The organism is Microcoleus sp. N9_A2, from assembly GCF_036701775.1.
In the GTDB taxonomy this organism is placed as follows: Bacteria; Cyanobacteriota; Cyanobacteriia; order Cyanobacteriales; family Microcoleaceae; genus Microcoleus.
This window is the reverse complement of record NZ_JAUBRH010000002.1, coordinates 87,956-142,869: the sequence shown is the minus strand read 5'-3', so window position 1 is coordinate 142,869 and position 54,914 is coordinate 87,956. Positions and strand designations below refer to the sequence as shown.

Sequence of the window (54,914 nt, the reverse complement as noted above, 5' to 3'; positions counted from 1 at the left end):
AGGCTCTAGCGACTCTACCGTTTCGACAATGAGCAGATTTTCGACAACCGGTTCTGGTTGAGAAGGCTCTAGCGACTCTACCGTTTCGACAATGAGCAGATTTTCGACAACCGGTTCTGGTTGAGAAGGCTCTAGCGACTCTACCGTTTCGACAATGAGCAAATTTTCGACAACCGGTTCTGGTTGAGGATGTTCGATAGATTCTTGTCTTTCTACATTTTCCAGAAAATCTGCCACTGGCTGCATTTCTGGTTCTAAATCGCTTATTTCCTCTGGTGTTTCTGTAATTGGTTCGGATTCTGGTTGAGAATAGTCGATCGACTCTTGTATTGCGACAACTGGTTCGGATTCTGGTTGAGAATAGTCGATCGACTCTACGGTTTCTGAAACTTGCCGATTTTCGACAACTGGTTCGGATTCTGGTTGAGAATAGTCGATCGACTCTACGGTTTCTGAAACTTGCCGATTTTCGACAACTGGTTCGGATTCTGGTTGAGAATAGTCGATCGACTCTACGGTTTCTACAACTGGTTCGGATTCTGGTTGAGAAAGTGCGATCGACTCTTCTGTTTCTACAACTTCTATATTTTCGGCAACGGGTGCTGGTGGAGAAGGTTCTATAGGGAGTATCTCACTTTTGTAAAAAATGTTTTTTACAAAAGTGAGCATTCTGCTTGCTTGTTTAGATATCTGTAGCGAGTAAGATGCTCGGGTTCCTGTGACACCCAAACTGAGATGCTTCCCTTCTCTCAACTCTACGGTTTCTGCAACTGGTTCTGATTCTGGTTGAGGATCTTCTCTCAACTCTACGGTTTCTGCAACTGGTTCTAATTCGGGTGGAGAAAGTTCTATCGGCTGTACGGTTTCTGCAACTGGTTCCGATGCTGAATGAGAATCATAAAGCAACTCTTCAGTTTCTGCAACTGGTTCCGATGCTGAATGAGAATCATAGAGAGATTCTGGTTTATCTGAAACTGGCAGATTGTCTGCAATCGGTTGTAATTCCGATTGATGAGAATCCGCAATCGGTTGTAATTCCGATTGATGAGAATCCGCGATCGGTTGTAATTCCGATTGATGAGAATCCGCAATCGGTTGTAATTCCGATTGATGAGAATCCGCAATCGGTTGCGATTCCAATTGATGAGAATCCGCGATCGATTGTGATTGCAATTGATGAGAATCCGCGATCGATTGTGATTGCAATTGATGAGAATCCGCGATCGAATCTTGAATTTCTGTGGCTTCTTGCAGATTTCGATCGACCTCCGGTTCGCTGTGAACCAGATTTTCTTCCGGTTTCTTTTCAGCCGCTGTCAGCCTTAAAAACACATCTTCCAAAGTAGCGCGAGAGCGGCGCATTTCGCAGAGCCCAAATCCAGAGTCGATGATAGCTGTGGCAATTTGTCGTCCGGGTTCTCTTTCCTGTTCGCACAAGGCCCGCAGGCGGTAGCGATTAACTAAAAATTGCTGGCTTGGAATCAATTCGATCGATCGAACTCCCGGCAAATTTTCCAAAGAAGGCAACAGCAGACTGTTTACCAATTCCGCCTCGCCTTCAACTTCGAGTTCGTAACCCTCTCCCACTGCCAACTCTCCCATCAAATTTTCGGGACTACCTGCTGCGACGATTTTACCGCGATTGATGATGGTAACGCGGTTACAAGTCATGCTGACTTCCGGCAGAATGTGCGTGGAAAGGATGATTGTGTGCTGGCCGCCAAGGCTTTTGATTAAATTGCGGACTTCGATAATTTGTCGCGGGTCGAGGCCGACGGTTGGTTCATCTAAGATAATAACTGGTGGATCGTGGACGATCGCCTGCGCGATACCGACGCGCTGACGAAATCCTTTAGAAAGTTTGCGGATTAAAACTTTGCGTTTATCAACCAGGCCGCAGCGTTCGATCGCGGATGTGATTCGTTGCGCGCGATCGCCTGCAGGTACTTGCTTAATCCGCGCCACAAAAAACAGAAACCCTTCCACAGTCATTTCTGGATAAAGCGGCGGGTTTTCCGGCAGATAGCCGATGCGCTGTCTGACGGCCATCGAGTTTTCGTGAACATCGAGGCCGGCGATGCGGGCAGTACCGCTGGATGCGGGCAAATATCCCGCCAAAATCCGCATGGTTGTGGTTTTCCCCGCGCCGTTTGGCCCCAAAAAACCCAGAATTTCTCCTGATTCGACCGAAAAAGACACGTCCGCGATCGCTGCGGTCGAACCGTAAGTTTTGCTTAAGTGTTCTACTTCAATCATTTGTCAGAAGTCACGCGATTTTAGGTTTTAGATTTTAGATTTACTTTGCCAACCACAGGCAGGACGCCTGTTCCACGAAGTGGAGAGTCCCGCCCGATCGGCGGGTCGATCGAAATTTATGGCGAAATTTTTAATTTGATTTTGTCTTCCAGTGTAGTCTGGCAAGAACTAAATCTATCATAAGTGTCGATCGGACTTTGAAGCAAAATGCTAGCTAGTAGGGTGCGGCGCGCGGAAATGATTAGCCGATGTGCATCGAATCGCTACCACCTGACGCACCCTACCAGTAGAGTCCGTGCCTAACCGAACCCTCAACTAGCTGCCTTCGCTACAGACGCGGGGCTGTTTCTAGGTTGATATCGGCATTAAAAACAATCACAAATTGAGCATTGGGGATTAACTGCCGGATAATCCGCAGATAGCCGTCAGCATCGGAATGCCTGAAGAAATGGGCTACAGTGATTCGCTGCATATTGGGAAGCAGGCGAACAACCAACCACTTGTTGAGGCGGTCTTTATAAGGCATAATTAAGCTTGTCTCCATTTAGTATTGGAGCCAAAGCCAGTTCAATGCTTGTCGAGGGCGCGGACTGGCTTTTGACTTGTTTCAGGCTTTGCACACAAATTTCCTAATTCTATATAAGGCTAGAGAAATTAGGTTATTTATAAGCATTATTTCTACCAACTTTTTTATATCGAGTCAATAGTTATTTACAAAAATTGTTTAAAAAAATTAACTAAATATAGTCAATTGACTGTAGATATTCAGTTGACTATATACAGTCAACTGAATACATATAGTCAACTGAATGAGGGATAGATAATGACGCTGGGGCAAAAGCTAAGAATACGACGCGAAAGTTTAAATTTAACTCGCATACAAGTGGCAAGAGCGTGTAAAGTTGTGCAGTCAACGGTCATCAACTGGGAAACTGAGAGACACGTCCCCAAGCTATACCCAGCACAGATGAAAGCCCTGTGCGACTTATTGAAATTCTCGATCGAAGATTTAGTAGTTTAGCTTCGGGAATTAAGATAAAGTAGGTTGGACAATCGCGCTTTTTTGCAGAGAGGGCGATCGCTTTCTATTTGGATTACTGCTGCTGAAATTGAGCCAACAACCAAGCCCCTACCTGTGCTTGATCTTCAGTGCGACTCCGCCGCAAAGCCTCTTCCAAGACATCAATAGTTAATCCCGGCAAAACTTCAGATTTAACAATCCGCCGACTGCCATTATCAGCAATAATAGCAAAGGCAAGAATTTCGGATTTCTGTACGTCTACTACCCAATATTCAGCGACTTTTAGTTCTTCGTAAAGCAACCGTTTTTCACCGATATCATCAGCCAAAGTTGAGTCAGCAACTTCTATGACCAAATCTGGCGGTGGGGTAACGTCAAGACTTGCGATCGAAGTTCCTTTAGGTGCTAATTGCGCTCTTTCTCCAATGTAGTAAGATAGGTCTGGCTGACACTCTCGTACTCCTGTTTTCCGGTAGCTACATTTATTGAATCCGTTAACAGCAATACCCTTGATAGTGCAAAATAGGTTAATTGCCAAAAGTGCGATCGCATTATCTCGTGAATGATCTGGCCCTACTGACATAGTTTCAATCCTCATTTGTCCGTTGCGGTAATAGCATTTGGCTTTACTGTAAGCTGGGTCATCTGCCATTGCGATGAACTCTTCCCAAGTTGCTGCTACCCAGATATCAGTTGGCAATTTAGTCTTTAGTCCACTCATTTTTTTATCCAAAATATCTCGATCGTATAACACCACTCAATCAAATGCAAACCCTGTTCTCTCTACTCTTCCTCTGCGCCCTCTGCGCCCTCTGCGGTTAAATCAAAAAAATCTCAACTCCTTTTCCAAATCTTAATTTCCCCCAACCAACCCGCACTAACAATAGTCTTACCATCTGCGCTAATCGCCACAGCGCTAACATAGCCAGCATGACCGCTCAAATTACCTCTCAAATCGCCCGATCGCACATCCCAAAGTTTCACACTCTTATCCCAACTTCCAGTAACCAGCGTAGTGCCATCCCGACTGAATGCCACCGACCAAACTCCATCGGTATGCCCGCTCAAACGTCGAATTAACTGCCCGTTTCCGACATTCCACAAACCGATTGTACCATTGCTGTTTCCCGCCGCTAAACTCTTGCCGTCGGGAGTAAAAGCTAGGGACAAAACAGCCAAGTTTTTGCCGCTAATCGTGCGAATTGCTTGACTGCTAGCTAAATTCCACAACCTAATTGAACCGTCTTTGCTGCCGCTAGCTAAAGTTTTGCTATCGGGACTGATTGCAACAGCATTCACCAACCCAGAATGCCCGGTCAAAGTCCGCAGCAACTCCCCCGTTTTAGCGTTCCAAATCTTAATCGTTTTGTCCCAACTGCCACTCGCTACAAATTGACCATCAGGACTAACGGCAACACTCGAAACAGCCCCAGAATGCCCGCTCAAAGTGCGTATAACCGCGCCTGTTTCTAAATTCCAAATTTTTACAGTTTTGTCGTCGCTGCCGCTAGCTAACACTTTTCCGTCCGCACTCGCAGCCAGTGCATTTACCGATTCCGTGTGTCCTTGTAGCGTAGTTTTTAATTGCCCGCTGGGAAAATTCCAAACTGAGATTGTACCGTTGCTATTTCCTGTGGTAAAATAAGCGGAAGCAAGAGTAAGGGAACTCACAACTTCCGAAGATCCTTTGAGGCTATTTGTGGCGACAAAGGCGATCGCGCTTCCAGACTTCCGAGGCGCATTATTCACAGGAGTTTTCGGGTTTGTGGCTGTTGGCGATTGGGGAAGTGCAGGCAGCGAAACAGTCGATCGCCATTTCATGAAAGTATTGATTTCTATCCCCGCCGCCACGATTTTATCGGAATTTTCCTCTAACCTAACAATGCCGTTAATTGCCACAACTCGCCCCGCGTCGTCGAGCACTGGCCCGCCGCTCATGCCCGCTCTCACTAAGTTGTTGTATACCAAAGTATAACCGTTCCAGGGAGTCTGACGGCCGGTAAGCTGACCTTCGGTGGCGATGAAAATCGGCTGTCTCAGGGAACCGCCGGATGTCGGCCAGCCGGCTACATAGGCATTTTTTCCGGGAGTTGCTGCGGAATTGGCTAATTGAGCCAGGGGGTAGCTTTGAGCGCTGCTGAAAGGGACGATCGCTAAATCAGCACCGGGCATTCGCCGGATGAGATTGTATGATACAGAGTGAGCTTTGCCGTCGGGAGTTACAACTTCGTAATCGCCTGCTTTATCGACTACGTGCCAGTTGGTAAGAATATAGTATGTGCTACCTTGTTTCTCTAAAATTACTCCTGAACCGCCTTTTGGCCCTTGGATGCGAACGGTAATTTGTTTGGCGACGGTTTTTACTGCGTCGGCGGTTAAGGCTAGGGCGATTTGAGGTGATGTGAGTGGAATAAGGGCGATCGAACTTAGGGCGATCGTAGCACTCAAAATAGCCGGAATTGTTCTGCTGTAATTCATTATTGTGTCAATTTAACATACCAACATATCAACCGACGGATAACTTTTCCGGTTTGTGGCATATTTACGGTTGAAAACGCCAAAACGCCTGCGCGATCGAACTTTCGACATTCGCACAAGCCTAAAAATATTTGACACAGCCCTCTGGCTAGCAGAAAAATTTAGAATCGGGAACCGCACCTAGCCTCAACAATAGCAACTGGCTGATCTCTATTCTTTTCTCGGCAAATCAGAATTTGAGCCAAACGCTGCTCGGAAAAATACCCATTAGCCATCCAGCCGATGGGTGCGCCTGCGATCGCGCCGACTGCTAAACCAGTGATCAGGCTCCAAACAAGATGCTTTCTGGCGATCGGGTTTTGTTGCATAAAAATTTATCCTAAAGACTTAGCCTTAGAAAAAATACCACAAATAAAATTTACTTTCTTCCTCCTATTTACTTATTTCCTAAGTAGTAACCCATGATTAAGTATCATGTTCTTCACAGTCCGCTTAACACAATCCCAGGCAACAGCAAAAGGTGCGTCAGGATTGATGATTTTTTACCAGATTGTTAGCTTCGCGCTGACGCACCCTACGCACAAGTATTAGTAGAATGCGTCACTTGACAAAACCCAACGCTTCGGTTATTATGCAATTAGGGCTTATGCCACAATCCAAAAAATAGGGGCAACAAGGGGGGCGATTGCTCCTACTACAGGCAGGCTGTGCATAAGTCCTGCAAACCCTCACGTTGGAGAACAGCGTCTGATGCCCAAAGTTCTTGAAGACCGCCAGAACAATCTATTTGTGTATATTTATACTAACGACCATATTCCAGCTCACGTCCACATCTTCAAAGGTAGAAAAAATGATAAGAACCAGATGGAAATCAAAATTAATATTGGCACTGAAAAACAAGCTCCTAGCTTCGTTTACGCACACGATCGAATAAAGGAGAAAGATATAGTGATCGCTCTTAGATTAGTAGCCGATAATCAAGAAATGTTGTTAACCAAATGGCAAGAAATACATCAATGACTATGGAAAAAATAAAATTTATTTACCAATCTCAAGCTACTGTAAAACCAGTAGTTCCGCCTTAAGTTTATGAGAGATTCTGTCTTTCGTTACCGGAAAGACAGAATCCATCTGGGAGAAGAGTTGGAAAATGTTTAATGTCGCAAGTGACAAAAGAGGAATAAATGGCATTTAAGAACTGGGACAAAGAGTTAACCGAGGAAAATCTCCGAGAGCAAATAACCAAAGCCAAAGAAGCATGGAAACAAGCCGAGGCTACAGAACCCCGCGCCGAATCCGTGTATTACAATCAGTCTGAAGATTTAATTACGATCAAACTGAAAAACGGCGCTATTTTTTGTTTTCCTCCAAAACTGGCACAAGGCTTAGAAGGTGCTTCACCAGAACAGCTTGCTGATGTTTGGCTGCCTCCTTCTGGCAGCAGCGTACACTGGGAAAGCTTAGATGTTGATTTTGGCATTCCCGAACTTGTAACAGGTATTTTTGGCACAAAATCTTGGATGGCTGAATTAGGTAGGAAGGGAGGACAGGCAATTTCAAGCTCTAAATCCGCAGCAGCACGGAAAAATGGCAAGAAAGGCGGACGACCTAAAAAGAATATTTCTGTTAATTATTGAAATCCTTTTGAGCTATCAGCAGATGCCACCTAATGAAATCCCCGAATTCTCCAAGAATTCGGGGATTTCGCATTCAATTTTATGCTAAATCAAACAGCAAAAATTCAGCATCTGCCGTAGCTTGAACAACCAACTCAGACTCATCGCTAACCGCCGCAGCGTCGCCATTTTTCAAAGTCAAACCGTTGAGTACAACTGAACCGCGAGCCACTTGCACCCAAGCATGGCGATTCGGCTGCAAAGCATGAGAAACCCGCGAGTCTTTATCCAAAACAGCCGCATACAAATCAACATCTTGATGCACTTTCACAGCACCATCTCTCGCATCTCGCGCCGCCACTAAGCGCAGTTTTCCGTGCCTTTCTGCTACGGAAAAATCCCGTTGTTCGTAACTCGGTTGCAAGCCATTTGTATCCGGTAACAGCCAGATTTGTAGCAAATGAACCGGGTCAGTTTGCGAGTGATTGAACTCGCTGTGCTGGATACCCGTACCAGCACTCATCCGCTGCACTTCACCGGGTTTAATCGTTGCACCAGTACCCAAAGAATCTTTGTGTTCTAATGCTCCTTCTAATACATAAGTAATGATTTCCATGTCGCTGTGCCCGTGAGTGCCGAAACCTCTGCCGGGGCTAACAACATCCTCATTAATTACCCGCAAAGAGCGAAAATTCATATAATTTGGATCGTAATAGCCAGCAAAAGAAAATGTGTGGTAACTGTCCAGCCAACCGTGATTAGCGTGTCCTCTTGCTTCACTTTTTCTGACGGTAATCATTTTCTCAATCCTCAGTGAAATTTATCGGGTATTTCTTTGATGTTTTTATTTTAAACCGAGTCAAGCTATTATGGATAGTACGCACTTTTCAGTGCGGTACTTACCAAAAAGATACTATGCAAGTCCAAGAAGTAAAGGTCGATCGAGCAAATTGCCCTGTAGAACGCACTCTAGAGGTGATTGGCGGGCGCTGGAAAGTCTTGATTCTGCGGGAGTTGTTTCAAGGAGTGAAGCGCTTTAACGAGCTGCAACGAGCTGTCAACGGCATTACTCAGAAGATGCTGACGCAGCAACTGCGCGAAATGGAGTCAGACGCGATCGTACACAGGGAAATTTACCTGCAAGTTCCGCCGAAAGTTGAATATTCGCTAACGCCTTTGGGCGAAAGTCTCAAACCGATTATTAATGCCATGCACGAATGGGGAATTCAGCATATTAGCGAAGATGGAAAATGAGCGGTTTCTAGATGGTTTTTTCCGTCTTCCGACAGATTTCAATTTTTCAACCTAGTTCAACAATAATAATATGAACAAAATAGAGCGTCTCGCCACCCTCAACCGCATCCGCAAACTCAGCCGCCTGATGGATACTGCCATTGGCATCCCCGGCACTAAATTTCGCATTGGTTTAGACCCCATTATCGGTTTAGTTCCGGGTGCTGGGGATATCGTAGATACCGCGTTTTCCGCATACTTAATTTACTTAGCAACTCAATTCAACATCCCCCAAAAAACTTTAGGGAAAATGATTTACAATATCGGTCTAGAAGCCGTGGTTGGTTCAGTACCTTTAGTAGGAGATATCTTCGATGCTTTTTATAAATCCAACATGAGAAATCTGGCGCTTTTAGAAGCACACATCGAAGAAGTTGAACCGGAACTAGCCGCAGTTGCAGAACCTATTCCTGAACCTATTAAACTGTAGGTTTGTAGTGAGGACTTTAGTCCTTAGATTTTCAGAAGGACTAAAGTCATCACTACAAATCCTTTTAAATATTATGGGAAAGCTCGCCCCTACAAAAATCCACGAAAGCATTAACATCTTCTTCTTTAGTATTAAAAGCTGTTACCAGTCTGACAGTAGATTTATCCCATCGATAAAATTGAAAACCGTGATTCAAAGCTGCTGCAATCAGGGATTCTGGAAGCAGCATAAAAATTTCGTTTGCTTCGACTGGATGACAAAACTTAACTCCGTCAACTCCTGCCAAACCTTGCGCTAACTTAGCTGCCATATTATTTGCATGAGCCGCATTCTTCAGCCACAAATCATCCGTTATATACGCTTCCAACTGCGCCGACAAAAACCGCATTTTCGATAAAAGATGCCCGCTGCGCTTGCGGTAAAAAGGGAAAGTCTTTGCTAATTCTTGATTAAAAAACACCACAGCTTCTGCAGCCATCGCGCCGTTTTTGGTCGCTCCAAACGATAGAATATCTACACCAGCGCGCCAAGTTACATCCGCCGGAGAACAGCCAAGACTGGCGACAGCATTGGCAAAGCGAGCTCCATCCATGTGCAGGTGCAAATTGCGATCGCGAACCACTTCCGAAATGTGGGAAATTTCCGCTGGATTGTAGACTGTGCCGGCTTCCGTTGCTTGAGTGATGCTGACGGCTGCGGGCTGTACGTGGTGGACGACACCTGCACCAGCGCGATCGAGCATTTTTCCTAAAGTCTCTGCCTCTATTTTACCATGATTTCCTGTTACTGTTACTAACTTTGCACCGCCTGTAAAAAACTCCGGCGCGCCGCATTCATCTAGATTAATATGAGATTCCGCGTGACAGTAAACAGCCCCGTAAGGAGGAGTCACAACCGCAAGGGCCAGAGAATTAGCAGCAGAACCTGTTGCTACAGGAAAAACTGTCACCGATGTCTCAAACAAGTCCGAAAATTTAACTTGCAAACGCTGTGTATATTCATCATCTCCGTAAGACTTCACAGCACCGGAATTAGCCGCTGCAATCGCAGCCATAATCTCCGGCGAAACCCCGGTTGCATTGTCGCTACAAAAATTCATTAGAATAATTGGTAAATAGAATCTATAATATAACTCAACACTCAACGGTCAACACTCAAGCATTAAACCAAGAGGCAGAATTATGGCAGAATACCGCCAAATAGAATACCGCATCGGCAAAGACGGCAAAATTACCGAAACCGTCCTCAACGCCACCGGTTCGAGTTGCACCGAAACCACCGCCGGAATTGAAAAAGCCCTCGGAAAAGTAGAATCTCAAGACTTGCTGCCAGAATACTACGAAGGCGAAGAAAATTTGAGCGTGGAACAAACGCAGACTTTAAAACAAGTTTAGAAGAGTTAAAGATGTTTGAGATCCTCGGTGCAACAGTTGATGTAACAACACTGCCTGCCTTCAGCTTCGCGCTGGCTATCGGGGGCATTTTTCTAATTTTAGTCTACCTTTATGCTGCATCTGAGGCGGGAGATGCGATCGAGTTTAAGTACGATACAATTCTGCGGGAACGCATGAATCAGCTAGACATTCTCGATTGGCAAGACTTAGGCGAAAAAGCAGGCTTAAGTCGCTTTGGGGTGCGCTTAGTGCGGCAGGGAGATGTGGGAAAACTCACGCTAGACCAACTGAGGCGGCTGGCAACAGTGTTGAATTTGAATTTCCAAGAGTTCGATCGCACTTTGAACGCGCTGCCAATATCGGCTACAATCACAACTAATCCCACCGAAATAGAAGAATTGAGGCAGCAGTGTTTCCGGCTGCGAGAAGAACTGCAGCAGCAAAAAACTCAACTAACTGCCGATTTTCGCCGCGCTACCTTTGAACAGTTGCAAACTTTGTTAACTAACTATCCCGCCGCCCGCAAAATGGCAGAAGCCAAGCCAGATATGCCCGCCAAAAATCTCTCAGCTTTGTTTACTCCCTTAGAAAATCTCTTGTTAAGCTGGGATTTTGAAACAATCGGTTCTGCCTGGGAACAAGTGACTTACAATCCGCAGTTGCACCAGCCGGATGTTGAGGATATAACAGAAGGAGAATTAGTTTATATTCGGTTTGTCGGTTATCGGGATGGAGAGCAAATTCTTGCTCCTGCTAAAGTTAGTCGCACCCTTCCAGCGGGAATAAAAAATTAAATTTAAAATCTAAAATCAACATGACTACAGTTGCAATTGACTTCGGCACCAGCAACACAGTTGTCTGCATTCTCAATCCGGATACGCAAACACCAGAAACTTTGAGATTAGGCGAGATATCCCGCATTTTCAAAACGCACAAACCGAGTGAAGATGTCCGAGAAATACCTGTAGTACCGACTTTAGTCTTTGTGAAAAGTGCGGGTGAGTTAATATTGGGAGAAAAAGTGCGATCGCAGCGTTTGGGACAATCCCAGCCCGACCGCTTTTTCAAAGCTTTTAAACGCAATTTAGCTGCCGACTTTCAGCCCCCACCCCGCAATCTTGATGGAAAAACCTACACATCAGAATCAGTAGCAGAACAGTTTATCACAACTATTTGGAAACAATTATATTTACAAAATATACAGCCAGACAAAGTAATTTTTACAGTCCCCGTTGGAGCATTTGAGCGATATCTAGATTGGTTTCGTGACTTAGGAGAAAATTTAGGAGTTGTGGAAGTTCAGGTAATAGATGAATCCACAGCCGCCGCCCTGGGATATGCAGTAAAACGCCCCGGTTCTCTAGTTTTAGTAGTTGATTTTGGCGGCGGAACTTTAGATTTAAGTTTAGTTCGTACTGCCCCTTCTTCCTCAGTCAAAAATAGCCAATCTCCAAGTCCAAATTTAATGCGTGCCGAAGTGTTGGCAAAATCCGATGCTTATGTCGGCGGCGAAGATATTGACATCTGGATTGTCGAAGATTATTTGCGGCAAATTGGTTCGTCGCGGGCAGAAGTTGGCGGGGTGGGCTGGCCAAATTTATTAGAAATAGCGGAAAAGTTAAAAATTCAAATTTCTCAAGTTAATGAGGCGAAGGAAAGTTGGTTTGACGATGAAAATTTTATGTCTTACGACTTGCAGCTAAACCGAGAGAAACTTGAGGAAATTCTGGAATCTAGGCAGTTGTTAGAACAGTTGCGGCAAGCTTTAGATGAAGTGCTGAGCATTGCACTGGGAAAAGGTATCGGCAAAGCAGATATCGAACAGGTTTTGCTGGTAGGAGGAACTTCTCTAATTCCGGCTGTATCTAATTTAGTGGTTTCGTATTTTGGGCGGTCAAAAGTCCAAACAGACAAGCCTTTTGAAGCAGTGGCGCACGGTGCTTTAGGGTTGACACAATTAGCGAGTGTTGACGATTATTTGCGCCACAGCTATGCAATTCGCCTCTGGGAACCTTACGCTAAAGCTTATGTTTATTCGCCGATATTTAGCAAGGAACTGAAGTATCCCTGTGAAAGTTCCGAAGAGTTGACGCTGCAAGTGGCAATTGAAGGGCAAAGGGAAATTCGGTTAGATATTGGGGAAGTTGCGGAGGTATTGCAAGCGGAGGTTATTTTTAACGAAAAAGGGCAAATGACGAGCAGTTTGCTCAACAAACAGACGGATTTTCGCTCTCTGGAAAGCCACCATCAGGAGGTTTGTGTGGCCCATTTGAGTCCGCCGGGGGTGTTGGGAATCGATCGGGTTTCGGTGAGTTTTGAGGTGGACGAAAGGCGAGTTTTGTTGGCGACGGTGCGGGATTTGGTGACTGGTGAGGTGTTGGTGGCTAAAGGGGCGATCGCCAAACTGCAATAATGGTAAAATTTTTAGATAAGATTCGGCGATTGAAATCGCTGCTAGACAAACAAAGATAAAACTCGGCGATTTAAATCGCTTCTACACAAACGAAGTCCGCCGACGCGGACTGAAGAATATCGATTTAAATCAATTTTATACTGCCATGAAGAAGCAACAAAATAAATTCAGCCACCTGACGGCAATCGAAAGAATTTACCTGTCATTTCCGACCAAAATTTTATTGGAGAAAAACTTGCTGCAAGGGCAAATCTTAGACTTTGGGTGCGGCTTCGGCAGCGATGTTAAACTGTTGCAGCAAAAAGGTTTTGATATTGCGGGTTATGACTCTTATTATTTCCCAGAATTCCCCGAACAGAAATTCGACACAATCATTTGCTTTTATGTTTTAAATGTTTTGTTTCCCGAAGAACAAGCTAATGTCCTCATGGAAGTGTCGCATTTGTTGAAACCGGGAGGCAAAGCGTATTTTGCAGTGAGAAGGGATATCAAAAAAGAAGGCTTTCGAGAACATTACGTGCACAAAAAACCTACATATCAGTGCATTGTCAAACTTCCGTTTAAGTCAAGTCACCTAGATGAGTCTTGCGAAATCTACGAATACGTGCATTACAATCATCAAAGAAATTCAACTAATAACTGCATATTCTGCAATCCGTACAAAAACCTAACTTTACTAACTGAATCAGCCACAGCTTATGCAATCTTTGACGGTTATCCCGCCAGCAAAGGTCATGTTTTAATTATTCCCAAGCGTCACGTTGCCAATTATTTTGAACTACCGTTTAGAGAACAATCGGCTTGCTGGTTTATGGCTAATAAGGTGCAAGAAATGTTAAGTCAAGAGTTTCATCCTGATGGTTTTAATGTGGGAATCAATATTAATAAAGATGCGGGTCAAAGTCGCACTCACGCGGCTATTCATGTTATCCCCCGTTACAAGGGCGATGCGGCTGGGAATAAAGGCGGAATTAGGTATGTGATTCCCAAGAGTGAAAAATAAAAGTTAGCCAATTGTGAAAGAAATTCTTTTTTACCGCAGAGGCGCAGAGAACACAGAGGAAGAGAGAAGAGAGGAATTTATAATTTTTGTAAGGATTGTTATATTTGAGCAAACGGCGAGCAAAATAGAGTTAAAATGTGTTTGCAAGGTCTAAAAGTACACATTAGCAGCAATTTGGTGTTCTGTTTATGTCTAAGCGCAAAAAGCAAGAATGGCTCAAGGAAACTCTAGATCTCAAAGAAGACCACAATTGGAAATCAAAGCCGGGAACTCGAATTTTTGTAGCAGGAAGAGGTGCAGTTCGCTTTGATGTGCCGGAAGATTGGCATTTTGAACCGGATACTAATTCGTTCCGGTTTACGGATAAAAAGCCGCCGGATGATGATTGTCGTTTGGAGGTTTCGTTTAATTTGTTACCTCCTAACAATTGGGCTGATTTTCCGCTGGTGCCACTATTACAGAAAATAGTTGAAGATGATACCAGAAATCCGATCGCTCCTGGGGACATTATCCAATTGAAGCGGCAAACTGCCCGCATTGTTTGGACTGAATTTAAGTTTATCGACCCTCCAGAACAGCGGGAAGCTTATTCGCGAATCTGTATTGGATTGGGTTCTAATGTTCAGTGTTTGATTACTTTTGATTACTGGGTTGATGATGCTGAACGTTTGACTCCTGTCTGGGATACGGTGATGGATTCGTTAGTTCTGGGTTTGTTTATTAGCGACCCTCGAACGGGGTTCGCACGTCCAGACTAGACCGATTTTCTGGGAAACTTTCAACAACTAATTTTGCTAAGTGTTGAATTGGCAAGCTACCGGCTAGTAAATTTAGAACCTACATTAAACTTTACAACCGCTTTGCCATGAAAATATCTGGCTTGCCAATTCCGTTGGCGTCGGGCATCACTCCCACGATCGCAAAACCCATTTTTTGATAAAATTCGTAGGGATGACCGCGCAAATTTCTAATTTTGGCGATGTGTTCCCAAACGTTAGGATAAAGATTGATGCCTGAAAGAGTGGTTTGATTGTCTTCGTCGTCGGTACCCACCCACAGCACTAGCCCTCCCCGGTTTTTAGCTTCTGCTGCCAAATCAGCTACGAGCGATCGACCAATTCCTTGTCCGCGAAATTCTGTTCCCACTACCAGCGGGTGCAGTTCCCAAACATTACCGTCATACTGTTTAATCCCGCCAATCCATCCCAAAACTTGATTGCTGTCGCCGACAGCAATTCGACTGATGCGATCGGCTCCCAATGATTCTTGCACTTCTTGCAAAGCAGAATTTAGATCGGGCCAAGCCTCGGGCCAATGCTCTTTAAAACCTTCAACTATTAATCTAGCTACCTGTTGAATTTTTGGCTCGTCGCCAGCACGCAAATCTGGAATTTGTACGTTCATGATTTTACATACTAAATCAAGGATTACGGACTAATACGCTCACAAACCGGATTTTATAACCGGGGTAAACAGCAAACACGAAGTCAGGACTCACGAGGGCAACATTCGCTACAGCTTGCCCGCCAGCTTTCATATTTCAGTCTAGGCTAATTTTGCCATAAAATCGAATTTTGCTATTTGGTAAGGGCGATCGAGCTTCTGTGGATATAGTTGGCGATCGCTAGTTTGCTAAATTTGAGTCGGTCGGCTAATCCTGTGTAAATGCTATAATTATTAACCAGTTGTGCTTAGGGAGACTACGGAAATGCAGCTCGCACCATTTGAAAAAAAGATGTGGAAGAGTTCGCCAGCAAACACACCCAATAAAATGTCAGAGCGATGGACAAATCAGCACTACCACTTCCAAGAAACATCCATAATTACCGAGATTGATCGTGAAAAACTTCCCCGCCTTGTCGAATCATTAAAGATGTCGGGTTATATAGAAATGCGGTCATTTTACCAAAGGAGGGCGCGTTGGGATGCCACGATGAAATCGAGATTGATTGAGTCATTTATTCTCAATATTCCCGTACCTTCAATAATTTTGTATAAACAAGATTTCCAACCTCATGAAGTCTTGGACGGTCAGCAACGAATATTCGCTATTCAGGAGTTTTATGAAAACAAACTCAAACTGACAGGGCTGGAAATTTTACCGGAATTAAACGGACATACCTACAACAGACTTCCTCTAAAAATTAGAGCTAATCTCGATCGCCGTTCCATATCATCGATCGTTATTCTTGCCGAACCAACCTCGAATCCGGAAGCGGACAAGTTCCTTAAGCAAAAAACTTTTGAACGTCTAAATGCTGCACGATTAAACTTCAGCCATCAGGAAATGAGAAATATTTTATATCCTGGCAAGTTCAATGAACTGTTGCTAAAATTAGCGCGCAATCCAATATTTGCTGAAGCTTGGGGAATTCCGACAGACGATAACAGCCGAGACTTAGAGAAGAACAGTATTTATGAAAAAATGGAAGATGCTGAATTAGTTTTGCGTTTTTTTGCCCTAAGGAATATAGAACATTATCAAATGGAAATGCCAGAGTTTTTAGATTTGTATATGATGAAAAGTTTAAATTTTTCCATGCACGATATTATTTTTTTGGAAGATACTTTTATAGAAACTATTTCATTAGCCTATCGAGTTTACGGACAGCATTTATTTAAACCATTCGATCCTCAATCTCAAACTTGGTCTGAACAATCCAATCGATTCTATTATGATGCGACTATGCTTGGTTTTAACAAGCATTTACTTGATGCCTATCAATTGATGTCTGGAAGAGATCGCGTTATTGAAGCAACAAAAAACCTCTTTAACCAACCGAAAGCTCGTTTTTTGACAGGAGGTGGAACAAGTAAAGCAGAGATTCAGGAGCGGCTCGGAATATTTGACGAAATGCTTTCGCAAGTTATCGGAGAATAACTTGCGATGTTTGAGGAGCTGATCGAGAAAGCTAGTGCCAAAATTTCAACTGTTCGTGCGATAATCAAGACTAACCATCGACTTAGAAAAATCGTATTTCGAGACAGTTTAAATAAACAGAAGTTGGCAGAAGATCATGAATTTGCCGCATTAATAGAGGTAATTCCTAGCCAAAAAGAGTGGGAAATTTACGATCGCTCTGCTGTTGTAACCCGATTGTATGCTATTTACGAGCGCTTCGTTGAGGATTTAATTTCGGATTGGCTGCGACGGATGCCCGATTTGGTTCCACGTTATTCAGATTTGGGAGAAAAAATCCAAAATACCCATCGAGAGGGTATAGGCCGTTTATTGATTGACATCAAAAAGAATAGGTTTCAACACCTTTCAGTTGAGAAAGTAGTGCAAGGATTATCCTGTGGAATTACTGACACTGGAAAATACGAACTACTTCCTGATGCTTTCTTATTGCACGAAGGAAATTTACGGAAGGAAGTGCTAGAAACTGTTTTGAAAAATGCTGGGATTAAGGAGCCATGGAAATGGATAATTAACCACAAACAAATTAAATATTTTGTAGAGGAAGTTCGCGGCAGTCAAAACACGGCTGAAGGAGAACTCAAACAACTGGTTGACTATCGAAATAAAGCAGCACACGGCTCTACAGATGAGATTTTGGGGACTCAAGAACTGTTGGACTTAGGTGATTTTGTGGAGGCTTTATGTAAATCCCTCGCTGATTTAGTCACCTACAATATAATTTTACTCCAGAGCGATCGAGGGCTAGTAAGGGAGATTGGAAAAATTACTGAGTGGTTCAAAAAGCCGCAAGCAGGCGTAGCCAAAGTTCAGGAAGTTACCTTAACTGTAGAAGAACGTGTTTTTCTAGTTTTAGTTAATGATGAATTGTCGTACTGCTACGCTGCTAAAGTTGAGAGCATTCAGCTTAATGATATTTCCCACAATCATGTGGAAATAACCTCGGAAGCCGAAGTAGGGTTAAAGTTCGATCGCGATGCCAGAATTGGATTGACTATTTATGTAACTAGCTCGGATCTAGTTGACTGAATATTGTTAAGCTCTACCGATTTCAACAATGTTTTCACCATTTTACAGCAACTCCAAAGCTTCAGGAAAAGCGCGGGTAAAAATGCGTTGCAAGTCTCTATTGGTAATATTCCCACAGGTTAACCACAGAATTTGTGGCCGGCTTCCTAAACGAATTACTAAATCGATAAAATCTCGATATTTCGTGATAACAACAGTGCCATAACCGTTAGCGCGAGCTGCATTAAATATCTCAATATCCTGAGCGTCTGACAACCCAATATCCTGTAGAGTTACTGCACTCACACCAAATGTAATACTCAACCACTCTGCGAGACTAGGAGGAAGTTGAGCATTTAGCCAGAAAATCATACAGCAATCCTCGGAAAGTCAATTCGGAGTGCAGCAAACAGCAAGCAAGCTTGAATATCTTCAGGTTCTAAATCGGGAAAATCTGCCAGAATTTCACTAGCAGGAACATTATCTGCTAGAGTTTCTAGAATATCGCTAACTCGAATTCTCATGCCTCGGATACAGGGACGGCCTCCACATTTACCCGGAGTTTGAGTAATGCGATCGAGTAAAACAGTTTTGTCTAGCATAAGTCTTACCTAGAGAAAGTCATTATTTTAGGACTTTAAACTGTATCCCCACTACTGGCTTGGGGCATCGCTTCAATCAGTGCCCGAAGCACCTTGTTTACTGCCTCTGGTGTTGAGAAAATCCGGGCAATATCCTCATCCAAAACAACGACTGTCATTTGTTGCTTTCCACTACGATTTGCAAAACGGTTGGGTTTGGCTTTTTTGTAGTCCAAGCGGTACTCTGACAAAAGCTCATCTTCCGAGTTTGAAGATTCATTAAAAGGCGTTTTCTTCATAGTCTTCACGCTCCTTTCTAGTGGCTAGACGGGCACTAATGATACGGATTGTATTTGCACGTTCAGTATAGCTGACTAGCAGCAACTAATTGTTTTGAGAGTGACCGATGATAATTTCACGGCGCTCATTTTGTGAATGTTTTTCATCATCAAAAATTACGGGAAGCGGATTGTAGAAAACTATCTTTGCTTCTTCAAATTTTACACCGTGCTTGTTGAGATTGATAGCTGCTTTGATTTCGTCCCATTCAAATTCCATACCCTGATTGTATGTTTTATATATTTTCGCGCTTTTGCTATCTAACGCTGCTTTTATTGTAATCGTACTCCACCTGAGTGCGACTCAACTTCCCCGCTGACTCGACGAAATAAGTTCGATCGCGCGTTTTCAGTATTTTCCCAAACGGAAAAGTTATCATTGATAACTTCCGATCGCCCGTTAGCGAAGCCCTCGAAAACGATCGCCAATTCCCCGCAAAATACTAACACAAGTGCCCTACAATTATCCCACCATCCGGCATCAACCAACCTGCTAACCCCATGCTTTGCGATTACCTAGTACAAATCCTCACCGCCCGCGTCTACGATGTTGCCCAAGAAACACCCCTAGAAGTCGCCCCGAATCTATCAGCACGGCTCAACAATAAACTTTTGTTGAAGCGAGAGGATATGCAGTCGGTGTTTTCCTTCAAACTGCGGGGTGCGTACAACAAAATGGCGCAACTGTCGCCGGATTTGCTAGCACAAGGTGTGATTGCAGCTTCCGCCGGCAACCACGCCCAAGGAGTCGCCCTCGCCGCCCGCCACCTGGGAACTCGCGCGATCATAGTCATGCCCGTAACGACGCCACAGGTGAAGGTAAATGCGGTGATAGCCCGTGGTGGAGAGGTGGTTTTGCAGGGTGATACTTACGATGATGCCTACGCCTTTGCGCGCCAATTAGAGGCGGAAAAAAACTTAACTTTTATTCACCCTTTTGATGACCCCTACGTGATTGCTGGACAGGGTACGATCGGCATGGAAATTCTTCGGCAACATCAAAAACCAATTCACGCGATTTTTGTGGCAATTGGCGGCGGCGGATTGATTTCGGGAATTGCAGCTTATATCAAGCGGTTGCGGCCGGAAATTAAGATTATTGGCGTCGAACCGGTGGATTCCGATGCGATGAATCAATCGCTGAAAGCGGGTAAACGGGTGCGTTTGTCGCAGGTGGGTTTATTTGCTGATGGCGTTGCTGTGCGGGAAGTTGGGGAGGAAACTTTTCGGCTTTGTCAGCAGTATGTGGATGAGATTATTTTGGTGGGTACGGATGATATTTGCGCGGCGATTAAGGATGTTTTTGAAGATACGCGATCGATCTTAGAACCTGCAGGCGCATTGGCGATCGCAGGTGCGAAAGCTTACGTCGAACGGGAACAAATCGCAGGAGAAACATTAATTGCTGTTGCTTGCGGCGCGAACATGAATTTCGATCGGCTGCGTTTTGTAGCAGAAAGAGCCGAGTTTGGCGAACGCCGCGAAGCGATTTTTGCAGTCACAATTCCCGAACAAGCTGGCAGTCTCCGCAGGTTTTGCGAGTGTCTTGGCAAGCGCAATTTAACTGAATTTAGCTATCGAATTGCAGATGAGAAAGAAGCACATATTTTTATCGGCGTGCAAATTGAAAACCGTGCCGATGCGGTGAAGATAGCCGCAAGTTTTGAAGATTGTGGCTTCAAAACTTTGGATTTAACTGATGATGAATTAACGAAATTGCACGTGCGGCATATGGTGGGCGGGCGTTCGATGCTGGCCAATCATGAATTGTTTTATCGCTTTGAATTTCCCGAACGTCCGGGTGCGTTGATGAAGTTTGTCGGTTCGATGAGTCCTAACTGGAATATCAGCGTTTTTCACTACCGGAATAATGGGGCTGATTACGGGCGAATTGTGGTGGGAATTCAAGTACCGCCCGATGAGATGCAGGAATGGCAGGCTTTTTTGGATACCCTGGGCTATCAGTATGGGGATGAGAGTCAGAATCCGGCTTATAAGTTGTTTTTGAGGTAGGGTTTTTGGGGTGGGTTTTTGGGGAAAGGGCGATCGTCCAAAATGATCGCATCTCGATACAATGGGTAAAGAAGTCTAGCAAGGAAAATGCCAGAGTATGACACTCCGGGAAGAACTAATCAGCGAGATTGAGCAAGCCTCAGATGATGTACTTGAGGTGCTATTGAGTTTTTTGCGTCAGACGCGCTTGTCGAAATCGGAGGGTTTTCGGGCGATCGAGTCGGCTGAAATTTCGAGTGTTGGATTGACAGTACAAAAGCATTATCCTCTGCGCGGGCTGCCGCTGGCGATCGCTGAGGATTTTGATGTGCCGATGCAAGTTTCCCAACTAATCGAGGGAATTGTCACGATTATGGAAAATAAAAATGTAGGTTTGAGGGACTTGTTGGGTGGTTTAGAAGCCGAGAGAGAGGCGATTTGGCACGCAAAACAGTCTTGATGCGTAGGATATTTGCAGACTCTAGCTTATTAATTGCCGGATTCATATCCACTATGTGTGATTTTTCAATTGCCTTCCACTAACTCACTATTTCTTTGTACCAAAGTAAATTCCTCTTTCCATTTTTTCAGGATATCAACATAACTTAGAACGCCCAGTAGATTTTTTTCTCTTCCCTCCTCTGTATCGCAAACTGCTAATGTTGAAGGAGGATACATCCCCTCAGAAGAATCATAAAACTTGTCTAGACACTTTTCTAATATTGTTCCTGGCATAGGAGTATAGAGACGTTCGACAGGAGTCATAAAATACTCAACACCTAAATTACCAAGTTGGTTAGTAAATGATCTATGATTACAAGCCATGACCTGAATATCTTCTACAAAACCTTCTAGTCTCTTACTTTTAGGCTTAGTTACCACTGGTAGTGAACGAACATTTGCTAAACGCATAATAGCATCCCGCAGACATTGAGCCTTGTGTAAAGTCCATAATGGTTGGTCGTCAGCATCCATTGTAGCAATCCGATCAACTCTAGTCTTTAAATAGCTATCTTGATGCTTAATAAACTTCTTCAAAACATCAGTATAGGAAATAAATCCTAATAATTTTTTACCTTCCATTACGGGCAAACAACTGATGTATATCTTCTTCCCTGCCACATCTTGCCTGACAGAAAGGAGTTCAACTGCCTTAAGGATTTGATCATCTGGACTCACAGCAATCAAATTTTGATATGAAAAAAGCTTGTCTACTGTCTCATCACCTAGCTCATCGATCAAATTAATAAGTATTGAAGGGCTTATTTTAATACCTGTTGCATCCTGAACTTCTTGTGGAATTAGCATATTTCCTGGGGGAACTAATGTAACAAGATCGCGCCTACTCACTATTCTGAAACATTCTTCAGTATTGGGATCGATGACTGGACAGTGACGAACACCTAAACTTGTCATTTTGTAGAAAAGTTCAGAAAAGCGAGAGTCTTTTTCAACATAGGCTAGCTCATTAAAAGGTGTGTAAATTTTAGTTACACAATCGAATGCTGTATTCGTCATAATGAAACCTCTTACCTTAAGTTGATTTAAAGAACAGTGAAACAAACTCAATACTTTTATTGCTGGATATAAAGTTTTGTCAACTCAATATTTTTTGGTTTGCATAAATATTATATAATTTAATTTTGACGGAATTTTTAGCGAATTCAATAAATTTTTTCCTGATAAGTTCTGCGCCGATCATGTCAACAAATATATAATCATTTGTACATAAGAATAAAAACATATAGACACAATGATCAAAAGGTGCTACTGCTTTATAGTTTTGATTGGCAAACTGACTCACTATTTTCCATCTCATGTCACCTTGAGAAACCGAAAAATAATTATGTAAGTCTTGCTCTTGTATGTTTATTTGGGCATATATATTGCTAATTACTCCCTCTATCTTATTTATTTCAACGCATAAAAAGCTAAAGTGTAATTTCTTTGCCCATTTCAAGATAATCTGGTTTAAATATTGTATGGTACGAGGGCTACTTGTATTCATAGTCCAAGGATTAACGAAATTTTGTTTGAGAGTGATAGAATCAGCGAATCTACCTAAAACACCTATTAATTTCATACTAAAAATAAATTCAACTGCCCAAGTATTATTTATCAATTCATGCCAAGATGAGAGTATTATATCTGCTGGTATCGCTTGTCCTCCAATAGGTGCTGTAACAATTTTATTTTGTATTTCTACTATTCGTCTGTGTCTATCTTTCGCAGTCATTGCACATACTTTTTGGGTTTGGACATTCAGAACAGGAGAACCGCTAAATCCAGGTCGTATATTTCCACCGCTTAATGTAAGTAAACGACCTTTATCTGATAAACCCTCATATTTTGGAGATGTGCTATCTCCATCACGTCCCTTCTCTGGATAGCCGTAGGTATATAAACGCTGACCAATTTCAACTTCTTTTTTATCTAAAAAGACACAGGGATGATTCACTAAATCAACACTCAAAAGTGCTATGTCATAAGTTTCTAAAAAACCAACAACTTTGGCTTCAACCTCTTGACCATTCCAGTTTGCTTTAATGCAACTTCCTCTATGACTTTTTCCTATAACGTGTTTACAGGTAAGAACAAAGCCAGGAGCAACAAAGAAACCTGTTCCATAATCATCTTGACTATTTAAGCGTAATGTGCTTTCTTGTAGAAGTGTTTGAAAACTGCTATTTTGATCGGATTGCATATATTAGAGCCAACTATCAAGATAAAGCTTAACGTTCTGTGTTGCTCCACTCTAGAGTTATTTTTAGATTTACTTTCCCAGAACCCTGAATAATTTGTGCAAGAAGTTTACCTGATTCCTGCTGAAGTTCTATGCCGAACTCTACCGTAGCTTTAGTAGGTTTAGCTATCGCTAGACTTTTTGATAATTCCTTAGAAATTGCTGAAATAGTTTTATTGACTTCTTCAAAAGACAGTATCTTACCAGATACATCAGATTCAATTTCACTATCATTTGTAGTTGTCCAGCTAGGGCAAGTAGCTTCAACCCTAACAGTTATGCCATCGATATTAACTGGTACTGTGTGTGTTTGATTCGATGTCATAGTTACTCTGTTTATTTATTGGGTTAGTCTGAATTTTATTTTTTCTCTCATTATGCTATACTCATCGCCCGTAAACTGCAAACTAAAAAAGTTGGAAAAAGTTGGATCTTCCTCAAATGGCGATCGACAACTGGTATACAAAGCAAAAAAGTTGGGGAAAGTTGGGAAAAGTTGGGTATAGTAACGATAGCCATCTCACCAGCCCACCTATGGACATTCCTCAGACAGTGCAATTTGTCGATGAAGCTGTCTGCACCAAGACAGGCAAACATCTAAATAACTTGCAGCGGAAAATTATCGCGGGAATACTGAATCGTCAAAAGTATGCTGATGTTGCAGAAACTTATGATTATAGCGACAAGCACATTAAAAAAGTCAGTCACGAGCTTTTGCAAATGTTATCTGATGTCTTTGGTGAACAAGTTAAAAAAAGTAATCTTGAATCTGTTTTAGAACGGCAAATAAATGTAAATATAACTTTAGGTAATAAAAACGCTCACAATAAAAACAGTGTAAGTATAGGGTCTATCAACAATTGCCCTGAACCGTCTACTCGTACCCCAGAGAAAAGTCAGTCCGAAACTCCTGACTTTCATGACAATAATCAAACTAATTTTGAAAAAATTGGTAAATTACGGCAGTTTGGCTTGAGCGACGAGCAAATTGCAGAGGTACTAGAACTATCCTTAGATGTGGTTAAGCAGGTTGATTTGGAAGAGTAAGTCTGCGCCCTGTGCCAATTTTACTGGATCGGGCGATTCCCTACGGGATAGCTTCGCTTCACGCTCTTAGTTGTTTTGTTATAATCATCGAAGGTTGCCTTGTTGAAGGAAAATAAAATATTACCATATTTTTTCAGCTATGAACACAAAACTCATTGAATCCTTAGTACAAATCATCCAGACACTCTCAGAAGACGAGCAATTGCTAATAAAAGCAAAACTATTTAATAACATCCCCTATCCTTCTACTGTCGAAATAACCCAGTTAGCCCAAAGCGGAGGAGCATTTCAATTCCTGGACGACGAACCTGATATTTACACCCTTGAAGATGGAGAGCCAATTTAGTGAAGCTAAAAAAAGGAGATATTGTTTTAGCTGAATTTCCCTTTACAGATTTGAGTCAGAAAAAGTTACGTCCGGCTTTAGTGCTGTGGGCAAGTTCAACCATAGATGAAATTACGATCTGCTTCATTTCTTCGCAAAATGTCACTAGCCTAAGTTTAGATGAATTTGCTTTAAATGCTTCAGATGCCGAATTCCCCAGCACGGGATTAAAAGTATCTTCTAAAGTTAGAGTGACTCGGATTGTCAGTCTTGAACAGAGATTAATACTGAGACGATTGGGCGAGTTAGGAAGTCAGCAAATGCAGGAATTGAATGCAACTATCATACAAGCATTTCAATTAGTATAGCCTTGTTTACTCTCGCGTACTTGCCGGAAACGATCGCAAATCCCTGCAATAAAGGTTTCGCCATCAATCGGTGGAGTATGTTCGGACATGGCAACAGCAGCATCTATTTTAACTCGTACACCATCGATCCACTGGCGATCGGCGCGATCGTACTCATCTAACAATCGCAAAGCAACTTCACAACACAAACTAGAATCATCGTGCAAACTCATAGGCAATATTCGTGATGCGGCCGCGCCAGTAGGGCAATAGCGAGCCATCAGGTAGTTGCCACGCCACCTCACCCGACAGCGGAATCCGCATACCGTCTCGCAATTCGTAGTCCCAGAAACGACCCTGCCAGGGTGCAAACACCAGCCCACCGTTAACTGTACGGGCGCGGGCCTCGGCGCGGATACTGGCGATTAGCCCTGCTTCATCAAAGCGGAAATCCAGGGAAACAGCGGTGTCGCCATCCTGTAGCGTTGCTCTGGCCGAAGAATTGTCGATCGCCTCCCAGCGAACACCCTGACTCGGCAGCAGTCTCGTCGGATACCAAGCAGCCTCCGCGAAAAAGCGCATCAGTTCCCCTTGTGCAGCTTCTGGAGTGCCACGGATATCCGCCAGAGTCACCAGGCCCAGCAGCGCCGCATGGAGGATGCCTTCGCCAGAAATGTAGGCATCATGAACAAACGCATTGATACCGGGCATCATGGCAATTCGCGCGTCCCAATCAAAGCCAGGGCGCTGAGTAATTACGAGTTGAGTTGAGGTGAAAGCACTCCATTTTTCTGCGCTTTCGCTCATGTTAAACGTGCCTTCGTGGGAAACCCGCGCTGCTACAATTAGCGGTTGTCCATCCTTGATCACCGTGCGAAAGTAGCGCTGCACTGGCTGGGGTAAATCGGCGATTTCCCGCGCATCAAATGTGAGAGGTTTAATCGGCGATCGTGCAGCTTCCAGATTCGCTCGCAGTTCCTTGGTACCCAGATGCCAGCGGTATGTTCCAAGGGCGATCGCCCCAATAATGCCAACTACAAGCGCGAGGATGATTAGTACGATCGCCGATCGCCACATGATAATTCCTCTTAAGTAGGTCATTGCAAAAAAACAATAGTATCTTGTAGGGGCGGGTTTAGCTAAGAATCACGAGATAAAAGCGAGAATATGAAGGCAAAACCCGCCCTCTCCCCATCTCATGTTTATTTGTAACCACCTACTTATTCAATCGCCAATCTTAAACCCATCGACCCACTACAACTCTCACCGTTCCATCTGCCAAAGTTTCCTCTTCTTCAACATGAAAACCCTCTGACTGCACCGCCGCCATCAAACTTTTGCGCGCGTATTTTTGACTAATTAAATTGACAAATTCCTGCTGATTAATTCGAGCGCCCCAAAAATCCGCCACCAATTCGTAATCCTCTCCGCTGCGACGAAAACCCAAATCGTAACCGTTGGATTGCCGAATCACGTACTCCGCATTAGTTTTGTCACCCCGATAACCCCGTACCTGCACATTGGATTCTACTTGATAACCCAACTCTTCCAACACTTGATGCAGCAGTTCGCCGTTCTTGATCTGAACCTTGATCGTTGTGAAGTGTGACATATCACTTTCGGATTTTTGTGTAAAACGCTGATTTGATTATAATACTATAAACCGCAACAGTCAATAAGTTATAAGTTGCGATCTTAAACCAGGTTTGAGCGTCAGCGAAAGCAGCCCGGTTACAAGCCCCCGGATTCATCTGTGCAGAAATTAACAACATAGTATCCGATAACAATTTCCCCGATTTATCCGTGCGTGAGTTCGCTTTCTTCAATCCTCCAATTCTTGAATCTAAAATCCAAAATCTAAAATCTAAAATCGTATGATGGCCGACAATTCTAACCAACCCAGAGAATATGATGCCGTCCTCGGCGGTCAAAGTCAAATCCCGATCGCCGGCGCTGTTTTGGGAGGCATCGCCGGAGTCAAGCAGCGCTTCAACAGTCCTACTATCGAGGCTCGGATTGCCGCTGTTAAAGATGCTCCTAAATACGGAGGCGCTGGTTTAAATTTAGCAATTGAGGCGCTGCTTGACCCCGCAGCAGAAGTGCAGCGAGTTGGTTATTTAATTTTGCGATCGAGGACAGAACCGCTAGTGCGCCAAGCTTTAAAAGACTTCGTGCCTTACAAGCTTTTTGACTGCATCCGCACTGTGAAAACTGGGACAAATCTGGCGATTAGTCCCGGAGGCGATCGCACGGCGAGTTTGCACGGCAAAATAATTAGAATTTGCGATGTAGATACAGGAGAAATACTCTATACTGTTGACAAGTATCCCCGCGCTCAAGAAACTTTTGTCCTTTGCAAAGAAAGCGAAGTTTTTGTGAGGAGCAGAAATACTCCGAAACATCGTGCGATCGAAATTTGGCAGGGAGGAGAATTGCGGCATACTTCCCTCGGACATGAAGCGGAAATTAGCGCAATTGTCATCAGTCCCGACAGTCAAGTTATCGCCAGCGGTTCGGCAGATACTACTATCAAAATTTGGAATTTAGAGACGGGAAAGTTAATCTGTACTTTTGGCAGTCATTTAACTTGGGGAGCTCATAAAGCAGGAATTGTTAGTCTTGCTTTTAGCCCGATCGCACAAAGTCTCGCTAGCAGCAGCTCTGATGGTACAATTAAACTGTGGAACCTCCGCAGCAGAGAATGCTCCCAAACAATTAAGGGTTACGCGAATTGTCTGGCTTTCAGTCCAGACGGGCAGACTTTGGCTACTGGCGGCTGGGACAGAAATATTCAACTGCGGCAGCTATCGAATCCAGATAGTTCAATCACTTTAGCCGGGCATTTTAACTCGATAAATGCGATCCTCTTTAGTCCCGACGGACGCACTGTTGTCAGTGCTAGTGCCGATGGTAATATCAAATTTTGGAATGCCAGTACCGGCGAACATATTCACACTCTCAGTGGACATCAAAGCTCTGTTACTTGTCTTACTTTTAGCAGCGATGGTGCAACTATTATTAGCGGGAGTATAGACAAAACTTTCAAAATTTGGGGAGTTAATTGAAGGAAGAAGGAAGTTCGGCAACGGATTCTGTAACGGATGTAGCGGATGGAAGAAATAGGGCATAGGGAATAGGGCATAGGGCATAGGGCATAGGGCAGAAGGCAGAAGGCAGAAGGCAGAAGGCAGAAGGCAGAAAGAAGAGGGAATCGACCTCATGATTTTCACAAATTAAGTACCTCCTAACCATTCAGGCGCTGGCTATATTTACAAATTCCAGATTCCAGATTCCTCGGTGCGTGAATCTACGCAAACAAATATAATAAATTTACAATCCCAGTTCTTGTGCAAGCAGAGAATTGCGGAACTTCTTTTGGCACTACTACAAATAGTTACCGTAAAAATACCGATTAGCAGGCATTATTCAGCTTATTATCAATTTGTAAACGGTCGCCCAAAAGCCTGAGCGAGTTGCAATTTCTGAATCCTTTAAAGTAGCTTTAATATATCGCATCTTGGTCGGATGAGTATTCCTGCTAATTGTAATATTTGACTGAAAAAGTTTATGCTTAAAAGATAGGCTGGGGTTAAATATACAGTGCGCCCTAGAGTAACCATGTCACACTGCAACCAATCCATCTGTCGTTCCCGCCATTTCGCAGAAATGTGCGATACTGCTGCCAGTTGGCAGCAAAAAGCCGATCGACTAACGGTAGAATTAAACACCACCCAGGATCTGCTTCACGCAGAAATCGATCGGCTCAAACAAGCCAACGAAACCCTGCACGCCGCTGTCAGTTGTGCCCCAATTTTCCTGTGGGCAACAGACAAAGAAGGCAGGTTAACCCTTGCAGAAGGCAAAGGATTAGAAAATTTGGGACTCACACCCGGTGCAACTGTTGGGCTGTCGATTTTGGAAGTTTACAACAGCCAGCCAGATATCTTAGAAAATATTGCCGACGTATTAGCAGGAAACGATCGCACTTGGAACGTCCGAGAGAGGCATTTTATTCACGAAATTCGATCGACAGCGCTGCGAGATAGAAACGGCGAAGTTGTCGGGGCAGTGGGTATTTCTACTCAAATTACCGAGCGCGAGGAGTCGATCGCAACTCTGGAAATGGCAAATCAAGAATTAGAAGAGAGACTGCAGCGGCAGACGGCAGCCTTCAATGCAGCACTTGCCGAAAGCGAAAAAAAGTACCGCAACCTCGTAGAAACCTCCCAAGAATTGATTTGGTCGATCGATATTGAAGGCCTCTTGACTTTTGTCAATTCCGCCGCCAAACGCATCTATGGTTACGAACCGCCAGAAATGATCGGGCGCCGCTTCACCGAGTTTTTCGTTCCCGATCAAGAAAGTAGACCAAGAGAAATATTTGCCCAACTTTTAGCAAGAACCAGAATTCAGCCACAAACCGCTAATTCTCCTTACGAAACAGTACACATTCGCAAAGACGGTACTCCCGTCCACCTGCGCCTCAACAGCATCGTCAACCAAGCTGAAAACGGCGCTATTTTAGGCTTGTGCGGAACTGCGACAGATATTAGCGATCACAAGCGATCGGAAGAAGCACTCCAAAAAGCTACAGACCAACTTCGCGCCGTTTTGGATGCCGTACCCGGACTGATTTCTTGGATCAGTTCAGATTTGCGGTATATAGGAGTCAACCAGCACTTAGCAACCTCATTTAACCTGTCTCCTGAAAGCTTTGTCGGTCAAGAAATTAACTTTCTCGACAAAGGCTCGACTTTCGGAGAACTGATCCGAATTTTTTTTGACAGTTCATCTCAGCAAATCTGCCAAGAAATAGAAATAGAAATTAACGGTTTCGTCCGCAACTATTTGATAGTAGCTCAGAAATATCATCAGGGAACCGCTGCTGTTTCTGTAGGAATAGACATTACCGACCGCAAGCGTGCAGAAGCTCTCAAAAACCAATTGATCTGCTCGTTACAAGAATCAGAACACAAATTTCGCAGCCTTTATGAAGCCACCAGCGACGCAGTAATGTTGTTTGACGAAAAGGAATTTTTTGACTGCAACCCCGCTACCTTAAAAATATTTTGCTGTAAAACCACAAAACAATTTTACGGCAACAAACTGAGCGACTTTTCCCCACAATTTCAGCCTAGCGGGGAAGACTCATTCAGTCTAGCAATACAGAGAATATCGACAGCAATGCAAACAGGTAGCTGTCGCTTTGACTGGGTAAACAAACGACTCGACGGTTCAGAATTTCCTGCTGAAGTGCTGCTAAATGCAATGGAAATTAACGGACGAAAAGTAATTCAAGCAGTAGTGCGAGATATTACAGAGCGCAAGCGCGACGAAGATGGCATCAAAGCATCCCTCGCCGAAAAAGAAGTTCTCCTCAAAGAAATTCACCACCGCGTCAAAAACAACCTCCAAGTTATTTCTAGTTTGCTCAAACTTCAGTCACGCTACATCCAAGACAGCAACGTTAGTGAAATGTTAAAAGACAGTCAAAACCGAGTCAGATCAATGGCCCTGGTTCACGAACAATTGTATCAATCCAAAGACTTGTCAAACATTGACTTTGCTGAATACATCCAAAATCTCGCCCACAATTTATTCCAAGCTTATGAAAATCATGCAGAAGGCGTCAAGTTGCAAACAAATATTGCGCCGTGTTCTCTCAATATTGATACGGCAGTTCCTTGCGGGTTAATTATCAATGAACTTGTGACAAATGCCCTCAAATATGCCTTTAAAGGACAAGTTAAAGGTAAAATTAACATAGATTTCACTTTAGATAATAACAGAGTTTGCGTGCTAACCGTGAGCGACAGCGGAATTGGTTTTCCTCAAGACTTAGATTATCGCCAAGCCCGAACGTTGGGTTTGCGACTGGTCGGGTCTTTAGTCAAGCAAATCCGGGGGGGAATAGAACTGTTAGAAACTGCTGGCACGACTTTTAGAATAACCTTTTGTCAACCCAAATTGCACTCTGAGGAGAAAAATTAGTGTCCAATAAAAAAATTTTGATAGTTGAAGACGAAAGCATTATTGCAGAAGACATTTCCGACAGTTTGATATCTCTAGGATATCGAATAACTGGCATGGTTTATTCGGGAGAAGAAGCGATTGAATCGGCAGCCAAGTTGCGCCCGGATTTAGTTTTAATGGATGTTAACCTGCAAGGAGAAATCGACGGCATTACAGCAGCCGAAGAAATTCGCTTGCGCTTTCAAATCCCGGTAGTTTATCTGACAGCTTATGCCGATGAAACTACTTTGCGACGAGTCAATAGTACAAAACCGTTCGGCTATATTGTCAAGCCATTTGAAGAAAAAAACTTGCACACAACTATTCAACTGGCACTCTACCGACATCAGTATGATAGCTTGACGAACCTGCCTAATCGTTCATTTTTTCGAGAAAAGTTAAGTCGAGTATTAGATGGTCAAAAAGAATTGTCAGGATTCGTTCCAGTTGTCACGCTTAGCTTAGATAAAATCAACCGCATTAACAGTACCTGGGGACACGATATCGGCGACTCAGTGCTTTGCACCATCGCCCAGCGGCTAAATAACTGCATAGAAAACATTAATATTGTTGCTCGTTTGGAAGCGGCAGAATTCGCGCTGATTCTTAAACCAGTTGCAGAAAAACAGGATGTGGCTAAGATTGCTCAAAACATTTTAGATCTTGTATCCCAAGGTATGATTGTCAAAGATTGCGAAGTCTATGTCACTGCTAGTATGGGAATCTGCTTGTATCCTGGGGACGGCACCGACGGAGATGAAATGCTGAAAAATGCTTATATAGCAATGTATCAATCTCAGCAGAAAGGCGGGAATAATTATCATTTTTATACAGCAAAAAATGCGAATTTTTTTATTAAGACACTTCTTCAAGAAACTTCACTGCGCCATGCTTTAAAAAGCTCAGAATTTGAAGTATACTATCAACCTCAAATAGAAATTAAAACAGGTAAAATGATTGGTGCTGAAGCTTTGGTGCGCTGGAATCATCCAGAACGGGGGCGAGTTTCCCCTGGGGAATTTATTCCCATGGCTGAAGAAATGGGCTTGATTGCACCGTTAGGCGAATGGGTATTAGAGACTGTTTGCCTGCAAACGAAAGCATGGCAAAGAGCAGGTTTGCCGCCCTTGCGAGTGGCAGTTAACGTATCAGCCCGTCAATTCGAGCGCAAAAATTTTACGGAAAGAGTCAGGGAGATATTAACAGAAACCGGTCTCGATCCCAAGTGTTTGGAATTAGAACTGACGGAAAGTCTGGTTTTGCAAGACGAAATTGCAGCAGCTAAAGCTTTTACGGTGTGGAGAGATATGGGGATTAGGATAGCAATTGATGATTTTGGGACGGGATATTCTTCTTTGAGTTATCCAAAACGCTTTCCGTTTGATGCGATCAAAATAGACAAGAGTTTTATTCGCGACATTGCAGACGATCGCCAAAATGCAGCGATAACAATAGCGATTATTCAAATGGCACACTGCATGAACATGACGGTGGTGGCTGAGGGGGTAGAAAATGAGCAGGAACTTGATTTTTTGTGCGAACACGAATGCGACGAAATTCAAGGCTATCTTTTCAGTCAGGCTTTGCCAAGGGCTGAGTTTGAAGCGTTGCTGAAAACCGATAAGTGCTGGAATTTAGATCAATTCCGGTTGCAATCCTCATGATAGTTGACTGTTGACTGTTAACTGTTGACTGTTGACTGTTGACTGTTGACTGTTGACTAATTTAAAAGATACGATCGCCCAACCAACCTCCCAGCCACAGCCCAAAACCGGAAGTAGCCACCAACAGGATAAACGTATAAAGCCCGCTGCCGTTGTGGATCAACCTTTCAGCAGCTACCATCCGCGCCACAACTCCAGCAATAATCCCGATCGCAGCCCAAGCCCCATAAACACTCTTCCCGGTGAGGCCGAAGGCTTGGTCGATCGCCCCCGAACCAGCCCCAGCCAAAACCCCCGCCCACGCCCCAATCCCCAGCCCGATCGCACCTCGGAGCCCGACGGGGCCGCCAGAATTCACCCCTAGTTCCGTCGCCAGCCCGCACGTCAAGCCGACAATCGCCCAACACACCGCCGCCACCAACGCCTTAACCCAATTCCCAGAACCCGTTCCCGCCATCAATCCCACCACTGTCACCACTCCCCCTACAGCCAAAACAGCAGCCACAGCCCGCGACTCGGCCTCAGAACTGGCGATCGCCCCCAAACCAGCTCCAACAGCGCCCCAAGCAGCCCCTGTTACCATTCCTCCAGCCTGAAAACCGGCGATCGACCCCCCTACCGCCCCAGCTAAAACTAACGCTGCCAGCCACACTCTAGGCGTTGCCGAACCCTCCGCCAGCAAAATCGCGGCCCACAGCCAATCTGCACCGCAGATTAAAGCCCACATCCACAGCGGGGCCTGAGATTTTGTCAAAATCCAACCAGTCAAAGCGTAACTCGCCACAGCGATTGCCAGCGGCCACCAAGGGAAGCTTGAATAGTGTTGAGATGGCCGCACTTCCCTCGGCGCGCTTCGTGGTTTTGAGTATTGAGTTGAAAATTCAGTTTTCCTTTTCGAGGTAAGCTTTCGATAGTGTTGAGATGGCCCTGCTTCCCTCGCAACGCTTCGCCCTGGTTGCTTTCTTCCCCGCCGCGCTGCCCGATTTTGAGTGGTAAATCGTTTCTTGCTTGAAGAGTTCTTTTGAGTTTGAAATTTTTGGGAGGTGGCTTTTGGGCGGGTTTGACGGCGCTGGGAACCAGGCCTGGCCGCTGATTTTCCAGAACGCCTTCTCAGCGGCTTTTCCGGCGCAGGGGGCGGTGGCTGCTGAAACTGTTTTTCTATCGACCTCGATGATTCAGGCTGACTCAGAAACAACACCAACTGCTGGTAAGCTTGATTAATTTCTGTTAATCGTTGTTGAGCTTTTTGTTGCAGGCGATCGTTGTGGGCAAACCGATCGGGATGCCACACAAACGCTAAATCCCTGTAAGCGCGCTTAATTTCTTCTAAGGAAGTTCCAGGCTCAATTTCGAGGATTTCGTAGCATCGATTAATGTCAGCCATAGGCTTCGGGCAGGTGTTTGTAAATTCGCGTGAAGCGAAGCTATCCCCTAGGGAATCGTACTTAACATCTTCTACTATTCTCAGCCAAGCTGCACAGTAAGCCGAGATCCGATCGAGTGTCAAGCGTCCTCAAGTCTGCGGGCCATCCTTCCGGTCGATCAATGCAGGCGGACAACTGAGTACAATGAGAAAATCCTTTCGTGCGATCGGTATTTGTGTCTGTGTCGGCAAATCAAGCTCCCATCTTCATCTTAGTTGACGGCCACTCCCTGGCCTTTCGCTCCTACTTCGCCTTTGCCAAAAGTCGAGACGGAGGCTTGCGAACTACGACAGGCATTCCCACCAGCGTCTGTTTTGGCTTTCTCAAGTCGCTGCTGGAAGTTATGGCCGCCCACGACCCCCAGTACATGGCGATCGCCTTTGACCTCGCCACACCCACATTTCGCCACGAAGCAGACGAAACTTACAAAGCCGGTCGTGCGGAAACTCCCGAAGATTTTATTCCCGATATCAAAAACCTGCAAGAACTCCTCACCTATTTGAATTTACCAGCAATAACTGCTCCCGGCTACGAGGCGGACGATGTTTTGGGAACTTTGGCAAACAAAGCCAGCGCGGCGGGTTATCAGGTTAAAATCCTCACGGGCGATCGAGATTTGTTTCAATTAGTAGAAACCGAAAAACAAATCAGCGTATTATATTTGAGTACCGATGAACTCAGGCGATCGGGCAAAGGCAAATCCCAAGAATACGGCCCGGAAGAAGTCAAAGCCAAACTCGGTATTTTGCCCGAACAAGTAATAGATTACAAATCCCTCTGCGGCGACAAATCCGACAACATCCCCGGAGTCAAAGGCATCGGCGACAAAACCGCCCTGCAATTGCTGGAAGCTTACAATTCCCTTGATGGAATTTATGCAGCCATAGACGAGATTAAAGGAGCAACTAAGAAAAAGCTAGAAGAAGGCAAAGAAGCTGCTTATCATTCTCAACGCATGGCGACAATTGTCCAAGACGTGCCATTAGAAATCAACTTAGAAGATTGCCAGTTGATAGGTTTTGACGAATCAGCCTTGATTCCCATGCTGGAAAAGTTGGAATTTAAGACATTTTTAAACAAAGTTAAACAAATTCAAAAGCGTTTTGGTGGCGTAGAAGAACCATTGGCAAAGGGCGGGCAAGATGCCCACCCCACAATCAATTCAATCGACAGTGGAACAGGCATCTTGACTGTTGCCGACAGTGGAACAGGTATCTTGACTGTTGCCGACAGTGGAACAGGCATCTTGCCTGTTGCTTTGGGCGGGCAAGATGCCCACCCCACAATAGATAAGTCACCTGCAACTTCTGAAAGTTCAGAAGCAGATGAATTGTGGTTTTGGACTCATGATGACACCAAAGCCGCCCAGCAGGAAAACCAACTGCCAATTAAACCCCGAATAATTCAAACAACCGAACAGTTAAACGAATTAGTCCAACTGCTGGAAACCTACACGGACAAAGCCTCACCCGTGGCGTGGGATACCGAAACCACCGCCTTAGAACCGCGAGACGCCGAATTAGTCGGAATTGGCTGCTGTTGGGGAACCGGAGAACAAGATTTAGCTTACATTCCCACGGGACACAAAACGGGCACAAACTTGGACAAAGCCACAGTTTTAAATGCTTTGCGTCCGATTTTGGAAGGTGAGAATTATCCGAAGGCGCTGCAAAATGCTAAATTTGATCGATCGATCCTGCGCTGTCAAGGAATTAAACTAGCCGGAGTCGTCTTCGACACCATGCTAGCCAGTTACGTACTCAACCCAGAAACTACCCACAGCCTCAGCGAATTGTCAAGGAAATACTTAGTCGAGTCAGAAGACAATCACAGTGTCAGCGAATCGTTAAGGGAATACTTACGCAATAATCCCAAAAATTATAATCAATTAGTACCAAAAAACAAAACAATTGCTGACATCAGCATTCGAGAAGTAGCCGACTACTGCGGCATGGATGTTTACACTACATTTCACTTAGTTGGGGAACTTAAAGCCAAATTGAAGGAAGCTGATGAATCTAGCTTTCCCGAAAAAACTTTGGAGGGGTTATTGCTGGAAGTAGAACAGCCGTTAGAACCAGTTTTAGCCGAAATGGAATACTGCGGAATTCGCATTAATTCAGCTTACCTGCAAGAACTTTCACAACAGCTAGAAAAGAGCTTAACAGAAATAGAAGAAAAGACTTATCAAGCCGCGGGGAGAAAGTTTAATTTAGGTTCCCCGAAACAACTCAGCGAAATCTTGTTAGAAAAAATTCCGGCTCAGTTTCAGAAAAAGTCTCGCAAAACTAAGACAGGATACTCTACAGACGCGGCTGTCTTGGATAAATTGCAAGGAGACCACCCGATTGTAGACGATTTATTAGAACACCGAACATTATCCAAGTTGAAATCAACTTATGTCGATGCTTTGCCGCAGTTAGTGCGTGCGGATACCGGGCGAGTGCATACAGATTTCAACCAAGCTGCAACGGGTACGGGAAGGCTTTCTTCTTCCAATCCCAATTTACAAAATATTCCCATCCGCACCGAGTTTTCGCGGCAAATTCGCAAGGCTTTTTTACCGGAAGCAGGTTGGCTGATGGTGTCGGCTGACTATTCTCAAATCGAACTGCGAATTTTGGCTCATTTGAGTCAAGAACCTCTCCTGGTAGAAGCTTACAAAAATAATCAAGATGTGCATACCTTGACGGCTCAACTGTTGTTTGAAAACGAAACAATAACGCCCGATGAAAGACGGTTTGGCAAGACGATTAATTTTGGGGTAGTTTATGGTATGGGGGCGATTAAGTTCGGGCGCTCGATGGGCAAAACGCCCGCAGACGGCAAAGAGTTTATTAAGCGATTTAACGAGCGTTACAGTAAGGTTTTTGAATTTTTGGAGAAAGTAAAAAAAGAGGCGATCGCCCTCGGCTATGTTACCACAATTCTAGGCCGCCGCCGCTATCTAAACTTTGACAAAAATGGCAGCCTCCGCCGCTTACAAGGCAGCAATCCCGAAGACATTCGCTCAAACGAACTTAAATCTCTCAGCAGAGATGACGCCCAATCTTTGCGGGCGGCAGCCAACGCTCCCATTCAAGGTTCCAGTGCTGATATCATTAAACTTGCCATGATTGAGGTACACAAAATTTTGCAAAACTATCAGGCGCGGCTGCTGCTGCAAGTTCACGATGAATTAATCTTTGAAGTACCTCCCGATGAATGGGAAGAATTGCAGCCGAAAATTAGAAGTGCGATGGAAAATGCTCTGCCACTTAGCGTACCGCTGATAGTTGACATCCACGCTGGGCAAAATTGGATGGAAACTAAATAAAACACAGAAATATGAGCCAAACTAAAATCGCCATTTTCCCCAAAATAAAAACCTTAAGTGCAGTTGCTCTGCTATTGCTACTATTTGGTTGTCCGCAAAAGTTTGCACCGAATAACTATGCTGTCAAGCGAGTCAGCGACGGCGACACCCTTGTCGCCAGCGATAGCGCCGGCAAAGATATCAAAGTGCGTTTTGCCTGCATAGATGCACCGGAAGTCGCGCACACCAATGCTGAAAAAAATAGCAAAGCAGCAGCAAAAAAAAATCAGTTTAAGTGGGGAAATCTAGCGCACCAAAGAATGCAGCAGCTTGTCAATCAAGGGGGCGACCGCGTTGTTTTGACCGTCACCGATACTGACCGCTACGGTCGCAAAGTTAGCGAAGTTCGCTTGCCAAACGGCACATTTGCCCAAGAAGTTTTGATCCGCGAAGGATTAGCAATGGTTTACCGTCCTTACTTGAAAAACTGTCCGAGTGCAAGTATTCTGGAACAAGCGGAAGCCGAAGCTAAGAAAAATCGCCGCGGCGTTTGGGGAGATTCTAAGTTTGTTCCTGCTTGGAATTTTCGGAACAGTGATAAATGATCGGAAGCAGGAAGAAGCCCGATGGAAGCCGGAAGAAGGAAGAGGGTAGAAGTACGAACTAACTCTTGCCTTCGGAGTTTTGTTCGTCTAGTATAGCCACAAGTTTCAGCCTATTTGTATATGGACAGGGACTGAATTATGTTATTTACCTGGAATCTGCGAACCTGTATCAGAGATTTACAGTCTTGGACTCACTCAGGTCTTGTTAAACCCGGTCTATACTATAAATTTTAGGTTTAGCTGCGCCGCGTCCGCCCAGAAACTGGTTGCTCAGCGGATGCCGCCCTAATTTAGTACAATACAATCAGGACGAGGTTCTGCTCCTACGGTCTGCAATCTGTGGAGTTTCGGCGATAGCTGACGCCAGATTCATCTAAAACCAGACATGAGTTCGAGCGCACTTTTCTCCGACCTGTTTTTTCGGAAAAGTCAACAAATGTGATAGGCTCCAGATAAACTAATAGACTGCTGACAAAAGCGGTCTATTGCAATCACCCAAAATTAACTTTAAGGGACATCAATGAATTTCAAACATCTGGTTATTTCCGGCCTGGCGCTGATCCTCGGTACTGCAATTGTAGGAAATGCGATTGCTCAAGAACTGACCGAAAACGAAAAAACGGTTATTTGTCGCTTAAAAACAGAAGTTGACCAGCGGAAAGGCAACGGTCAAAAATTAGTATTTGTGCCGTTGCTGGGCCAAGTTCGCAAGCAAGTTTCATCTCCTTTTAGAGCAACGCTGCATCCTAATGTGGAGTATGTTTTTGTTGCCACTTGCGACGGAAATTGTCAGGATTTAAACTTATCTCTCAAGGATGCCAGCGGTCAGGAAATCGCTGTGAGTCAAAAAACAGGCGAACTGGCGTCAATCTCTTTTACTCCCCCATCCCAAGGCGAATATCAAATCAGTGCTAAGCCTGGGGAATGCACGACGGCGGAGGGTTGCAGTTACGGCCTGGGAATCTTCGTTCCTGCCTCTGCAAACGTACCTAATGCTTCAAGAATTCCTGCTGAGATAGCACAATTTCGACTTTGCCAGTAGGGGAACAGCGATAGAGTTGTGGGTTGCGAGTAGAGTAGAGTTTTCAATCAGAAATCTAACTCGTAACTTGCAACTTATAACTCGCGACTTAGATCGCAACCACGCCCGACGGTGAGTACGTTCTTAATTATTACTGAAACCATGCCTTTGACTGGTTCTTCCTTCTTGCTTCTGCTATAATTTGTGACGCATAACTCGTCCAAACTGTCAAGCCGATCGAGCTGTGGAACCCTGCAAAGACCCAATAACTACCGAAACCTAGTCCGAAGCCAGAACTTTATTTACCCTCCGGCAGGCATCAATTAGAATATAGATGGTGCCTCTCAAAGGTGACGAGTACATTGCCCATGTCTTTAACCTTAGCTTTGAAAAATCAACTGCAGAACCGTCCTCAAATAGGGTTGAAAAGTCTGTTGGGCCGCTTGGGTATCAGGCAGAAAATCGGCTGCGGATACGCCTTGGTCATTAGTATTGCCGTTTTGGGTGCTGTGGCGGGACGGGGAGTAGAATCCTATCACAAACAGCAAGTTAGAGAAAAACTAGCGATCGACCGAGACAAAGCGGAAATCTTAACAAACCTCAATCACACGGTGCAGGAAGTCAGAATTCAGCAGCAAGAGCTCGCGAGTCTGACGACCAAACCGCAAATTTTCGATCGCGAACGATCGGAATTCCTGACTCGCGTTGCTCAGATGAGCGGCATCCTCGAACAACTGCAAACCCTACCGCCGACGAAGAATGCCGAGATTGCCAAAGACTACCAACAGCTTCAACAGTTCGCTCAAGTCAACGGCAAAACCGTAGAATCATACTTTCAACAAGTACAAAAATTGTTGGCTACTGCGAAATTATCTGCTTTGAATCCGAAGCAGCAGCAGGCTTTGGGGCAGAACTTGAACAATTTTGTGGCGGGCGAAACTGCTTTGAAACTCAAACAGTTTTCCGAGGATTCAGCCCAACTGGCCACCAACTTTCGCGATAAAGCAGATGAGGCATTTAGAACCTACGAGCAAGCAGAAAAACTTGGAACTCTGATTCTGGTTGGCTCTCTAGCAGTATCCGCTGGTCTGGCAGCCGTACTTGCAGCATACACCAGCCGGGCGATCGCTCGCTCCTTAGAAGCCACCACCCTCATCGCTCAGCGAGTGACAGAAGAATCAAACTTTGATTTGCAAGTACCCGTCACTACCTCTGACGAAGTGGGAATGCTGGCAATTGCTCTCAACGAACTGATTCAGCGGGTAGCAGAATATACAGAAGACTTGCACGAAGCAAAAGTAGCAGCCGAAGCTGCCAACCGCTCCAAAAGTGCATTTCTCGCCAACATGAGCCACGAACTACGCACCCCCCTCAACGCCATCATTAACTACAGCGAAATGCTGCAAGAAGATGCTCAAGATTCCGGTTCAGAAGACTTTCTCCCGGACTTAGAAAAAATTCAAACCGCAGGCAAACACCTGCTGGATATGATTAGCGACATCCTCGACATTTCCAAAATAGAAGCCGGTCACGTCACGCTTTATTTGGAAAACTTCGACGTGGCAACGATGATTGAAGAAGTGATGACTACGGCTCAACCGCTAGTAGAAAAAAAAGGCAATGCTTTAGCATTGAAAACAAAAGGCGAACTCGGCACAATGTACGCCGACCAACCCAAAGTGCGGCAAATTCTCCTCAATTTGCTCAGCAATGCTGCCAAATTTACCGAAAAAGGCGTCATTACTATCGCCGTCGAAAGAATCAAAATTGAAAAATCAAGATCGGCGAAACAAAATAAAAATAATGATTTTCAATCGGGTTCAAACTACACTTCTCAAGTTTTAATGTTTCGAGTCAGCGACACCGGCATCGGCATGACGGACGAGCAATTAGAGCAGATATTCAAACCTTTTACCCAAGCTGATGCTTCGACTACCCGCAAGTACGGAGGCACTGGTTTGGGATTGACAATTAGCCAGCGTTTGTGTCAAATTCTCGGCGGCGAAATTAGCGTCGAAAGCGAAGACGGTAAAGGTTCAACTTTTATTGTCAGTCTCCCGGAACGGGTGGTGATGCAGGCTTGAAAACAGTTGACAGTTGACAGTTGGCAGTTGACAGTTGGCAGTTGGCAGTTGGCAGATATTCAAGGAAAAAGAAAGAGGGAGGAAGGAATAGATAAATTTTAAAATCTATTGATATATTAATTATCAAAATAAAGAATAATAGACCTCTTGCAAAAATAATTAGAACGGACTCTGGGGCCCATCCCATCAATTGATGAAAAGGATTTTTGCAAGAAGTCTAATTAACAACCCGATCCGGACTAACGCACAGACTCTATCTGTAGGTGCGCCGTGTGCAACTTACATATAGGGGTTATGCGTAAGTTTTGATAATTCCCAGGTTTTGACCTGGGAATATAGCAATCTTAAAGAACAAAGCCTTGTACAAAAGTAGTTTTCAAGACTCCTTCAAAAGTGCGTTCTGTCTTGTCCACCAGCACAACGACATTGCGCCTGTTCGGAGACAAACGAACTTCTCGGATTGAATAAGAGAACACCCAATCTTGAAAATTGTTCAGCGTTCCGAGGACACGCTGCCGACCGTTATGATTAATTACAAGACGCATTGCCGCGCTTTCTTTGCCAGCCGAAGCATTTTTTTGCCGCTGTTCCAGACGAATTTGTAAAGGCTTTGCTGTATTGACTTTGACGGCGACGGTCTCGCTTCTATTGGCTCCGGGAGTACGAGAAATAATGTTCAGTTTAGTTCCAGCTTTGGGAGGAGTTAACTTCAAAGTTTGCCTGTTATTCCAACTTTTTTTAAGCAAGTCATCTTCTGCCATTTTAGTGCTTTTATTCGAGTCTGGCTCGCCATATTTAGTTTCGATACACCCATTTTTGATGCAGGAATTTGCAGCAACTCGAACAATTTGTAATTCTGCTTTGGGAATTCCCGCTCCTGTATCTCTGGAACTTTCTAAATACAAGTAGTAATTGCTGTCGGCGGAAAAACCCGACATCCGGTGTGCGGCACGCCAGGTATTTGCCCAAGCTTCAGGGGCTACTGCGATCGCGGCACTTGCTATAATACCTAACGAAATTAAAGGTAAAATTTTCATAGTTATATTTTCCAGGTGTGAGAGTTATAGCGGCTGTTATTGATGAGTAAAACAATAACGCTTTGGGTTTAGCTATAGGACTGTGACGCTTCTCAAGTCCTCTCTCCTATTTACATAGATGTTTCTCCATTTTCCGCAGGAAACTGTTTAAGAATATGCCGTTTTTTCAAGTGGCACTAGCAAGCATTTTTAAGGTGAGAGTTGCTTTTATCCAAGAGTGCAACTTTTAGGGGCGACAGTTTGCTTTTCGCTGCCAGAGACTGCGACAAAGGACGGAAATACCTATCTAAAGATAGGGGAACACCGATCCGATCGCCCTTCGCAACTCCCTACAATGAGAATTGTACGGGCGATCGAGCAATTGCCTCTACAGCACTCATCATTTTCAATTCAGGGAATCAAAATTTATGCAACCGAATAATCCAAACCAATTTACCGAAAAAGCCTGGGAAGCCCTCGCGCGCACCCCAGAAGTTGTCAAAGCAGCCCAACAGCAACAGCTAGAAAGCGAACATTTGATGAAAGCTTTGCTGGAACAAGAATCGGGACTGGCTAGCAGTTTATTTAATAAAGCTGGAGTGACTATCGCCAAATTGCGCGATCGCACTGATGAGTTTATCAGCCGCCAGCCGAAAATCACTGGCGCTGGCGGCAACGTTTATCTCGGTCGTTCCCTAGATACCCTGCTAGACAGGGCTGAAGCTTATCGCAAAGAGTACGGCGATGAATTTATCTCGATCGAGCATTTGATACTAGGGTACGTTAAGGACGATCGCTTCGGCAAAAATCTGCTGCAAGAATTTAAACTAGATGAAGCCAAGCTCAAAAATATTATTACCCAAGTCCGGGGGAACAACAAAGTGACAGACCAAAATCCAGAAGGCAAATACGAAGCGCTGGAAAAATACGGCCGAGATTTGACAGAAGCCGCACGTCAAGGCAAACTCGATCCAGTTATCGGACGGGATGACGAAATCCGCCGCACGATTCAAATATTGAGCCGCCGCACCAAAAATAATCCGGTATTGATTGGGGAACCGGGAGTAGGAAAAACTGCGATCGCCGAAGGACTCGCCCAGCGAATTATCACCGGAGATGTGCCGCAATCTCTCAAAGACAGACAATTAATTAGCTTAGATATGGGCGCGTTAATTGCCGGTGCAAAATTCCGGGGAGAATTTGAAGAACGTTTGAAAGCGGTGCTCAAAGAAGTGATGGACAGCAACGGCAAAGTCATCTTATTTATCGATGAAATTCACACCGTTGTCGGGGCCGGCGCGACTCAAGGCTCGATGGATGCCGGCAACTTGCTAAAACCCATGTTAGCGAGGGGAGAATTGCGCTGTATCGGTGCTACAACTCTCGACGAATACCGCAAATATCTCGAAAAAGATGCTGCCTTAGAACGCCGTTTTCAACAAGTGTATGTTGACCAGCCGACAGTAGAAGATACTATCTCTATTCTGCGGGGTTTGAAGGAACGGTATGAAGTTCACCACGGTGTAAAAATTTCTGACAGCGCGCTAGTGGCTGCGGCTACTTTGTCTACTCGATATATTAGCGATCGCTTCCTGCCCGACAAAGCTATTGACTTAGTGGATGAAGCAGCCGCTAAACTTAAAATGGAGATTACTTCCAAGCCGGAAGAATTAGACGAAATCGACCGCCGGATTTTGCAGCTAGAAATGGAAAGACTGTCGCTGCAAAAAGAAAGCAACACAGCTTCGATCGAACGCTTGGAAAGACTGGAAAAAGACTTAGGCAATCTCAAGGAACAGCAAAGCGGTTTGAACGCCCAATGGCAATCAGAAAAAGGTGTCATCGGTAGCATTCAAACAATCAAAGAACAGATGGACAAAGTGAATATTGAAATTCAACAAGCTGAATTAAAATATGACCTGAACCGCGCTGCTGAGTTGAAATATAGCAAGTTGACCGAGTTGCAAAAACAATTGCAAGAAGCCGAAGCTCAACTGACAGCAACTCAAACTACTGGTAAAACTTTACTCAGGGAAGAAGTCACGGAATCTGACATTGCCGAGATTATTTCTAAGTGGACGGGAATCCCGATCAGCAAGTTAGTTGAATCGGAAATGCAGAAACTTTTGTACTTGGAAGATGAACTGCACAAACGGGTAATCGGACAGAATGAAGCGGTGACGGCGGTTGCAGATGCAATTCAACGATCGCGCGCGGGTTTAGCCGATCCAAATCGTCCCGTTGCGAGTTTTATCTTCCTCGGCCCCACTGGTGTAGGTAAAACCGAGTTGGCGAAAGCATTAGCATCTTATCTCTTTGACACCGAAGAGGCGATCGTGCGAATTGATATGTCGGAATACATGGAGAAACACGCAGTTTCGCGCTTAATCGGTGCGCCTCCGGGATACGTTGGCTACGATGAAGGCGGACAATTAACTGAGGCTGTCCGCCGCCGTCCCTATTCGGTAATTCTATTCGATGAAATCGAGAAAGCGCACCCGGATGTATTCAATATCATGCTGCAAATTCTGGATGACGGCCGCGTTACCGATGCTCAAGGTCACACAGTAGACTTTAAGAATTCTGTGATTATTATGACATCGAATGTCGGCTCTCAATACATCTTGGATGTGGCGGGAGATAACGAAAAAATGCGGAGTCTGGTGATGGAGGCGATGCGGGGAACTTTCCGCCCAGAATTCTTGAACCGGATTGATGAAACGATTATTTTCCACGGTTTGAGTAAGCCGGAATTGCGGCAGATTGTGCTGTTGCAAGTGAAGCGGTTGGAAAAACGGTTGGCCGATCGCAAAATGTCTCTGAAATTGTCGGAATTGGCGATCGACTTCTTAGCAGAAATTGGTTACGATCCGGTTTACGGTGCGCGGCCTCTGAAGCGGGGAATTCAACGCGAGTTGGAAACGCAAATGGCGAAGGGTATTTTGCGGGGAGATTTTGCTGACGGCGATACCATTTTTGTGGATATCGAGAATGAAAGGTTGGCGTTTAAGCGGCTGCCGGCTCAGTTGGTGACTGCGAAATAATTTGAGTAGGGTGGGCTGCGGCCCACCTTATTTTTTTTGAGGCGGTGGTTCTTTTTTTGACCGCAGATGTAGGCGGATGGACGCGGATGGGATTGCGGGCGATCGTTCTTAAGGGCGATCGCTTTCTGATTTATCTTTTTTCTGCTCTTGGCGTTCTCTAACAGATTTAGTCAGCAGGTACGTTGCCAAACTGCTAACGGATCTGCTGTCTTCTTCTGCCCATTCTTCCAGAGCTTTTTGAATCTCCTCTGGCAAGTATGCGGTAACTCGTCCCCGTGAAGCCATTCGTTGTACTGCAAAACATTTCAACAAAATCCATCTTACGCCGTTTTGAGTTAAAACCGATAAAATTATTTCATTTTATGTCGTTTTATATTATTGTACGTCATAATGTGTTATGCTGCCACCTGTAAACAGTCAAAAGCCAGCCCCTTACTGTGGAAGGTTCCGGGCTGGCTCTGGCTCCAACATTCAATGGAGACGAATTCTATGATGACATATAAACAACGCTTGTGTTGTTGGGCGATCGCCCGTCTGTTACCCACTCAGCAATGGATTATTGTTGCCCGCTTCCGCAGCCGTTCAGATGCAGACGGGCATTTTCAGTTTCTGCGACAAACTATACCTCACGTTAAGTTTGAGGTTGTGTTCGATCGCAGTGGGGAAAGTCACCGTTTATCGGCGTTGGGCCGTCCTTCCAATCCTGTCACCAGCGCGTTATAAAGGGTAATTTGCGCGGCGGTTTCAGTTAAATAAACATTGGCGATCGCACTTTTTTTGATAAGTGCGATCGGCCGTACCCTCTCAGCCAAATCAGAATTTATACTGGGGTGGCCTCAAGACTAAAATTCTCGGAACAGGACTTTCTCAACCTTGGGCTGTGGTAAAATGATCGTATCCACAACACTTTCTCGTTACTTAAAAATATGCGATCGAAACTAGAAGAAATTACGCTTCAAGACAGAAATGCTGCAGAAATGGAAATTCGCGATAATCGGCAGCAAATTAATTACGACACCAAACAGTATCCAGTCGAAATACTCGTTCAAAAATATATGGAAGGAATTGACGATGATACTAATAAGTTGTTTATTCCTGACTACCAACGTGAAATGACTTGGGATGAAGCAAGGCAATCAAAGTTTATCGAATCTGTAATTTTGGGGCTACCAATACCTTATCTATTCGTTGCTGATATCGGTGATGATGAAAATGATGAATCACGTTTAGAGATCGTAGACGGTGCAGAACGCATTCGTACTCTAACCAGATTTGTCAACAACGAATTAACCTTAAGTGGACTGAAAAAATTAGAGCATTTGAATGGATTTAAGTTTAGTGATTTACTCATGCCTCGTCAGAGGCATTTCAATCGAACTACACTTCGGGTAATCCAACTAAGCAAAACTGCAAATGAGGAATTCCGAAGAGATTTATTTGAGCGGCTACAATCATTTTAATAGCAAAGTAAATACATTTGAAAGAGAGCCAAAAATCTCTGGGTATTAGTTTGGGAAATAAAAAATTTGTTGTGTGTATTGAATATGTCTGCGATCGACTGCTAGGATAATCATGGAAACTGTACTATTCGACTTTAATACACGCGCTAAAGATGTGGATGATTACTTCATTTTTCTGGAGAGCTTGGAAAAACAGACAACAAAGTTAGCTGTATTCGATCCTGCTGGCACATACAAAATACAAAGTCTCGATCCTGAGTTAGCAAAAACCCTGAGAGCTAATGGTTTTTTGTTACTGTATAACTTAGTTGAATCCACTATGCGAAATGCGATTGAAGCCATATTCCAGGATCTCAAAAATAAAGGAATCTCCTTTGACCGACTCAAACCCAAAATCAAAGTAATTGTCCTCCAAAATCTGAAAGACCGTTCTCCTCAAAAAATTCATTTAACAATCAACCAAATCTCTACAGATATCATCACAGCTACATTTGAGCGCGAGGAACTGTTTTCAGGAAATGTGGATGCTAGGTTGATTAAAGAAATAGCAGAAAAATATGGTTTTTCATATCAAACAGACTTTACTAAGACCAAGAACGGGCAAAATCTTGTAGTTGTTAAAAGCAACAGGAATGATTTGGCGCATGGGATTAAGTCTTTTGAGGAAGTGGGGCAAGATCAGGCTATTGAGGAACTATTAGAAATGAAGGAAGAAGTCGTAGAGTATTTGACGCAAATACTGGAAAATATCAGAGATTATCTTGACAATGAAGAGTATTTGGAGTTACCCGCAGGTACTCCTTAATTTTTATAGTTCTAGACTCGCAGGTGTCCAGAAACCGGGTTTTTGCAAGAATACTTCCTACAGCCTGCAGAAACAGCAAAAAACCAGGTTTCTCGCGCCATCAACCTAAAATGACGCAATTACGTTAAAAAACCGGGTTTTGGCGGCCAGAACTGATAACTTACTTACGCACCATTACAGACTTAATTACAGCATTCGGGTGATACTTATTAGTCTGATAAAATCCCCCTTGACCAGCGCCATAAACTCCCCCAAATTGTTTTCCTTCAGCCTTGGGAACAAACATAATGTTTCTAGTGGGTTGCTTGGCAAATACAACCCCTTCTCTCATTTCATTATCCACGTTATAAGATAAAGTAGCCTTACCGTAAATTGCCTCAGCTTGTTTCAGAGTCATTCCCGGCCCAACGCCCTGAACTGTTTTATAATTAGAATTATCAGTCATTAAAAGTTCAATGACATCCGAATCTTTTAGCTTTGTACCGGCAGCGTAGATAATCCGATATTGCACTTTTCCAGACTGGCTGACAGCCACAGCATCAAAGTCTACCATAAAAGGAGACTGTACCTTAAACTGGGCCGTGGAACCCAGAGCCTTTTTCAATTGTCCGAAAGTCATCCCCACCTTCGCCGCTCCAATTGTGCGATCGGAAATTGTTAAACTTGCAGCAGATGTTTTTTTAGCAGCATTTGCCGCTTGTGGCAGCGCCTTTGTAGCCCCAGGCGCAACAGCGGAACCCGGAACCGAAATTAAAGTGAGGTAACTGCCGATCGCCAGCAAAGCAGCTATCATTGATCCAGACAAAACTTTAACATTCAACATGACTAATTCTCCTAGATTTCAAATGCGACTATCTACCCGCATCTTTTTGACTATCCTGGGCCTCACCCTCCTAGTTTGGATTCTCAGAGGTGTTGGCCTCTTGACATTCATTCCCGGTGGTCTCATTTGGATACTGATTTTGCTGTCTTTTGTTGCGGGCATCCTCAGCACTTTACTCCGTCGGTAAGCCAGCATCCGGCAAATAACACATAACAATTAACAATTCAAAATTAACAAATTATTTTAATTTTGATTGTTTAATAGCCTTTCCCACCGTCACATTTAACTGAGCGCCGATCAGCATCACCAAAGAAGAAATATCCAGCCACAGCAGCAACACAATAAAACTTCCGATTGTGCCGTAAGCCCAACTAAAATTGCCCACATGCAAAACATAAAACCGAAATAAAGCTGAAAACAGTGCCCACAAAATAGCGGCAAAAACAGCTCCCGACAAAATAGGAATATCTGGTTGGTGGCGGCTCGGCCCGTAGCGGTAAACAAAGGCAAAGGCAACTGATACAATGCCCAAAGAAATCGGCCACCGCCACAGCCGCCAAACAGCTAATAGTTGCGACTCTAAAGGGCAATTGCCGGCGAGGAGCAAGCAATTTTGGACATCTTTTAAATCGCAATTGGCGACGGACTCCAGCAGGCAACTCTGGCGGGCAATAGCTTGTACAATTAAGTCGCTGACCAATACTACTCCCGATGCTAGAATTAACAGCACAATTGTACCGATACTCAGCGCCAGAGAAATAAGTTTGGCTTTCCAAAATGGTCTAGTTCGATCGCTCGGGATGTCATGGATGCGATCGAGTGCAGCCATCGCCGCGCTCATTACTCCAGAAAATGCCCAAATCGCCCCAAGAAAGCTCACCGAAAATAGCCCTTTACTCCGAGTTAACAGAATTTCTTTGATTAAGCCACCAATTAAATTCCGCACGTCATCGGGTATAACTTCGCCCAAAAGACGGGCGATTTGATACAGTGTTGACTGCAAAGGTTCAAACAGGGCGATCGCAGATAAGATAGCCAACAGCCCCGGAAACAGCGCCAGCATAGAATTGTAGGCCATTTCTGCAGACAGCCCCGGCAAGCGCTGCTCTCCTGCCTTCGCGCCGACTTCCTTGAGCGTGCGCCAAGTCAAACACCGACAAAACAGCCAAAAACCACCAAATTTCCGTTTGAGAGTTCGAAGCAGCCTTAAAAGCGCCTTAAACAAAGCTAAAATCAGGTAGCGCAACCAGTAAAAAATGTTCATAGCGCACAGGCAACGAGGCGAAAGATGAGGTACACAAGTCGTTAATTAATTAAGCCATTATCAACTCGCAATTGCCAATTCCCAATTGCCAATTCCCAATTCCCCAATTCCCCAATCTAAAATCTAAAATCTAAAATCAATATTATGGATCAGGATGTCAGACAGTGGTTAGATGAAATCAAGCGGCTGCAACAGCAGTTAACAGAAGTTTCGCGCGATCGAGATGAGGCCGGTGAAAGTGCGACTCAGTGGCGCCAACTCTACAATACCGAAGCCGAGCAGCGGCGGAATGATGCTAAATTAACTCAGCAAAGCATCGCTTCTCTGGAAGCACAAATAGAGCAATTACAAAATTTTTCCCCCATTATGCCCGAAGGCGATGATGCTGGAGTTGCTCGCCTGCAGGAAGTCGCACAACTGGAAACAGTAGGCGAACTTAAAGCTAAGTTAGCAGAAGTTCTCCAAGAGCGCGATCGGGCGATCGAACAAGTTAAACAACTCACTCAAGCCCTCAAACAAGAAGAAGCCCGCCACGCCGAGACTAGCAAAAATTTAACTAGCGCCCTCGGAGATGCCGTTGACTTGCTCACGAAAGCCCAAAATCCTGCCCCTAGAAAAACAGAGACAGCATATTCTTTAGAAATCGTACCTGTTACCACGGGAAATCCGGGCGAAAGTGCGATCGAAATCCGCCACAATCGGGCAGAACTTTCGCCTTCTAAAAATCAGTTACTTCAGCTACCGCCTTTTAGTGAGTAATGATTAATCATACCAAATCCGCTTTTATCATCCGTCTTTTATTCAGTCCGCGCTTCAGTGGACTTCGTGTGTGTGTCGTAGCGATTTCACTCGCCGATTGATAAAATCGCTAACAAACCAGGATTGATATGATGCCTAACTTTTAAGCAAAAACCACAGTCCGATTGCCATAAACTAAAACACGATTTTGTAAATGATATCGCACGGCTCTTGCTAACACAACTCTTTCTAAATCTTTACCTTTGCGAACCAAATCAGACACTTCATCGCGGTGACTGACGCGCACAACATCTTGTTCGATAATCGGACCAGCATCTAAATCTGGTGTAACATAGTGAGCTGTTGCACCGATAATTTTGACCCCTCTTTCATAAGCTCTTTCGTAGGGATTTGCACCCACAAACGCGGGTAAAAATGAATGGTGAATATTAATTACATTGGGAAAATTTATGATAAAGTCTTGACTCAAGATTTGCATATATTTAGCCAAAACTACTAAATCAATCTTATATTTTTTAATAATTTCTAACTGTTGTGCTTCTTGAATAGCTTTATTGTCTTTAGTAATGGGAATATACTCAAAGTCGATACCGTATTGTGCGGCAAGAGGCTTTAAATTTTGATGGTTGCTGATGATCAGCGGAATTTCACCTCTGATTTCTTGAGATTGTTGTCGCCAAATCAAGTCTAATAAACAATGATCTTGACGGCTTACCCAGATCGCGATGCGTCGAATTTTTTGGGAGAAATGCAATTGCCAATTGGCTTGTAAGTCCTTGGCAATTTCACTAAAAGTAGGTGTTATTTGTTCGGTGGTTAAATCAAAATCATCTAATTGCCATTCTAGCCTGCTTAGAAATAATCCAGCGGTAAAATCTGTATGGTGATCCGCGTGGATGATATTGCCGTTGTGGGAGGCGATAAAATTGGCAAGTAAGGCGACGAGTCCTTTGCGATCGGGACAGGCAATTAACAGGGTTGCAGTAGGGCTAGTCATAATATAAGGACAAAATTGTCTCGCTGAGTCGATCGAGAAAAAATCGATATCACAGGGGTTTATTGATACGCTTGGGGGCGGGTTCTTCGGCCCACCCCACAATGGATTTTAACTGAGAGTGTAACAGGGATCTTGCCTGTTTCTATGGGCTTACGGGCGGGTTCTTCGGCCCACCCCACAAGAGATTTTCACTAAGAGTGGAACAGGCATCTTGCCTGTTTAGATCTTCCTTCTTCCTTCTTCCCTGTTCCCTCTTCCTTCTTCTAAAATCCCATCGCCCCAGCTACTGCATCCAAACTCGGAGCAATGCCGCTTTTAAATTGATTGTTGCTGTGATTAATTGCCGTATCCGGGTCTTTCAAACCGTTACCAGTCAACACACAAACCACCGTCGCCCCAGTCGGAACTTGGTCTTTCACCTTCAGCAAGCCGGCCACAGAAGCTGCACTCGCCGGTTCGCAGAAAATTCCTTCCTCGGATGCTAACAAACGGTAAGCGTCGAGAATTTCGGCGTCGGTGACAGCGGCAAAACTGCCGCGGCTGGCTTCGGAAGCGGAGATCGCCTGTTTCCAGCTAGCCGGGTTGCCGATCCGAATCGCCGTCGCCAAGGTTTCTGGGTTCGCCACTGGTTGGCCTGTTACTAAAGGTGCAGCCCCGGCGGCTTGAAATCCCATCATCCGTGGTAGTCGCGAACATTTTTTGGCTTGGTGGTATTGACAAAAACCCATCCAGTATGCTGTGATGTTTCCCGCATTTCCGACGGGAATGCACAGCCAGTCGGGGGCGTCGCCTAAAGCGTCAACGACTTCAAAAGCTCCGGTTTTTTGACCTTCCAAGCGGTAAGGATTCACGGAGTTGACTAATGTCACCGGATAATTGACAGCCATTTCGCGGACAATTTCTAAAGCTCGATCGAAATTTCCGCCAATCGAAATTACTTCCGCACCGTAAAGCAAAGCTTGCGCCAGCTTGCCCAAAGCCACGTAACCTTCGGGAATCAACACGAAAGCTCGCATTCCCCCGCGTCGGGCGTAGGCGGCGGCCGAGGCCGAAGTATTGCCGGTACTGGCGCAAATTACTGCCTCCGCACCAGCTTCCTTCGCCTTGGAAATCGCCATTGTCATCCCCCGGTCTTTGAAACTACCAGTGGGGTTGAGGCCGTCGTATTTCACCAAGACGCGCACGTCTCTACCGATGAGAGAGGCGATCGCAGGTGCTGGAATCAGAGGAGTATTGCCTTCTTGGAGAGTGACTACCGGCGTGGTTTCCGTCACCGGCAGGTAGGGGCGATAAGCTTCGATCAAGCCGGGCCAGCCGTAGCGTTTCGGCAAGGCTGCGGGGGCAGCGGAGTTAGCAACAGAGTCAGCAACAGAGTCAGTAGCAGGTAGAATCAGGGTCACGATGTCAATGGTTTTAGGCAATGGCCAAGGAATTTACACTAATTTTAGCTCGATCGGTTAATTTGATGTTTAATACGATCGGTTCAGGTTAAAGTAACTTAATGGTGTGAATGTGTAGATATGTCTACTCAATTACTAATGTCAAATAATTCATCCACTCTTTCCCGGCCTCAAGTCACCGCGAGCAATCCCGAAATGGCTAGTTCTTCTACCCTATCGACCAGTTTTGCCCGCAAAGTAGATTTGGTAAAGTGCCCCTACCAAGCCGACCAGCAAGTTAAGTTCCTGCACTTGCAAGCGGAAATCGAATCCTTGCTGCTGGAAGTGCAAAGCCTCAAACAGCAACGGTCGATCGCTGGCTTGCCGGCTCTAGACCCCATTTCTGGCAGCAACAGCAATTAGCAGACAACAGTCGCTAATGCTAACTGTGCTGCCCCTGTGTTATAAAAACGAATGTTTTGCTACCCGCAGTATTTTTTGCCAAAAGTGCTAGAAATTCCTAACTGCGGATAGCGATCGCTAGCATTTGCTAAAACGCGCTTGCCTACTGCTCAACTCGTCTGCCACAAGCTGGCAACGAGCTGACATTTTACTGCGCTTTTTTATGGCGCTAATTTGTTAAGCCATGCTCATGGCATACGGAGAATCGAAATCTATTTATGACAGCATCGATCGAAAAACCACTAAATTTGACATCCGCAAGTGACACTTCCAACCTGCGCCTGAAAGATATTCTCAAAACCCTGCCGCGGGAAGTATTTGTCAAAAACCCCCGCAAAGCTTGGACAAAAGTAATCGTCAACGTTCTTTTAGTTGCTGTCGGTTACTGGGGAATAGCAGTCTCTCCTTGGTTTCTACTGCCCCTGATGTGGATTTTCACAGGCACCGGATTAACCGGTTTTTTTGTGATCGGCCACGACTGCGGCCATCGGTCATTTGCTAACCGCCGCTGGGTAAACGATTTAGTCGGACATCTCGCATTTCTGCCGTTAATTTTCCCGTTTCACGCATGGCGGCATGGACACAATTATCACCACAAGCACACCAACAAAATTGGCGAAGATAATGCTTGGCAGCCGATGACAGCAGCCGACTACGCTGCCGCGCCCAAAGCCTTACAAATAGCTTATAGTTTAATCTTCGGCCCGATGTGGTGGGTTGGCTCGATCGCCCACTGGGCAAAAGTACACTTTAAGTGGTGGCGCTTCAAAGGCAAACAGCAGCAAGAACAAGTGCGGTTTTCTGTGTTAGTAGTTTTAATCGGTGCTGCGATCGTATTTCCGACTTTAATTGCCACCACAGGCATTTGGGGATTCATCAAATTTTGGTTGATGCCCTGGATGGTTTACCATTTCTGGATGAGCACTTTTACCATTGTTCACCACACAGCACCAGACATTTCATTTAAAAAACCCGAAGAATGGAACGAAGCCCAAGCGCAACTATCGGGAACAGTTCACTGCGACTATCCCCGCTGGGTAGAGTTTCTGTGCCACGACATTAACGTGCACGTTCCTCACCACCTTTCAACTGCTATACCCTGGTACAATTTGCGCCTCGCCCACAGCAGCTTAAAGGAAAATTGGCAAGATCATCTCTACGAAACAGAATTTTCTTGGTCTTTAATGAAGCGGATTGCCGACAACTGTCACCTATACAATCCGGCTGGCGGTTATCAAACATTGCAGGAATTTAACGCTAAAACAAAGTAAGTTTTAAACGCGATAAATGCCAGAAAAACCCGGTTTGTCAAACACAACCGGGTTTTTCGATATTACAATCCGTAGCTTTTGTAATGGACAGAATCCGCGCCATACTGTCAATAAGCGGGTGTGCATCTAATTTTACAGTCAATTTTTCTACAATTCTTGTGGAACGGGCATCCTGCCCGTCTCTGTATTCAATTTAGATGCGTAACAGCTTATCACAATCCGTACCATTATTAAATCAGTCATTCCCAATCTAAAATCTAAAATCTAAAATCTAAAATCTAAAATCTAAAATCTAAAATCTAAAATCTAAAATCTAAAATCTAA

General features: G+C 44.6%; 56 protein-coding genes and 1 pseudogene. 31 read left to right on the top strand and 26 right to left on the bottom strand.

Going from position 1 to position 54,914, the window contains the following annotated elements:
• Positions 1–1,224: 1,224 nt before the first annotated feature.
• Positions 1,225–2,256: pseudogene (locus tag QUA44_RS01900) on the bottom strand (ABC transporter ATP-binding protein); the annotation flags it as partial.
• Between the two features lie 328 nt (positions 2,257–2,584).
• Entirely contained in the window at positions 2,585–2,782 is a 198-nt protein-coding gene (locus QUA44_RS01895) for a hypothetical protein (protein ID WP_333247711.1), read from the bottom strand.
• 297 nt (positions 2,783–3,079) lie between these two features.
• On the opposite strand from QUA44_RS01895, the gene QUA44_RS01890 reads away from it, so the two are divergent.
• Positions 3,080–3,277 (top strand): helix-turn-helix transcriptional regulator, encoded by a 198-nt coding sequence (locus tag QUA44_RS01890; RefSeq protein WP_333247713.1) that lies wholly within the window; start codon positions 3,080–3,082, stop codon positions 3,275–3,277.
• A gap of 73 nt (positions 3,278–3,350) precedes the next feature.
• Here the strand turns inward: QUA44_RS01890 and QUA44_RS01885 are convergent, their stop codons facing one another.
• The 3 genes from QUA44_RS01885 to QUA44_RS01875 all read right to left on the bottom strand — a co-directional run bounded on the left by QUA44_RS01885 (position 3,351) and on the right by QUA44_RS01875 (position 6,123).
• On the bottom strand, positions 3,351–3,998 hold the full coding sequence (locus tag QUA44_RS01885) for a Uma2 family endonuclease (RefSeq protein WP_333247715.1): 648 nt from the start codon (positions 3,996–3,998) through the stop codon (positions 3,351–3,353).
• 113 nt (positions 3,999–4,111) lie between these two features.
• Positions 4,112–5,755, bottom strand: a complete 1,644-nt coding sequence (locus QUA44_RS01880) for a WD40 domain-containing protein (protein ID WP_333247717.1) — start codon at positions 5,753–5,755, stop codon at positions 4,112–4,114.
• A 161-nt stretch (positions 5,756–5,916) separates the two neighbouring features.
• Positions 5,917–6,123, bottom strand: coding sequence for a hypothetical protein (locus QUA44_RS01875; protein WP_333247719.1), 207 nt, complete (start codon positions 6,121–6,123; stop codon positions 5,917–5,919).
• 382 nt (positions 6,124–6,505) lie between these two features.
• Between QUA44_RS01875 and QUA44_RS01870 the strand changes: the two genes are divergently transcribed.
• Together QUA44_RS01870 and QUA44_RS01865 are read left to right on the top strand one after the other, a co-directional pair.
• A complete protein-coding gene (locus QUA44_RS01870) occupies positions 6,506–6,775 on the top strand; it encodes a DUF4160 domain-containing protein (protein ID WP_333247721.1) in 270 nt (89 codons plus the stop codon).
• Between the two features lie 164 nt (positions 6,776–6,939).
• Positions 6,940–7,392: a DUF2442 domain-containing protein gene (locus QUA44_RS01865; RefSeq protein ID WP_333247722.1), complete on the top strand. Its 453-nt coding sequence runs from the start codon at positions 6,940–6,942 to the stop codon at positions 7,390–7,392.
• Positions 7,393–7,471: 79 nt separating this feature from the next.
• Here QUA44_RS01865 and QUA44_RS01860 read toward each other — a convergent pair whose 3' ends face one another.
• Positions 7,472–8,170 (bottom strand): pirin family protein, encoded by a 699-nt coding sequence (locus QUA44_RS01860; protein WP_333247723.1) that lies wholly within the window; start codon positions 8,168–8,170, stop codon positions 7,472–7,474.
• A 116-nt stretch (positions 8,171–8,286) separates the two neighbouring features.
• Here QUA44_RS01860 and QUA44_RS01855 point away from each other — a divergent pair, with 116 nt between their 5' ends.
• The gene (locus QUA44_RS01855) at positions 8,287–8,625 is read left to right on the top strand and encodes a winged helix-turn-helix transcriptional regulator (RefSeq protein WP_006633569.1); all 339 of its coding nucleotides are present in this window, start codon (positions 8,287–8,289) and stop codon (positions 8,623–8,625) included.
• Between the two features lie 70 nt (positions 8,626–8,695).
• Entirely contained in the window at positions 8,696–9,094 is a 399-nt protein-coding gene (locus QUA44_RS01850) for a DUF4112 domain-containing protein (RefSeq protein ID WP_333247725.1), read from the top strand.
• Between the two features lie 64 nt (positions 9,095–9,158).
• Here QUA44_RS01850 and QUA44_RS01845 read toward each other — a convergent pair whose 3' ends face one another.
• Positions 9,159–10,193 (bottom strand): low specificity L-threonine aldolase, encoded by a 1,035-nt coding sequence (locus QUA44_RS01845; RefSeq protein ID WP_333247727.1) that lies wholly within the window; start codon positions 10,191–10,193, stop codon positions 9,159–9,161.
• 82 nt (positions 10,194–10,275) lie between these two features.
• On the opposite strand from QUA44_RS01845, the gene QUA44_RS01840 reads away from it, so the two are divergent.
• The 5 genes from QUA44_RS01840 (at position 10,276) to QUA44_RS01820 (ending at position 14,662) form a co-directional block, all read left to right on the top strand.
• The gene (locus tag QUA44_RS01840) at positions 10,276–10,488 is read left to right on the top strand and encodes a DUF2997 domain-containing protein (protein ID WP_333247728.1); all 213 of its coding nucleotides are present in this window, start codon (positions 10,276–10,278) and stop codon (positions 10,486–10,488) included.
• Between the two features lie 11 nt (positions 10,489–10,499).
• The gene (locus tag QUA44_RS01835) at positions 10,500–11,282 is read left to right on the top strand and encodes an XRE family transcriptional regulator (RefSeq protein ID WP_333247730.1); all 783 of its coding nucleotides are present in this window, start codon (positions 10,500–10,502) and stop codon (positions 11,280–11,282) included.
• A gap of 20 nt (positions 11,283–11,302) precedes the next feature.
• Positions 11,303–12,901 (top strand): Hsp70 family protein, encoded by a 1,599-nt coding sequence (locus QUA44_RS01830; protein WP_333247732.1) that lies wholly within the window; start codon positions 11,303–11,305, stop codon positions 12,899–12,901.
• 145 nt (positions 12,902–13,046) lie between these two features.
• A complete protein-coding gene (locus tag QUA44_RS01825; RefSeq protein ID WP_333247734.1) occupies positions 13,047–13,904 on the top strand; it encodes a bifunctional class I SAM-dependent methyltransferase/HIT family protein in 858 nt (285 codons plus the stop codon).
• Positions 13,905–14,092: 188 nt separating this feature from the next.
• Positions 14,093–14,662 carry a hypothetical protein gene (locus tag QUA44_RS01820; protein ID WP_333247736.1) on the top strand — a complete coding sequence of 190 codons (570 nt, stop codon included), beginning with the start codon at positions 14,093–14,095 and terminating at the stop codon, positions 14,660–14,662.
• 91 nt (positions 14,663–14,753) lie between these two features.
• On the opposite strand, the gene QUA44_RS01815 is transcribed toward QUA44_RS01820, so the two are convergent.
• A complete protein-coding gene (locus tag QUA44_RS01815) occupies positions 14,754–15,308 on the bottom strand; it encodes a GNAT family N-acetyltransferase (RefSeq protein ID WP_333247738.1) in 555 nt (184 codons plus the stop codon).
• A 304-nt stretch (positions 15,309–15,612) separates the two neighbouring features.
• On the opposite strand from QUA44_RS01815, the gene QUA44_RS01810 reads away from it, so the two are divergent.
• Both QUA44_RS01810 and QUA44_RS01805 read left to right on the top strand, forming a co-directional pair.
• Positions 15,613–16,785 (top strand): DUF262 domain-containing protein, encoded by a 1,173-nt coding sequence (locus QUA44_RS01810; protein WP_333247740.1) that lies wholly within the window; start codon positions 15,613–15,615, stop codon positions 16,783–16,785.
• Between the two features lie 6 nt (positions 16,786–16,791).
• A complete protein-coding gene (locus QUA44_RS01805) occupies positions 16,792–17,853 on the top strand; it encodes an MAE_28990/MAE_18760 family HEPN-like nuclease (protein ID WP_333247741.1) in 1,062 nt (353 codons plus the stop codon).
• Positions 17,854–17,895: 42 nt separating this feature from the next.
• On the opposite strand, the gene QUA44_RS01800 is transcribed toward QUA44_RS01805, so the two are convergent.
• The 5 genes from QUA44_RS01800 to QUA44_RS01780 all read right to left on the bottom strand — a co-directional run bounded on the left by QUA44_RS01800 (position 17,896) and on the right by QUA44_RS01780 (position 19,201).
• Positions 17,896–18,204 (bottom strand): DUF5615 family PIN-like protein, encoded by a 309-nt coding sequence (locus QUA44_RS01800; RefSeq protein ID WP_333247744.1) that lies wholly within the window; start codon positions 18,202–18,204, stop codon positions 17,896–17,898.
• A complete protein-coding gene (locus QUA44_RS01795; protein ID WP_333247746.1) occupies positions 18,201–18,434 on the bottom strand; it encodes a DUF433 domain-containing protein in 234 nt (77 codons plus the stop codon). Before QUA44_RS01795 ends, QUA44_RS01800 begins: the two co-directional genes overlap by 4 nt.
• A gap of 35 nt (positions 18,435–18,469) precedes the next feature.
• Positions 18,470–18,712 carry a hypothetical protein gene (locus QUA44_RS01790; RefSeq protein ID WP_333247748.1) on the bottom strand — a complete coding sequence of 81 codons (243 nt, stop codon included), beginning with the start codon at positions 18,710–18,712 and terminating at the stop codon, positions 18,470–18,472.
• A gap of 85 nt (positions 18,713–18,797) precedes the next feature.
• Positions 18,798–18,971: a BrnT family toxin gene (locus tag QUA44_RS01785; RefSeq protein ID WP_333247750.1), complete on the bottom strand. Its 174-nt coding sequence runs from the start codon at positions 18,969–18,971 to the stop codon at positions 18,798–18,800.
• Positions 18,972–19,024: 53 nt separating this feature from the next.
• The gene (locus tag QUA44_RS01780; RefSeq protein WP_333247752.1) at positions 19,025–19,201 is read right to left on the bottom strand and encodes a hypothetical protein; all 177 of its coding nucleotides are present in this window, start codon (positions 19,199–19,201) and stop codon (positions 19,025–19,027) included.
• A 30-nt stretch (positions 19,202–19,231) separates the two neighbouring features.
• Between QUA44_RS01780 and ilvA the strand changes: the two genes are divergently transcribed.
• Together ilvA and QUA44_RS01770 are read left to right on the top strand one after the other, a co-directional pair.
• The gene (gene ilvA / locus QUA44_RS01775; protein WP_333247936.1) at positions 19,232–20,764 is read left to right on the top strand and encodes a threonine ammonia-lyase, biosynthetic; all 1,533 of its coding nucleotides are present in this window, start codon (positions 19,232–19,234) and stop codon (positions 20,762–20,764) included.
• Between the two features lie 97 nt (positions 20,765–20,861).
• Complete coding sequence (locus tag QUA44_RS01770) at positions 20,862–21,203, top strand: hypothetical protein (protein ID WP_333247753.1); 342 nt, start codon at positions 20,862–20,864, stop codon at positions 21,201–21,203.
• Positions 21,204–21,268: 65 nt separating this feature from the next.
• On the opposite strand, the gene QUA44_RS01765 is transcribed toward QUA44_RS01770, so the two are convergent.
• The 3 genes from QUA44_RS01765 to QUA44_RS01755 all read right to left on the bottom strand — a co-directional run bounded on the left by QUA44_RS01765 (position 21,269) and on the right by QUA44_RS01755 (position 23,811).
• Positions 21,269–22,261, bottom strand: a complete 993-nt coding sequence (locus QUA44_RS01765; RefSeq protein WP_333247755.1) for a CBS domain-containing protein — start codon at positions 22,259–22,261, stop codon at positions 21,269–21,271.
• 79 nt (positions 22,262–22,340) lie between these two features.
• Positions 22,341–23,447 carry a serine protease gene (locus tag QUA44_RS01760; protein WP_333247757.1) on the bottom strand — a complete coding sequence of 369 codons (1,107 nt, stop codon included), beginning with the start codon at positions 23,445–23,447 and terminating at the stop codon, positions 22,341–22,343.
• 28 nt (positions 23,448–23,475) lie between these two features.
• Positions 23,476–23,811 (bottom strand): CU044_2847 family protein, encoded by a 336-nt coding sequence (locus tag QUA44_RS01755; protein ID WP_333247759.1) that lies wholly within the window; start codon positions 23,809–23,811, stop codon positions 23,476–23,478.
• A 116-nt stretch (positions 23,812–23,927) separates the two neighbouring features.
• On the opposite strand from QUA44_RS01755, the gene QUA44_RS01750 reads away from it, so the two are divergent.
• The 3 genes from QUA44_RS01750 to QUA44_RS01740 all read left to right on the top strand — a co-directional run bounded on the left by QUA44_RS01750 (position 23,928) and on the right by QUA44_RS01740 (position 25,226).
• Positions 23,928–24,533 carry a hypothetical protein gene (locus QUA44_RS01750; RefSeq protein ID WP_333247760.1) on the top strand — a complete coding sequence of 202 codons (606 nt, stop codon included), beginning with the start codon at positions 23,928–23,930 and terminating at the stop codon, positions 24,531–24,533.
• Positions 24,534–24,672: 139 nt separating this feature from the next.
• Positions 24,673–24,879 (top strand): hypothetical protein, encoded by a 207-nt coding sequence (locus QUA44_RS01745; protein ID WP_015177442.1) that lies wholly within the window; start codon positions 24,673–24,675, stop codon positions 24,877–24,879.
• On the top strand, positions 24,879–25,226 hold the full coding sequence (locus QUA44_RS01740) for a type II toxin-antitoxin system PemK/MazF family toxin (protein ID WP_333247762.1): 348 nt from the start codon (positions 24,879–24,881) through the stop codon (positions 25,224–25,226). The genes QUA44_RS01745 and QUA44_RS01740 overlap by 1 nt, the downstream gene beginning before the upstream one ends.
• On the opposite strand, the gene QUA44_RS01735 is transcribed toward QUA44_RS01740, so the two are convergent.
• The 3 genes from QUA44_RS01735 to QUA44_RS01725 all read right to left on the bottom strand — a co-directional run bounded on the left by QUA44_RS01735 (position 25,214) and on the right by QUA44_RS01725 (position 26,817).
• Positions 25,214–25,438 (bottom strand): hypothetical protein, encoded by a 225-nt coding sequence (locus QUA44_RS01735; RefSeq protein ID WP_333247764.1) that lies wholly within the window; start codon positions 25,436–25,438, stop codon positions 25,214–25,216. The genes QUA44_RS01740 and QUA44_RS01735 overlap by 13 nt on opposite strands.
• Positions 25,422–26,306: a DUF6920 family protein gene (locus tag QUA44_RS01730; protein ID WP_333247766.1), complete on the bottom strand. Its 885-nt coding sequence runs from the start codon at positions 26,304–26,306 to the stop codon at positions 25,422–25,424. The genes QUA44_RS01735 and QUA44_RS01730 overlap by 17 nt, the downstream gene beginning before the upstream one ends.
• Positions 26,307–26,442: 136 nt before the next feature.
• Entirely contained in the window at positions 26,443–26,817 is a 375-nt protein-coding gene (locus QUA44_RS01725) for a DUF1257 domain-containing protein (RefSeq protein WP_333247768.1), read from the bottom strand.
• 262 nt (positions 26,818–27,079) lie between these two features.
• Here QUA44_RS01725 and QUA44_RS01720 point away from each other — a divergent pair, with 262 nt between their 5' ends.
• The 3 genes from QUA44_RS01720 (at position 27,080) to QUA44_RS01710 (ending at position 32,881) form a co-directional block, all read left to right on the top strand.
• The gene (locus QUA44_RS01720) at positions 27,080–28,270 is read left to right on the top strand and encodes a WD40 repeat domain-containing protein (RefSeq protein WP_333247769.1); all 1,191 of its coding nucleotides are present in this window, start codon (positions 27,080–27,082) and stop codon (positions 28,268–28,270) included.
• Between the two features lie 553 nt (positions 28,271–28,823).
• Positions 28,824–31,196 carry a PAS domain S-box protein gene (locus tag QUA44_RS01715; RefSeq protein WP_333247771.1) on the top strand — a complete coding sequence of 791 codons (2,373 nt, stop codon included), beginning with the start codon at positions 28,824–28,826 and terminating at the stop codon, positions 31,194–31,196.
• Complete coding sequence (locus QUA44_RS01710; protein ID WP_333247773.1) at positions 31,196–32,881, top strand: EAL domain-containing protein; 1,686 nt, start codon at positions 31,196–31,198, stop codon at positions 32,879–32,881. Before QUA44_RS01715 ends, QUA44_RS01710 begins: the two co-directional genes overlap by 1 nt.
• A gap of 61 nt (positions 32,882–32,942) precedes the next feature.
• Here the strand turns inward: QUA44_RS01710 and QUA44_RS01705 are convergent, their stop codons facing one another.
• Complete coding sequence (locus QUA44_RS01705) at positions 32,943–34,265, bottom strand: J domain-containing protein (RefSeq protein WP_333247775.1); 1,323 nt, start codon at positions 34,263–34,265, stop codon at positions 32,943–32,945.
• Positions 34,266–34,465: 200 nt separating this feature from the next.
• Between QUA44_RS01705 and polA the strand changes: the two genes are divergently transcribed.
• The 4 genes from polA (at position 34,466) to QUA44_RS01685 (ending at position 41,310) form a co-directional block, all read left to right on the top strand.
• Positions 34,466–37,621, top strand: a complete 3,156-nt coding sequence (gene polA, locus QUA44_RS01700; protein ID WP_333247776.1) for a DNA polymerase I — start codon at positions 34,466–34,468, stop codon at positions 37,619–37,621.
• 11 nt (positions 37,622–37,632) lie between these two features.
• A complete protein-coding gene (locus QUA44_RS01695; protein ID WP_333247777.1) occupies positions 37,633–38,205 on the top strand; it encodes a thermonuclease family protein in 573 nt (190 codons plus the stop codon).
• A gap of 520 nt (positions 38,206–38,725) precedes the next feature.
• A complete protein-coding gene (locus tag QUA44_RS01690; RefSeq protein ID WP_333247779.1) occupies positions 38,726–39,247 on the top strand; it encodes a hypothetical protein in 522 nt (173 codons plus the stop codon).
• Positions 39,248–39,594: 347 nt separating this feature from the next.
• A complete protein-coding gene (locus QUA44_RS01685; RefSeq protein ID WP_333247781.1) occupies positions 39,595–41,310 on the top strand; it encodes an ATP-binding protein in 1,716 nt (571 codons plus the stop codon).
• A 344-nt stretch (positions 41,311–41,654) separates the two neighbouring features.
• Here QUA44_RS01685 and QUA44_RS01680 read toward each other — a convergent pair whose 3' ends face one another.
• A complete protein-coding gene (locus QUA44_RS01680) occupies positions 41,655–42,347 on the bottom strand; it encodes a DUF2259 domain-containing protein (RefSeq protein ID WP_333247783.1) in 693 nt (230 codons plus the stop codon).
• A gap of 407 nt (positions 42,348–42,754) precedes the next feature.
• On the opposite strand from QUA44_RS01680, the gene clpB reads away from it, so the two are divergent.
• On the top strand, positions 42,755–45,370 hold the full coding sequence (gene clpB, locus QUA44_RS01675) for an ATP-dependent chaperone ClpB (protein WP_333247785.1): 2,616 nt from the start codon (positions 42,755–42,757) through the stop codon (positions 45,368–45,370).
• 108 nt (positions 45,371–45,478) lie between these two features.
• Here the strand turns inward: clpB and QUA44_RS01670 are convergent, their stop codons facing one another.
• Positions 45,479–45,655 (bottom strand): ribbon-helix-helix domain-containing protein, encoded by a 177-nt coding sequence (locus tag QUA44_RS01670; RefSeq protein ID WP_096829277.1) that lies wholly within the window; start codon positions 45,653–45,655, stop codon positions 45,479–45,481.
• A 204-nt stretch (positions 45,656–45,859) separates the two neighbouring features.
• Between QUA44_RS01670 and QUA44_RS01665 the strand changes: the two genes are divergently transcribed.
• The 3 genes from QUA44_RS01665 (at position 45,860) to QUA44_RS01655 (ending at position 47,635) form a co-directional block, all read left to right on the top strand.
• Entirely contained in the window at positions 45,860–46,093 is a 234-nt protein-coding gene (locus tag QUA44_RS01665) for a hypothetical protein (protein WP_333247787.1), read from the top strand.
• A gap of 203 nt (positions 46,094–46,296) precedes the next feature.
• Positions 46,297–46,830, top strand: coding sequence for a DUF262 domain-containing protein (locus QUA44_RS01660; protein ID WP_333247789.1), 534 nt, complete (start codon positions 46,297–46,299; stop codon positions 46,828–46,830).
• 112 nt (positions 46,831–46,942) lie between these two features.
• Positions 46,943–47,635, top strand: coding sequence for an MAE_28990/MAE_18760 family HEPN-like nuclease (locus QUA44_RS01655; protein WP_333247791.1), 693 nt, complete (start codon positions 46,943–46,945; stop codon positions 47,633–47,635).
• 160 nt (positions 47,636–47,795) lie between these two features.
• Here QUA44_RS01655 and QUA44_RS01650 read toward each other — a convergent pair whose 3' ends face one another.
• Together QUA44_RS01650 and QUA44_RS01645 are read right to left on the bottom strand one after the other, a co-directional pair.
• Positions 47,796–48,458, bottom strand: a complete 663-nt coding sequence (locus tag QUA44_RS01650; RefSeq protein WP_333247793.1) for a hypothetical protein — start codon at positions 48,456–48,458, stop codon at positions 47,796–47,798.
• A gap of 238 nt (positions 48,459–48,696) precedes the next feature.
• A complete protein-coding gene (locus QUA44_RS01645; protein ID WP_333247795.1) occupies positions 48,697–49,722 on the bottom strand; it encodes a YihY/virulence factor BrkB family protein in 1,026 nt (341 codons plus the stop codon).
• A gap of 144 nt (positions 49,723–49,866) precedes the next feature.
• Here QUA44_RS01645 and QUA44_RS01640 point away from each other — a divergent pair, with 144 nt between their 5' ends.
• Positions 49,867–50,481: a hypothetical protein gene (locus QUA44_RS01640; RefSeq protein WP_333247797.1), complete on the top strand. Its 615-nt coding sequence runs from the start codon at positions 49,867–49,869 to the stop codon at positions 50,479–50,481.
• Between the two features lie 142 nt (positions 50,482–50,623).
• On the opposite strand, the gene purU is transcribed toward QUA44_RS01640, so the two are convergent.
• Complete coding sequence (purU, locus tag QUA44_RS01635) at positions 50,624–51,478, bottom strand: formyltetrahydrofolate deformylase (protein WP_333247799.1); 855 nt, start codon at positions 51,476–51,478, stop codon at positions 50,624–50,626.
• 263 nt (positions 51,479–51,741) lie between these two features.
• Positions 51,742–52,878 carry a threonine synthase gene (gene thrC / locus QUA44_RS01630; protein ID WP_445243620.1) on the bottom strand — a complete coding sequence of 379 codons (1,137 nt, stop codon included), beginning with the start codon at positions 52,876–52,878 and terminating at the stop codon, positions 51,742–51,744.
• A 138-nt stretch (positions 52,879–53,016) separates the two neighbouring features.
• Between thrC and QUA44_RS01625 the strand changes: the two genes are divergently transcribed.
• Both QUA44_RS01625 and QUA44_RS01620 read left to right on the top strand, forming a co-directional pair.
• A complete protein-coding gene (locus QUA44_RS01625; protein ID WP_333247801.1) occupies positions 53,017–53,280 on the top strand; it encodes a hypothetical protein in 264 nt (87 codons plus the stop codon).
• A 257-nt stretch (positions 53,281–53,537) separates the two neighbouring features.
• Positions 53,538–54,590, top strand: coding sequence for a fatty acid desaturase (locus QUA44_RS01620; protein WP_333247803.1), 1,053 nt, complete (start codon positions 53,538–53,540; stop codon positions 54,588–54,590).
• Positions 54,591–54,914: the final 324 nt, after the last annotated feature.

What these genes read in the sequence shown, in the direction of transcription:
- QUA44_RS01895 (WP_333247711.1), bottom strand. Translation starts at nt 2,782, where the DNA reads ATGCCTTATAAAGACCGCCTCAACAAGTGGTTGGTTGTTCGCCTGCTT.
- QUA44_RS01835 (WP_333247730.1), top strand. Translation starts at nt 10,500, where the DNA reads ATGTTTGAGATCCTCGGTGCAACAGTTGATGTAACAACACTGCCTGCC.
- QUA44_RS01790 (WP_333247748.1), bottom strand. Translation starts at nt 18,712, where the DNA reads ATGAAGAAAACGCCTTTTAATGAATCTTCAAACTCGGAAGATGAGCTT.
- QUA44_RS01690 (WP_333247779.1), top strand. Translation starts at nt 38,726, where the DNA reads ATGAATTTCAAACATCTGGTTATTTCCGGCCTGGCGCTGATCCTCGGT.
- QUA44_RS01870 (WP_333247721.1), top strand. Translation starts at nt 6,506, where the DNA reads ATGCCCAAAGTTCTTGAAGACCGCCAGAACAATCTATTTGTGTATATT.
- QUA44_RS01815 (WP_333247738.1), bottom strand. Translation starts at nt 15,308, where the DNA reads ATGAACGTACAAATTCCAGATTTGCGTGCTGGCGACGAGCCAAAAATT.
- QUA44_RS01755 (WP_333247759.1), bottom strand. Translation starts at nt 23,811, where the DNA reads ATGACATCGAATCAAACACACACAGTACCAGTTAATATCGATGGCATA.
- QUA44_RS01770 (WP_333247753.1), top strand. Translation starts at nt 20,862, where the DNA reads ATGACACTCCGGGAAGAACTAATCAGCGAGATTGAGCAAGCCTCAGAT.
- QUA44_RS01695 (WP_333247777.1), top strand. Translation starts at nt 37,633, where the DNA reads ATGAGCCAAACTAAAATCGCCATTTTCCCCAAAATAAAAACCTTAAGT.
- QUA44_RS01875 (WP_333247719.1), bottom strand. Translation starts at nt 6,123, where the DNA reads ATGCAACAAAACCCGATCGCCAGAAAGCATCTTGTTTGGAGCCTGATC.
- QUA44_RS01735 (WP_333247764.1), bottom strand. Translation starts at nt 25,438, where the DNA reads ATGAGTTTGCACGATGATTCTAGTTTGTGTTGTGAAGTTGCTTTGCGA.
- QUA44_RS01655 (WP_333247791.1), top strand. Translation starts at nt 46,943, where the DNA reads ATGGAAACTGTACTATTCGACTTTAATACACGCGCTAAAGATGTGGAT.
- QUA44_RS01680 (WP_333247783.1), bottom strand. Translation starts at nt 42,347, where the DNA reads ATGAAAATTTTACCTTTAATTTCGTTAGGTATTATAGCAAGTGCCGCG.
- QUA44_RS01830 (WP_333247732.1), top strand. Translation starts at nt 11,303, where the DNA reads ATGACTACAGTTGCAATTGACTTCGGCACCAGCAACACAGTTGTCTGC.
- QUA44_RS01860 (WP_333247723.1), bottom strand. Translation starts at nt 8,170, where the DNA reads ATGATTACCGTCAGAAAAAGTGAAGCAAGAGGACACGCTAATCACGGT.
- QUA44_RS01620 (WP_333247803.1), top strand. Translation starts at nt 53,538, where the DNA reads ATGACAGCATCGATCGAAAAACCACTAAATTTGACATCCGCAAGTGAC.
- QUA44_RS01785 (WP_333247750.1), bottom strand. Translation starts at nt 18,971, where the DNA reads ATGGAATTTGAATGGGACGAAATCAAAGCAGCTATCAATCTCAACAAG.
- QUA44_RS01820 (WP_333247736.1), top strand. Translation starts at nt 14,093, where the DNA reads ATGTCTAAGCGCAAAAAGCAAGAATGGCTCAAGGAAACTCTAGATCTC.
- QUA44_RS01745 (WP_015177442.1), top strand. Translation starts at nt 24,673, where the DNA reads ATGAACACAAAACTCATTGAATCCTTAGTACAAATCATCCAGACACTC.
- QUA44_RS01660 (WP_333247789.1), top strand. Translation starts at nt 46,297, where the DNA reads ATGCGATCGAAACTAGAAGAAATTACGCTTCAAGACAGAAATGCTGCA.
- QUA44_RS01810 (WP_333247740.1), top strand. Translation starts at nt 15,613, where the DNA reads ATGCAGCTCGCACCATTTGAAAAAAAGATGTGGAAGAGTTCGCCAGCA.
- QUA44_RS01705 (WP_333247775.1), bottom strand. Translation starts at nt 34,265, where the DNA reads ATGGCTGACATTAATCGATGCTACGAAATCCTCGAAATTGAGCCTGGA.
- QUA44_RS01760 (WP_333247757.1), bottom strand. Translation starts at nt 23,447, where the DNA reads ATGCAATCCGATCAAAATAGCAGTTTTCAAACACTTCTACAAGAAAGC.
- QUA44_RS01855 (WP_006633569.1), top strand. Translation starts at nt 8,287, where the DNA reads ATGCAAGTCCAAGAAGTAAAGGTCGATCGAGCAAATTGCCCTGTAGAA.
- QUA44_RS01765 (WP_333247755.1), bottom strand. Translation starts at nt 22,261, where the DNA reads ATGACGAATACAGCATTCGATTGTGTAACTAAAATTTACACACCTTTT.
- QUA44_RS01650 (WP_333247793.1), bottom strand. Translation starts at nt 48,458, where the DNA reads ATGTTGAATGTTAAAGTTTTGTCTGGATCAATGATAGCTGCTTTGCTG.
- QUA44_RS01750 (WP_333247760.1), top strand. Translation starts at nt 23,928, where the DNA reads ATGGCGATCGACAACTGGTATACAAAGCAAAAAAGTTGGGGAAAGTTG.
- QUA44_RS01715 (WP_333247771.1), top strand. Translation starts at nt 28,824, where the DNA reads ATGTCACACTGCAACCAATCCATCTGTCGTTCCCGCCATTTCGCAGAA.
- purU (WP_333247799.1), bottom strand. Translation starts at nt 51,478, where the DNA reads ATGACTAGCCCTACTGCAACCCTGTTAATTGCCTGTCCCGATCGCAAA.
- QUA44_RS01730 (WP_333247766.1), bottom strand. Translation starts at nt 26,306, where the DNA reads ATGACCTACTTAAGAGGAATTATCATGTGGCGATCGGCGATCGTACTA.
- QUA44_RS01640 (WP_333247797.1), top strand. Translation starts at nt 49,867, where the DNA reads ATGGATCAGGATGTCAGACAGTGGTTAGATGAAATCAAGCGGCTGCAA.
- QUA44_RS01865 (WP_333247722.1), top strand. Translation starts at nt 6,940, where the DNA reads ATGGCATTTAAGAACTGGGACAAAGAGTTAACCGAGGAAAATCTCCGA.
- QUA44_RS01800 (WP_333247744.1), bottom strand. Translation starts at nt 18,204, where the DNA reads ATGATTTTCTGGCTAAATGCTCAACTTCCTCCTAGTCTCGCAGAGTGG.
- QUA44_RS01645 (WP_333247795.1), bottom strand. Translation starts at nt 49,722, where the DNA reads ATGAACATTTTTTACTGGTTGCGCTACCTGATTTTAGCTTTGTTTAAG.
- QUA44_RS01725 (WP_333247768.1), bottom strand. Translation starts at nt 26,817, where the DNA reads ATGTCACACTTCACAACGATCAAGGTTCAGATCAAGAACGGCGAACTG.
- QUA44_RS01840 (WP_333247728.1), top strand. Translation starts at nt 10,276, where the DNA reads ATGGCAGAATACCGCCAAATAGAATACCGCATCGGCAAAGACGGCAAA.
- QUA44_RS01850 (WP_333247725.1), top strand. Translation starts at nt 8,696, where the DNA reads ATGAACAAAATAGAGCGTCTCGCCACCCTCAACCGCATCCGCAAACTC.
- QUA44_RS01625 (WP_333247801.1), top strand. Translation starts at nt 53,017, where the DNA reads ATGTCAAATAATTCATCCACTCTTTCCCGGCCTCAAGTCACCGCGAGC.
- QUA44_RS01890 (WP_333247713.1), top strand. Translation starts at nt 3,080, where the DNA reads ATGACGCTGGGGCAAAAGCTAAGAATACGACGCGAAAGTTTAAATTTA.
- QUA44_RS01825 (WP_333247734.1), top strand. Translation starts at nt 13,047, where the DNA reads ATGAAGAAGCAACAAAATAAATTCAGCCACCTGACGGCAATCGAAAGA.
- QUA44_RS01845 (WP_333247727.1), bottom strand. Translation starts at nt 10,193, where the DNA reads ATGAATTTTTGTAGCGACAATGCAACCGGGGTTTCGCCGGAGATTATG.
- QUA44_RS01795 (WP_333247746.1), bottom strand. Translation starts at nt 18,434, where the DNA reads ATGCTAGACAAAACTGTTTTACTCGATCGCATTACTCAAACTCCGGGT.
- clpB (WP_333247785.1), top strand. Translation starts at nt 42,755, where the DNA reads ATGCAACCGAATAATCCAAACCAATTTACCGAAAAAGCCTGGGAAGCC.
- QUA44_RS01805 (WP_333247741.1), top strand. Translation starts at nt 16,792, where the DNA reads ATGTTTGAGGAGCTGATCGAGAAAGCTAGTGCCAAAATTTCAACTGTT.
- QUA44_RS01720 (WP_333247769.1), top strand. Translation starts at nt 27,080, where the DNA reads ATGATGGCCGACAATTCTAACCAACCCAGAGAATATGATGCCGTCCTC.
- QUA44_RS01885 (WP_333247715.1), bottom strand. Translation starts at nt 3,998, where the DNA reads ATGAGTGGACTAAAGACTAAATTGCCAACTGATATCTGGGTAGCAGCA.
- QUA44_RS01665 (WP_333247787.1), top strand. Translation starts at nt 45,860, where the DNA reads ATGATGACATATAAACAACGCTTGTGTTGTTGGGCGATCGCCCGTCTG.
- QUA44_RS01670 (WP_096829277.1), bottom strand. Translation starts at nt 45,655, where the DNA reads ATGGCTTCACGGGGACGAGTTACCGCATACTTGCCAGAGGAGATTCAA.
- QUA44_RS01880 (WP_333247717.1), bottom strand. Translation starts at nt 5,755, where the DNA reads ATGAATTACAGCAGAACAATTCCGGCTATTTTGAGTGCTACGATCGCC.
- QUA44_RS01685 (WP_333247781.1), top strand. Translation starts at nt 39,595, where the DNA reads ATGTCTTTAACCTTAGCTTTGAAAAATCAACTGCAGAACCGTCCTCAA.